At 37.3% G+C, this 57,671-nt stretch carries 59 protein-coding genes (2 of these 59 running past the window's edge); 13 read left to right on the plus strand and 46 right to left on the minus strand.

Features of this window, described 5'->3' with window-relative positions; translation table 11 throughout:
- A protein-coding gene (locus tag ACIP9G_RS06755) for a M20 metallopeptidase family protein (protein ID WP_340824800.1) crosses the window boundary here: on the plus strand, positions 1-43 show its end. It extends 1,139 nt beyond the left edge of the window; only the last 43 of its 1,182 coding nucleotides appear in the window; its start codon lies beyond the left edge, outside the window; the stop codon is at positions 41-43.
- 165 nt (positions 44-208) lie between these two features.
- Here the strand turns inward: ACIP9G_RS06755 and opp4C are convergent, their stop codons facing one another.
- The 14 genes from opp4C to ACIP9G_RS06825 all read right to left on the minus strand — a co-directional run bounded on the left by opp4C (position 209) and on the right by ACIP9G_RS06825 (position 14,673).
- On the minus strand, positions 209-1,132 hold the full coding sequence (opp4C, locus tag ACIP9G_RS06760; protein ID WP_401018452.1) for an oligopeptide ABC transporter permease: 924 nt from the start codon (positions 1,130-1,132) through the stop codon (positions 209-211).
- Positions 1,129-2,103 (minus strand): ABC transporter permease, encoded by a 975-nt coding sequence (locus tag ACIP9G_RS06765; RefSeq protein ID WP_337981527.1) that lies wholly within the window; start codon positions 2,101-2,103, stop codon positions 1,129-1,131. Before ACIP9G_RS06765 ends, opp4C begins: the two co-directional genes overlap by 4 nt.
- Entirely contained in the window at positions 2,097-2,951 is an 855-nt protein-coding gene (locus ACIP9G_RS06770; RefSeq protein ID WP_340824802.1) for an ABC transporter ATP-binding protein, read from the minus strand. Before ACIP9G_RS06770 ends, ACIP9G_RS06765 begins: the two co-directional genes overlap by 7 nt.
- On the minus strand, positions 2,948-3,937 hold the full coding sequence (locus tag ACIP9G_RS06775) for an ABC transporter ATP-binding protein (RefSeq protein ID WP_401018454.1): 990 nt from the start codon (positions 3,935-3,937) through the stop codon (positions 2,948-2,950). The genes ACIP9G_RS06770 and ACIP9G_RS06775 overlap by 4 nt, the downstream gene beginning before the upstream one ends.
- A gap of 23 nt (positions 3,938-3,960) precedes the next feature.
- Positions 3,961-5,571 carry an ABC transporter substrate-binding protein gene (locus tag ACIP9G_RS06780; RefSeq protein ID WP_340824804.1) on the minus strand — a complete coding sequence of 537 codons (1,611 nt, stop codon included), beginning with the start codon at positions 5,569-5,571 and terminating at the stop codon, positions 3,961-3,963.
- A gap of 36 nt (positions 5,572-5,607) precedes the next feature.
- Positions 5,608-6,384: a DUF1684 domain-containing protein gene (locus ACIP9G_RS06785; RefSeq protein WP_401018456.1), complete on the minus strand. Its 777-nt coding sequence runs from the start codon at positions 6,382-6,384 to the stop codon at positions 5,608-5,610.
- Positions 6,385-6,390: 6 nt separating this feature from the next.
- Entirely contained in the window at positions 6,391-7,248 is an 858-nt protein-coding gene (locus ACIP9G_RS06790) for an alpha/beta fold hydrolase (protein ID WP_401018458.1), read from the minus strand.
- A 363-nt stretch (positions 7,249-7,611) separates the two neighbouring features.
- Entirely contained in the window at positions 7,612-8,598 is a 987-nt protein-coding gene (locus ACIP9G_RS06795) for an Rpn family recombination-promoting nuclease/putative transposase (protein WP_401018459.1), read from the minus strand.
- Between the two features lie 519 nt (positions 8,599-9,117).
- Positions 9,118-10,299 carry a thiolase family protein gene (locus tag ACIP9G_RS06800; protein WP_401018461.1) on the minus strand — a complete coding sequence of 394 codons (1,182 nt, stop codon included), beginning with the start codon at positions 10,297-10,299 and terminating at the stop codon, positions 9,118-9,120.
- Positions 10,300-10,316: 17 nt separating this feature from the next.
- A complete protein-coding gene (locus ACIP9G_RS06805; RefSeq protein WP_340824811.1) occupies positions 10,317-11,063 on the minus strand; it encodes a 3-hydroxybutyrate dehydrogenase in 747 nt (248 codons plus the stop codon).
- Entirely contained in the window at positions 11,056-12,012 is a 957-nt protein-coding gene (locus tag ACIP9G_RS06810) for a 3-hydroxyacyl-CoA dehydrogenase family protein (RefSeq protein ID WP_401018462.1), read from the minus strand. Before ACIP9G_RS06810 ends, ACIP9G_RS06805 begins: the two co-directional genes overlap by 8 nt.
- Positions 12,013-12,031: 19 nt before the next feature.
- The gene (locus ACIP9G_RS06815) at positions 12,032-13,342 is read right to left on the minus strand and encodes a GntP family permease (RefSeq protein WP_340824814.1); all 1,311 of its coding nucleotides are present in this window, start codon (positions 13,340-13,342) and stop codon (positions 12,032-12,034) included.
- A gap of 16 nt (positions 13,343-13,358) precedes the next feature.
- Complete coding sequence (locus ACIP9G_RS06820; RefSeq protein WP_401018464.1) at positions 13,359-14,003, minus strand: CoA-transferase; 645 nt, start codon at positions 14,001-14,003, stop codon at positions 13,359-13,361.
- Entirely contained in the window at positions 13,987-14,673 is a 687-nt protein-coding gene (locus tag ACIP9G_RS06825) for a CoA transferase subunit A (RefSeq protein WP_401018466.1), read from the minus strand. Before ACIP9G_RS06825 ends, ACIP9G_RS06820 begins: the two co-directional genes overlap by 17 nt.
- A 105-nt stretch (positions 14,674-14,778) precedes the next feature.
- Between ACIP9G_RS06825 and ACIP9G_RS06830 the strand changes: the two genes are divergently transcribed.
- Positions 14,779-15,378, plus strand: coding sequence for a TetR/AcrR family transcriptional regulator (locus tag ACIP9G_RS06830; protein WP_401018467.1), 600 nt, complete (start codon positions 14,779-14,781; stop codon positions 15,376-15,378).
- Between the two features lie 196 nt (positions 15,379-15,574).
- Here ACIP9G_RS06830 and ACIP9G_RS06835 read toward each other — a convergent pair whose 3' ends face one another.
- From ACIP9G_RS06835 to ACIP9G_RS06870, 8 genes are all read right to left on the minus strand, one after another.
- The gene (locus ACIP9G_RS06835) at positions 15,575-16,273 is read right to left on the minus strand and encodes a YczE/YyaS/YitT family protein (protein ID WP_340824820.1); all 699 of its coding nucleotides are present in this window, start codon (positions 16,271-16,273) and stop codon (positions 15,575-15,577) included.
- A 184-nt stretch (positions 16,274-16,457) separates the two neighbouring features.
- The gene (locus ACIP9G_RS06840) at positions 16,458-18,185 is read right to left on the minus strand and encodes an amidohydrolase family protein (protein WP_401018468.1); all 1,728 of its coding nucleotides are present in this window, start codon (positions 18,183-18,185) and stop codon (positions 16,458-16,460) included.
- Between the two features lie 264 nt (positions 18,186-18,449).
- Complete coding sequence (locus tag ACIP9G_RS06845; RefSeq protein ID WP_401018470.1) at positions 18,450-19,427, minus strand: LacI family DNA-binding transcriptional regulator; 978 nt, start codon at positions 19,425-19,427, stop codon at positions 18,450-18,452.
- A gap of 332 nt (positions 19,428-19,759) precedes the next feature.
- Entirely contained in the window at positions 19,760-20,929 is a 1,170-nt protein-coding gene (locus ACIP9G_RS06850) for a toxic anion resistance protein (protein WP_401018471.1), read from the minus strand.
- Between the two features lie 550 nt (positions 20,930-21,479).
- Complete coding sequence (locus tag ACIP9G_RS06855) at positions 21,480-22,721, minus strand: ABC transporter permease (RefSeq protein ID WP_340824824.1); 1,242 nt, start codon at positions 22,719-22,721, stop codon at positions 21,480-21,482.
- On the minus strand, positions 22,708-23,613 hold the full coding sequence (locus ACIP9G_RS06860; protein ID WP_401018473.1) for an ABC transporter ATP-binding protein: 906 nt from the start codon (positions 23,611-23,613) through the stop codon (positions 22,708-22,710). Before ACIP9G_RS06860 ends, ACIP9G_RS06855 begins: the two co-directional genes overlap by 14 nt.
- Before the next feature lie 11 nt (positions 23,614-23,624).
- Positions 23,625-24,155 carry a DUF2812 domain-containing protein gene (locus tag ACIP9G_RS06865; protein ID WP_401018474.1) on the minus strand — a complete coding sequence of 177 codons (531 nt, stop codon included), beginning with the start codon at positions 24,153-24,155 and terminating at the stop codon, positions 23,625-23,627.
- Positions 24,156-24,182: 27 nt separating this feature from the next.
- Positions 24,183-24,503 carry a PadR family transcriptional regulator gene (locus ACIP9G_RS06870; protein ID WP_340824830.1) on the minus strand — a complete coding sequence of 107 codons (321 nt, stop codon included), beginning with the start codon at positions 24,501-24,503 and terminating at the stop codon, positions 24,183-24,185.
- Between the two features lie 180 nt (positions 24,504-24,683).
- On the opposite strand from ACIP9G_RS06870, the gene ACIP9G_RS06875 reads away from it, so the two are divergent.
- The gene (locus ACIP9G_RS06875) at positions 24,684-25,265 is read left to right on the plus strand and encodes a TetR/AcrR family transcriptional regulator (RefSeq protein WP_340824832.1); all 582 of its coding nucleotides are present in this window, start codon (positions 24,684-24,686) and stop codon (positions 25,263-25,265) included.
- A gap of 52 nt (positions 25,266-25,317) precedes the next feature.
- Positions 25,318-26,517 carry a YhgE/Pip domain-containing protein gene (locus ACIP9G_RS06880; protein ID WP_401018477.1) on the plus strand — a complete coding sequence of 400 codons (1,200 nt, stop codon included), beginning with the start codon at positions 25,318-25,320 and terminating at the stop codon, positions 26,515-26,517.
- A gap of 153 nt (positions 26,518-26,670) precedes the next feature.
- Here ACIP9G_RS06880 and ACIP9G_RS06885 read toward each other — a convergent pair whose 3' ends face one another.
- On the minus strand, positions 26,671-27,249 hold the full coding sequence (locus tag ACIP9G_RS06885) for a TetR/AcrR family transcriptional regulator (protein WP_401018478.1): 579 nt from the start codon (positions 27,247-27,249) through the stop codon (positions 26,671-26,673).
- Positions 27,250-27,478: 229 nt separating this feature from the next.
- On the opposite strand from ACIP9G_RS06885, the gene ACIP9G_RS06890 reads away from it, so the two are divergent.
- Positions 27,479-28,237, plus strand: coding sequence for an SDR family oxidoreductase (locus tag ACIP9G_RS06890; RefSeq protein ID WP_401018479.1), 759 nt, complete (start codon positions 27,479-27,481; stop codon positions 28,235-28,237).
- 53 nt (positions 28,238-28,290) lie between these two features.
- Here ACIP9G_RS06890 and ACIP9G_RS06895 read toward each other — a convergent pair whose 3' ends face one another.
- The 3 genes from ACIP9G_RS06895 to ACIP9G_RS06905 form a co-directional block, all read right to left on the minus strand.
- Complete coding sequence (locus ACIP9G_RS06895; RefSeq protein WP_340824838.1) at positions 28,291-28,923, minus strand: LysE family translocator; 633 nt, start codon at positions 28,921-28,923, stop codon at positions 28,291-28,293.
- 125 nt (positions 28,924-29,048) lie between these two features.
- Positions 29,049-30,398: a branched-chain amino acid transport system II carrier protein gene (brnQ, locus tag ACIP9G_RS06900; protein ID WP_340824839.1), complete on the minus strand. Its 1,350-nt coding sequence runs from the start codon at positions 30,396-30,398 to the stop codon at positions 29,049-29,051.
- 360 nt (positions 30,399-30,758) lie between these two features.
- Positions 30,759-31,511, minus strand: coding sequence for an alpha/beta hydrolase (locus ACIP9G_RS06905; protein ID WP_172771105.1), 753 nt, complete (start codon positions 31,509-31,511; stop codon positions 30,759-30,761).
- 300 nt (positions 31,512-31,811) lie between these two features.
- On the opposite strand from ACIP9G_RS06905, the gene ACIP9G_RS06910 reads away from it, so the two are divergent.
- On the plus strand, positions 31,812-32,714 hold the full coding sequence (locus ACIP9G_RS06910; RefSeq protein ID WP_340824840.1) for a LysR family transcriptional regulator: 903 nt from the start codon (positions 31,812-31,814) through the stop codon (positions 32,712-32,714).
- Positions 32,715-32,785: 71 nt separating this feature from the next.
- Here the strand turns inward: ACIP9G_RS06910 and ACIP9G_RS06915 are convergent, their stop codons facing one another.
- Both ACIP9G_RS06915 and ACIP9G_RS06920 read right to left on the minus strand, forming a co-directional pair.
- On the minus strand, positions 32,786-33,583 hold the full coding sequence (locus ACIP9G_RS06915; RefSeq protein ID WP_401018482.1) for a DUF1835 domain-containing protein: 798 nt from the start codon (positions 33,581-33,583) through the stop codon (positions 32,786-32,788).
- A gap of 14 nt (positions 33,584-33,597) precedes the next feature.
- Complete coding sequence (locus ACIP9G_RS06920) at positions 33,598-34,221, minus strand: LysE family translocator (RefSeq protein WP_401018484.1); 624 nt, start codon at positions 34,219-34,221, stop codon at positions 33,598-33,600.
- A 242-nt stretch (positions 34,222-34,463) separates the two neighbouring features.
- On the opposite strand from ACIP9G_RS06920, the gene ACIP9G_RS06925 reads away from it, so the two are divergent.
- The 5 genes from ACIP9G_RS06925 (at position 34,464) to ACIP9G_RS06945 (ending at position 39,709) form a co-directional block, all read left to right on the plus strand.
- Entirely contained in the window at positions 34,464-34,847 is a 384-nt protein-coding gene (locus tag ACIP9G_RS06925; protein WP_340824845.1) for a sodium:proton antiporter, read from the plus strand.
- Between the two features lie 521 nt (positions 34,848-35,368).
- The gene (proB, locus tag ACIP9G_RS06930) at positions 35,369-36,463 is read left to right on the plus strand and encodes a glutamate 5-kinase (RefSeq protein WP_401018487.1); all 1,095 of its coding nucleotides are present in this window, start codon (positions 35,369-35,371) and stop codon (positions 36,461-36,463) included.
- Between the two features lie 12 nt (positions 36,464-36,475).
- On the plus strand, positions 36,476-37,726 hold the full coding sequence (locus ACIP9G_RS06935) for a glutamate-5-semialdehyde dehydrogenase (protein ID WP_401018488.1): 1,251 nt from the start codon (positions 36,476-36,478) through the stop codon (positions 37,724-37,726).
- Between the two features lie 114 nt (positions 37,727-37,840).
- Positions 37,841-38,719 (plus strand): DMT family transporter, encoded by an 879-nt coding sequence (locus ACIP9G_RS06940; RefSeq protein WP_401018490.1) that lies wholly within the window; start codon positions 37,841-37,843, stop codon positions 38,717-38,719.
- A gap of 27 nt (positions 38,720-38,746) precedes the next feature.
- Complete coding sequence (locus ACIP9G_RS06945; protein WP_401018492.1) at positions 38,747-39,709, plus strand: carbohydrate kinase family protein; 963 nt, start codon at positions 38,747-38,749, stop codon at positions 39,707-39,709.
- A 43-nt stretch (positions 39,710-39,752) separates the two neighbouring features.
- Here ACIP9G_RS06945 and ACIP9G_RS06950 read toward each other — a convergent pair whose 3' ends face one another.
- Positions 39,753-40,064 (minus strand): Dabb family protein, encoded by a 312-nt coding sequence (locus ACIP9G_RS06950; RefSeq protein ID WP_401018494.1) that lies wholly within the window; start codon positions 40,062-40,064, stop codon positions 39,753-39,755.
- Positions 40,065-40,210: 146 nt separating this feature from the next.
- On the opposite strand from ACIP9G_RS06950, the gene ACIP9G_RS06955 reads away from it, so the two are divergent.
- Positions 40,211-40,351: an RNA polymerase sigma factor gene (locus ACIP9G_RS06955; protein ID WP_340824854.1), complete on the plus strand. Its 141-nt coding sequence runs from the start codon at positions 40,211-40,213 to the stop codon at positions 40,349-40,351.
- Positions 40,352-40,644: 293 nt separating this feature from the next.
- On the opposite strand, the gene ACIP9G_RS06960 is transcribed toward ACIP9G_RS06955, so the two are convergent.
- The 14 genes from ACIP9G_RS06960 to ACIP9G_RS07025 form a co-directional block, all read right to left on the minus strand.
- The gene (locus tag ACIP9G_RS06960) at positions 40,645-41,085 is read right to left on the minus strand and encodes a GNAT family N-acetyltransferase (protein WP_340824855.1); all 441 of its coding nucleotides are present in this window, start codon (positions 41,083-41,085) and stop codon (positions 40,645-40,647) included.
- A gap of 79 nt (positions 41,086-41,164) precedes the next feature.
- Entirely contained in the window at positions 41,165-41,992 is an 828-nt protein-coding gene (locus ACIP9G_RS06965) for an ABC transporter permease (protein ID WP_401018495.1), read from the minus strand.
- 12 nt (positions 41,993-42,004) lie between these two features.
- A complete protein-coding gene (locus ACIP9G_RS06970; RefSeq protein ID WP_340824858.1) occupies positions 42,005-42,946 on the minus strand; it encodes an ABC transporter permease in 942 nt (313 codons plus the stop codon).
- Positions 42,947-42,962: 16 nt separating this feature from the next.
- Positions 42,963-44,492 (minus strand): ABC transporter substrate-binding protein, encoded by a 1,530-nt coding sequence (locus ACIP9G_RS06975; protein WP_401019076.1) that lies wholly within the window; start codon positions 44,490-44,492, stop codon positions 42,963-42,965.
- Between the two features lie 16 nt (positions 44,493-44,508).
- Complete coding sequence (locus ACIP9G_RS06980) at positions 44,509-45,513, minus strand: P1 family peptidase (RefSeq protein WP_401018496.1); 1,005 nt, start codon at positions 45,511-45,513, stop codon at positions 44,509-44,511.
- Positions 45,514-45,581: 68 nt separating this feature from the next.
- Positions 45,582-46,556, minus strand: coding sequence for an ABC transporter ATP-binding protein (locus ACIP9G_RS06985; RefSeq protein ID WP_401018497.1), 975 nt, complete (start codon positions 46,554-46,556; stop codon positions 45,582-45,584).
- Positions 46,531-47,559 (minus strand): ABC transporter ATP-binding protein, encoded by a 1,029-nt coding sequence (locus tag ACIP9G_RS06990; RefSeq protein WP_340824861.1) that lies wholly within the window; start codon positions 47,557-47,559, stop codon positions 46,531-46,533. Before ACIP9G_RS06990 ends, ACIP9G_RS06985 begins: the two co-directional genes overlap by 26 nt.
- Before the next feature lie 11 nt (positions 47,560-47,570).
- A complete protein-coding gene (locus ACIP9G_RS06995) occupies positions 47,571-49,031 on the minus strand; it encodes an aldehyde dehydrogenase family protein (protein ID WP_401018498.1) in 1,461 nt (486 codons plus the stop codon).
- Between the two features lie 10 nt (positions 49,032-49,041).
- Complete coding sequence (locus tag ACIP9G_RS07000; protein ID WP_401018499.1) at positions 49,042-49,788, minus strand: SDR family NAD(P)-dependent oxidoreductase; 747 nt, start codon at positions 49,786-49,788, stop codon at positions 49,042-49,044.
- Position 49,789: 1 nt separating this feature from the next.
- A complete protein-coding gene (locus ACIP9G_RS07005; RefSeq protein ID WP_401018500.1) occupies positions 49,790-50,872 on the minus strand; it encodes a tartrate dehydrogenase in 1,083 nt (360 codons plus the stop codon).
- Positions 50,872-52,101, minus strand: coding sequence for a M20 family metallopeptidase (locus ACIP9G_RS07010; protein ID WP_401018501.1), 1,230 nt, complete (start codon positions 52,099-52,101; stop codon positions 50,872-50,874). Before ACIP9G_RS07010 ends, ACIP9G_RS07005 begins: the two co-directional genes overlap by 1 nt.
- Before the next feature lie 264 nt (positions 52,102-52,365).
- Positions 52,366-53,013: a DUF3885 domain-containing protein gene (locus tag ACIP9G_RS07015; RefSeq protein ID WP_401018502.1), complete on the minus strand. Its 648-nt coding sequence runs from the start codon at positions 53,011-53,013 to the stop codon at positions 52,366-52,368.
- 209 nt (positions 53,014-53,222) lie between these two features.
- Positions 53,223-53,990: a DUF7683 domain-containing protein gene (locus tag ACIP9G_RS07020; protein ID WP_340824869.1), complete on the minus strand. Its 768-nt coding sequence runs from the start codon at positions 53,988-53,990 to the stop codon at positions 53,223-53,225.
- Positions 53,991-54,137: 147 nt separating this feature from the next.
- Positions 54,138-54,560, minus strand: a complete 423-nt coding sequence (locus tag ACIP9G_RS07025) for an RrF2 family transcriptional regulator (RefSeq protein ID WP_340824875.1) — start codon at positions 54,558-54,560, stop codon at positions 54,138-54,140.
- Between the two features lie 126 nt (positions 54,561-54,686).
- Here ACIP9G_RS07025 and ACIP9G_RS07030 point away from each other — a divergent pair, with 126 nt between their 5' ends.
- Complete coding sequence (locus ACIP9G_RS07030) at positions 54,687-55,646, plus strand: alpha/beta hydrolase (RefSeq protein ID WP_401018504.1); 960 nt, start codon at positions 54,687-54,689, stop codon at positions 55,644-55,646.
- A 19-nt stretch (positions 55,647-55,665) separates the two neighbouring features.
- On the opposite strand, the gene ACIP9G_RS07035 is transcribed toward ACIP9G_RS07030, so the two are convergent.
- The 3 genes in view from ACIP9G_RS07035 to ACIP9G_RS07045 are tightly spaced (at most 12 nt apart) and all read right to left on the minus strand, a layout consistent with a single transcriptional unit that may run on beyond the window.
- A complete protein-coding gene (locus ACIP9G_RS07035) occupies positions 55,666-55,875 on the minus strand; it encodes a hypothetical protein (RefSeq protein ID WP_401018506.1) in 210 nt (69 codons plus the stop codon).
- Positions 55,876-55,884: 9 nt separating this feature from the next.
- A complete protein-coding gene (locus ACIP9G_RS07040; RefSeq protein ID WP_401018508.1) occupies positions 55,885-57,009 on the minus strand; it encodes a conserved virulence factor C family protein in 1,125 nt (374 codons plus the stop codon).
- A 12-nt stretch (positions 57,010-57,021) separates the two neighbouring features.
- Positions 57,022-57,671 carry the end of an ABC-F family ATP-binding cassette domain-containing protein gene (locus ACIP9G_RS07045; protein WP_401018509.1) on the minus strand. The gene runs 1,237 nt beyond the window's last position, so only the last 650 of its 1,887 coding nucleotides appear in the window; its start codon lies off the right edge, out of view — the gene reads right to left on this strand; the stop codon is at positions 57,022-57,024.

Raw genomic sequence — 57,671 nt, forward strand, 5'->3', positions numbered from 1 at the left:
AATATTCTTAAAAATTATTGATTATTACGGTAAAGTCGAATAAATAAAACGGATTTGGAAAACGTGTAATTTTCCAAATCCGTTTTTTCTTTTCTAGGAAAATGTAAGCTCCAAATTACATTCGTTTAATTTCAATTGCTAGAGTATGATCCAAAATCAAAAAAAGCCAAATCCGAAAAATAATGTTTTTTCGGATTTGCCCCTTTTGCTACTTTGAATTGTGTGGGTCAAGTGCGTCTCGCAATGCATCCCCAATATAGTTAATTGATAAAACTGTACATAATATTAAAATACCTGGTGGAATCCAAAGCCACGGTTGATCCGTTAAAATCGAAATCGATTGGGCATTTGAAAGCATATTCCCCCAACTTGCATCTGGCGGCTGTACGCCTAAGCCTAAAAAGCTTAATGCTGCTTCATCTAATATTGCCCCTGCAACACCAGAAGTAGCGAAAATCAAAATAGGTGCAATGGTATTCGGTAAAATATGCTTAAACAAAATACGTGGCGTCTTATATCCTAGAGCAATACTTGCTTTCACATAGTCCGATTGCTTAATCGCTAAAACATTGCCGCGCACAAGTCGTGCTATACCTGGCCAGCCTAACACCCCTAAAATAAGAATGATATTCGTTAACCCTGGTCCTACAATACTAGCAACAACTAAAATAAACAAAATATATGGAAATGACATAAACATATCTGTAATACGCATAATAATCCCATCTATAATGCCACCAAAATAACCAGAAATTAACCCTAATACAGTACCAATAATCGCCGAAATTGCCACCGCACCAATACCTACAGCTAACGAAACACGTGCCGCATAAATGACGCGACTAAACACGTCTCGTCCTACTTGATCTGTACCTAGTAAGTGCTGCCATGAAGGTGGTGCACTAAATTCGCTTGTAATTTCAGCTGGATCAAACGGTACAATAAACGGTGCAAAAATGGCAGCAATCGTTACAATCGCTAAAAACCATAGTCCAATTACAGCTAATTTATGCTTTTTGAATCTTTTCCAAAATAGGCTCTTCGTATTTGCTACAGCAAATTCTTCATTCCAAGTGACCGTGTGTTCTGTATCATACTGTTTTTTATTAAAATACCGTTTAAATAAACTCATCGTTTGCCACCCCCAACATAGCTTTTGCGAATACGTGGGTCGACAAATGCGTATACAATATCCGTTAAAATATTTGAAGCAATAACAATGAATGCAGCTACTAAGTTTAATCCCATAATGGTAGAGTAATCACGGCTCATAATGGAAGAAAGCGTAAGCTGACCAATACCTGGCCAGGAGAAAATTTGCTCAATTACAACTGCTCCACCAAATAAAATCGAAATCTCTAATCCGATAATTGTTACAATTGGAATTAAAGCATTTCGCATCGCATGTTTATTCACAACGAAAAATTCTTTTACTCCTTTTGCACGAGCTGTACGTAAAAAATCTTGTCCCATAATTTCAAGCATGCCCGAACGCACATAACGGATGTTTCTCCCAGCAACGCTTGCGACAAGCACTGTCACTGGTAAAATCATATGCCATAAAAGTGATCCGAAGCTTCCTTCAGCACCTAATTCTTTCATACCGCCTGAAGGTAACCAATTTAATTGAATTGAGAAAATATATACTAATAATAAAGCCAAGAAGAAGTTTGGAATGGAAACTCCTAAAAATGAACCCGTTACAAATGTATAATCAAGTTTCGAATATTGCTTCGTTGCACTATAAATGCCAATTGGAATCGCAATAATTAACCCTAATATTAACGCTGTTCCCATTAAAATAATTGTCGGACCCATTCGGCTCGCAATTAACTCGGTTACAGGCTCATACGTAATCATTGAATAGCCTAAATCGCCATGCAACACTAAGTTTTTTAACCAATTCCAATATTGAATGTAGGCTGGATCATTTAGTCCTAATTCTATCATTTTAGCCTGTCTTGCGGCCTCTGGTAACTTAGGGCTCACGAGCATATCGACAGGATTTCCTGGTGCCATTCGCATAATAATGAAGTTAATAACCGATACACCAAATAAAACGGGGACGGCGATTAATAATCGTCTTAAAATATATCCTAGCATGCATCTGTCCCCTTTTCACGGCGAATAATACTTCGTTTTGTCGGATCTGGCTTCGGATAAGCATTTAATAATTTTTTTGTATAATCATGTTGAGGGTTTAAGAAAATTTGTTCTGTTTTACCCATCTCCACAATTTTGCCCGCATACATTACTGCAATACGATCACTAATATATTTCATTGCACCTAAACCGTGCGCAATGAATAAGTATGTTAACCCTAATTCATTTTGAAGCTGTTTAAACAAGTTTAAAATTTGCGCTTGAATCGATACATCTAATGCCGATACAGGCTCATCACAAATTAATAATCTTGGTCGTAATGATAACGCACGAGCAATGCCGACACGTTGGCGTTGACCACCCGAAAACTCGTGTGGGTAACGCTCTTTTGCTGTCGTTGGTAGCCCCACTAACGCAAGTAATCGGTCTACTTCCTGCGCTATCTCATTCGTCGGGACTATTTTATGTACGCGTAGCGGTTCTGCAAGTAATGATCCGATTGTTTGTCTTGGATTTAAAGAAGAATATGGATCTTGGAAAACAATTTGGATTTGTTGACTTAAGCTAACGCGGTCTGTTCGATAATCCATTTGTTGACCATTAAATAGAATACGTCCCCCTGTTTTCGGTTCTAGACCGATAATCGTGCGCCCTAACGTTGATTTCCCACATCCAGATTCTCCTACAAGCCCAACTGTTTCCCCTTCGTAAATTTCGAATGAAACGCCATCTACTGCTTTCACATAATCGGTTTTTAAATTCATAAAGCCTGTTTTAAACGGATAGTACGTTTTAACATCTTCTAATACAAGTAACGGAGAGTTGTTTTGCTCTGTTTCCTTTTTCATTTCTGCTCTCCTCCTTGTGCGACCTTTTGCCATTCAAAACATCTCGTTTTATGCCCTTTTTCAACTTCAATTAATGGTGGTTGCTGTTTTTTACAATGCTCTGTTGCAAAAGCGCAACGGTTTGCAAAACGACAGCCAACAATATTTTGATAACGCCCTGGTATCGTACCTGGTATTGCCTTTAATTGTTTTCCGTCAAAATCCATTGATGGAATTGAATCCATTAGGCCCATTGTATATGGATGTAATGGTCGTTCAAACAATGTAAAAACATCTGCTTCTTCGACAACTTGCCCTGCATACATAACGATGACACGATCTGCCATTTCTGCAACGACACCTAAATCATGTGTAATAAGTAAAACAGATGTCTGCAGCTCATAACACAATTCATTCATTAAGCGCATGATTTGTGCTTGTACCGTTACATCAAGCGCCGTTGTCGGTTCGTCCGCAATTAATAGCTTTGGTTTACATACTAAAGCTATTGCAATCATGACACGTTGTCGCATTCCACCTGATAAAGAGAAGGGGAATTGCTTCATCACACGTTTAGCATTAGGTATACCAACTTTATCTAACATATTTTGAGCAATTGCTTTTGCTTCCTTTTTATCGACATCTGTATGGAGTAAAATGGCCTCTATTAGCTGATGGCCAATTGTAAAAACAGGATTTAACGCGGTCATTGGCTCTTGAAAAATCATTGAAATTTCTTTCCCTCGTAACGATTGAAATTCCTTATTAGAAAGAGCTGTTAAGTTTTTATCTTCTAATGTAATCTCACCTTGCTCAATTGAACCGCGTTTCCCTAATAGACGCATAATAGAGAGTGCTGTTACGCTTTTCCCGCTTCCCGACTCACCAACAATCCCCAATGTTTCACCTTTTTTTACATCAAAGCTAACATCGTCGACACTGACTACTTTTCCATATTCAGTTTCGAATGCCGTTTTCAGCTGTTTTACGCTTAGCAAACTCTCCATTAAAACACGTCCTATCTCTCTCTTTATTTAACAGTCCACTCGTGTACGTTAATGAACATACCGAAGTCGCTTGGTGTAGCGCCTTGAACTCGTTTATTAACTGCGCCTAATGCTGTTGTAGCATAAATTGATGGCATTGGTACTTCTTGTTGTGTTATTTCTTGTAATTCACCGTATAACGCTTTAATTTTCACTTCATCTACTTCAGTCGCTAATGCAGCTAAAATTTCATTGACACGTGCATTGTTATAAGCGTTTGGATTACCTTCTCCTAAGAAGTAAGCAATATCCGGAAGTGGGTTAATTGGTGTAATGGATACTGTTAAAATCGCTAAATCATACTTCTGACTTACGATTTCATCGATAATTGTACCGAAATCCATCATTTGGATTTCAGCTGTAATACCTGCCTCTCGTAGGTTTTCTACGATGATGTTTGCAGCTTGCTCTAACGTTGCATCACCTGATAATACAGCTAATTTCAACTTTTTGCTTGAATCCCATCTAGACTCAGCTAATAATTGTTTTGCTTTTTCTAGGTCATACTTAACTGGTTTCATACCTTCATTTAAGTACGGGCTATTGCTTGGGAAGAAGCCATCCGTTACTTCACCAGCACCTTTTAATAAATTATCAATAATTAACTGACGGTTCATAGCATATGAAATCGCTTGACGTTGCTTCACATCTGGCACAACGTTTTCATTAATATACATATATTGTGTAGCTAATGGCTCACCATAAGCCGTGTTTAATGTATCTAAACCTTGCACATTTGCATAATCTGAAACGGGAATAACACCTGCTGAAGGGATATTCATATCAATTTCACCGCTCTTTAATTGAGCAGCAATTTGATTCCCTTGTAATACTTTAAAGTTTAATTGATCTAATGTAGAAGCACCTTTGAAGTAATCTTTATTTGGTACCATTTCTACAAAATGTGCACGATCCATTTTTGAAATGATAAATGGACCAGAAGTTACTGTTGGGTTTTGCATGAAATCACTTGCATTTAGCTCTTCAACTGCAAGTGTTTCAAGTTGTGCCTTCGGTAATGTTAGTAAATAACGACCTACTGTATCTTGGAAGATGGATAATGTCGTTGGTTTTTTAGTTTTAATTTGAATTGTATCTTCGTCTACTTTTGTAACGCCTGAAATAGAAGTGGAACCTTGTGGTAAGTAACCACTATCATCTAAGCCTTCAACAATTGCAAACATATAAGCATAGTTTGACGCCACAACAGGGTTTGCCATTAATTCCAATGTAAAGATTACGTCATCGGTTGTAATATCTGTGCCATCTGTCCATTTAGCTTCTTTGTTTAAATTAATTGTAAATGTTTGATTATTTTCTGTTGTAATAGAATCAGCTAGCATTGGCTGATAGTTTAATTTTGAATCTAAATCAACTAATGGTAAAAATAATAAATTTGAAACATAAGTAGAAACTAATCCACTAGGTTGTAATGGATTAATGTTGCTAGCTGGATACGTAACACCGATATTAATAACATTTTTATCGCTGCTCTTCCCTTCAGAAGAAGATTTATCGTTACCACAAGCTGCTAAAACAACTAGTACTACCATTGTTAATAACGCTAACATAACCTTTTTTGAGTTTTTGAACATTGCTATTTCTCCTATTTCTCTAATTTAGATGCTTTATTATGAATCCAATGAAATGATTTGCTTTTCGCCTGCCTTCACTTTACTTTGAATGCGATTGCTCATAGGTGGCATCGGACAGTTAAAGTAAGGTGAAAATGCGCATGGCGGTAAAAAGGCTTTATTAAAATCAAGAAGCACTGTATCATCGTCTAATAGTTCGATGATTAACATACGACCCATACCGTATGTTTCGTTACCACTTGTTGCATCTTGGAAAATAATAATTGAGTGTAGTCCAGATTGAAAAGGTCGTAATCTATATAGCGCTCCGCCAATTTCCACTTCAATAACACCTATTGATTCATGAATACGCGCTGCACGATTGTCATCTCCCGTGTGAGAAAACTCAATTATCGCATCATCTTTGATAAGCTTTCCATTATAAATTGCTTGTTCGTTCAATTCGTACGAATCAATATGACTAAACGTTTGAAGTGCAGAGCTGTTTTCATCCCAAATGGCTAGTAAATGCATAGAGCCTGGCTGACTTGTAGCCATTGCAGAAATGCCGTTAGTAGTTTGAACGATAGTTTCATCCGCAATAATATTCACCATACCTTCCACTAGCACACCGTTTATAAATAATTGGTCTTCAGCTAATGCCGTTAAGGTAAGACCTGGTACAGATGGGTTTGTCGGCTTCCAGCTTCCAGCAATTTGTTTAACTGTTGTTTCACTCGTTAACTCATGCATTGCGATTAAACTTAAATCGCCTTGTGCTCCCGTTACTTCTAAATGACGTTGTTTATGCCAGGCTTGTAATGTGGTATGCATCTTGAATCAGTCCTTTAATAAAAATTCTCGTACTACGATTAAGAAGTCTCCATGCTCTTCGATGAATGGCATATGCCCACTCTCTTCAAATACAGTTAATTGCGAATTTTTAATTAATGAATGCATTACTTCTGACTGTGTTAACGGTGTAATCCAATCGTGACGGCCCGCTACAATTAATGTAGGCACTTCAAGGTTGGCAATTTGTGAGCGTACATCGTATTGTGGCATTAAATGTTTGAACGTATAGTTTGTAATTTCTAAGGAACCGATTGGACGACTTCCTGTATCGCCACCTAGTTCTTCCTGATAGTTGTACCAGTATAAATCCCAGCAAATATCCCACCATTGAATTAAATGATCGTCGTCACGGATGTTACCTTCAAATAACTCTGGAATAGTTTGAATTTGTTTTTCCGTTCCAATTCGTTGTGCAAACTCTTTAGCTTCCTTATAGAATTCATAGCTTGGTGCAGTATTAATTAATAAGAGCTTACTCACTGATTGCGGGTAGCGCGTAGCAAATACTTGGGCAATCATCCCACCGAAAGAATGGCCTAGCACAGCAACTTTTTCTAAGCCTAAATAATTGCGTAACGCTTCGATATCATCTGCTAACTGATCAAATGTTGCTGTCGTTACATCTACACGCTCTGATTGACCATTGCATCTTTGATCTAAATAAACAATCTGATAGAATTCTGATAGTGGCGTTAACCATGGCTTGAAATCAGAGTGATCACTACCTGGTCCACCATGTACGGCAATAAGTACTGGTTTTTTCACCATTTTTGGTCCTACCGGAATATACCCTGAACCTTCTACGTCAAAATAAATTTTCGTTCCATTTATCGCAGCAAACATTATTTTCCCCACTTTATCAAATAAATTTTATTTATATAATTATTAAAACTACTTTGTTATTATCTTAATTCCTATTTGTTTAGTCAAGTTTTTTGTTAAGAGAAATACTATTACAAATAATAGAGTAAAAGTGAATAAAATTATAGTTATTTTTTCATAAATTACTACTGATTATGCTTAAATAACATGTTTTCACTTAGGTGGAATTAGTTTTACACTCGTTGGTAACAATTCGAAGGGTAAAACATGAGATTAAAAGATATTATCTAAAGATAAAATAATTTAACTGCAAAATATGAAGATTTTCAAAAAAATATAAAAAAGCTCAAATAACTAGTAAGTTATTTGAGCTTAATTTATCTATCATTCTACATCCTGTCTTAACACTTGAATTTCTTCAAACGTTAAACTTGTTAACTCCATAATCTCTTCATTGCTATTTCCTTTTACTATCATCTTTCTTGCAATGGCTTTTATACCTTCTTGAATGCCTTTTTGCATTCCTTCTTGAATGCCTTCTTGCATTCCCTTTTCAATCCCTGCTTGTTCTGCATGGTATTTTGCATCTTCTAATGTTGCCACTTCGTCAATCATAAATTTGACTCGTGATTCGTACGCTATAATGGATTCTGGATCTTGACTTAGTTCTTCCCACGCTTCAAACGCTTCACGTAAGTTTCTGTCTTTCATCGCTAATTCCTCCAATACTTTATAAATATCTTCATATACTTTCTGCTTGCGACCATCTACCATAACAAGCAATAGCAACCATTTTACGATTATATCTTCAATAGGATTTAGTTCTTCCATTAGCCAAGCCTTTAAAAATTTATTCATTTCTATAAAATGAATTTCTAAAACATCATCTGATTTTTGTACACGCTGTAAAGTCTTATCTTCATATAAATGATACGTACTATGATAATGAGCAATATCTTTGAACAATGTAAAATCACAAATATTTATAGTAATGGTTGGATTCAGTGTATAATAACCTTTTCCTTTTTGTAACTGCAAATTATACAGCCTTGACCAATAAAATAAAGTTCGTTTGAACATGTCATTTTTATTCGCTAATTGTATTTCTATATTAATTATATCTTCTTTTTCTGTTTTTACGACAATATCTAAGCGGGATTGTTTATCCTCTTTATACTCCCCACCTACTTCATGGTTGATAAACGTTATTTCTTTTATTTTGTTGCTACCTGTCCAGTTTAATATAGCATTCAGAAAAACAATTGTTAGTTGTTTATTTCGTTCACTACCAAAAAGATGCTTAAAAGCAAAATCAATCTTTAAATCCATTAGGTTTTTTAGTGGTATTCGACTAAGAACTTGATACTTCATTACTCATCAACTCCTGTCTTAAATATTATATCCTGCTTCTAATACTATTTTTATTAGTCTATTTAGTTTTGTTTAACTGTGACATTCGTCAATTTTTTTATTGTTCATCGTTCTTCTCATTCACAAACGAGTAAAAAATTGCTCACATCACTGATTGCTTTGTTTAAAATCATCACCTTGTTATGTGATAATCATTCTCATTTATTATATCGTAATGAGAAAATCCATTCTTGTCAAAATAAAAAACACCCTGTTTATTTGCAAGGAGCACTAGCTTAAATACACCACTAAATTTCAATAGTAAATAGCAGCATAGACTATATTGGAAATATACTGTTATCGCGATTCTATTATCAAAAATATCTACAAAAAAATCATCATATCTCTTAGAATGCTAAGAGATATGATGATTTTTAAACAAACTTTCCTGTAAAATAAAATCTTTTTACTTCTATTAATACGCACTATAAGTTTTTAGATGTTAGAAACCCCCAAGCAGTGTGAATTCATATTGCACTACTACACTGTTGGATTTTCTAGTAAAATAGCAATGCCTTGTCCGCCGCCAATGCATAAGCTTGCTACGCCGTATCTAACGCCTCGTTTTTGCATTTCTAATGCAAGCGAGTAAGTAATACGTGCACCACTTGCACCGACTGGATGCCCAAGTGCTACTGCTCCGCCATTGACATTCACTTTTTCTTGATCAATACCTAACTCCTTTAAAACTGCTAATGACTGTGCAGCGAATGCTTCATTTAGTTCAAACAATCCGATATCTTCTAATGTTAAATTTACTTTTTTCAATAATTTACGAATCGCTGGAGCTGGGCCAATTCCCATAATTGTTGGATCAACACCTGCCGTTGCGGAAGTGACGATTTTTGCTAATGGCTTTAACTGATGCTCCTGTAAGTAAGCTTCCGATACAAGAACGATTGCTGCGGCACCGTCATTAATACCACTTGCGTTCCCTGCTGATACTGAGCCGTCTTTTTTAAATGCCGGTTTTAGTTTTGCTAGGGCTTCCATCGAAATCTCCTCGCGTATATGTTCATCCTCAGTTATCTCAATCATACCTTTACGTGTCTTTACTAATACTGGTGCAATTTCCTCTGCAAAACGACCTGAACGACGAGCTTCCGCTGCACGTTTATGTGAGTTGTAGGAGAACTCATCTTGTTCTTCACGTGATATTTCATATTTCTCCGCTAAGTTTTCAGCCGTCATCCCCATACCACATCCTGCGACCTCATCATATAAAGTCGCCCACAACATATCTTCTACGATTGGTGCTTTATTAGGCGATCCAAAGCGTGTACCTCGTAATACTTGAGGTGCTTGGCTCATATTTTCTGTACCTCCAGCAATTGCCGCTTGAATATTTCCAAGTTCAATTTCTTGTGCTGCTGAAACAATTGCTTGTAAGCCCGACCCACATAAACGATTAACTGTAAGTGCAGTACTATCCTCCGATAAACCACTTTTTAATCCGATGTGTCGCGCTAAATATGCCGAAGAACTTGTTGTTTGAATGATATTACCAAACACAATTTCTTCAATCTGATTTGCCATAAGTCCTGAACGTTTTAATGCTTCTTTTACAACGACAACACCGAGATCGATATCAGTTGTATTAGCAAAGGCACCTCCAAAAGAACCAAATGCTGTTCTACTACCATTTACAATATATGCTGACATGGTTAATCCCCCTTTTTTTACATCCCACCCGAAACATTAAGTGCTTCGCCAGTTATAGCCGTTGCATGTTTTGAAGAAATGAAGTATACACTATCTGCAATTTCTTCAGCTGTAATAAAACGTTGCATTGCTTGCTTCGGATATACAATTTCAGTTAATGCCTCTGCTTCAGTCATACCTCTACTTTCTTCAAGATCTTTTAATTGTTTCACAAGTAAAGGTGTTTTCACTGGTCCAGGTAGAATAGCATTTACCGTAATCCCATGCGCGGCACCTTCAAGTGATGCTACACGTGTTAAACCAATTACACCGTGCTTTGCTGCAACATATGCCACTTTTTCGGGTGTTGCTAGTTCACCATGAACCGAAGAAATATTAACTATCCGACCATGTTTTTGCTTTTTCATATACGGGAATACATATTTCGTCATTAAGAACGGTCCTTTTAGCATGACACTTTGAAGTAAATCCCACTGATCTTCTGGAAAATCTTCAATTCTAGCACGGTATTGTAAGCCCGCATTATTCACTAGCACATGGAGTTCGTGATTTTCACAAATACGATTTATTACTTGCTGAACTGAATTTGTATTTGAAACATCTAACTCAACTGCTTCAACCTTCCCTGGATATAAGTCAGCTACTGCCTGTGCAGCTTCTAACTTTACATCGGCAGCGAATACGTAATCTCCTTCAGTGACAAACTTCTCCACCATTGCTGATCCTAGACCTCCACCTGCACCAGTCACTAAAATATTACGCATGTTCAATCCCCCTTTGAATAGTAGTAAATGTTTTTAGTTGTTGAATTAATGACCGATCACGCTCGATTACGTATTCATCTAAACCTTTTCCAGGATATTCAAAGAAACCTTTAGAAGCTTTGACACCTAGGTAGCCTTGTTCAGTTTTATCCTTAATCACACTATACGAGCGAACCTTAGATTCAATTGCTGGCTGTAATTGATCCAATACTATGCCCCAAACATCCAATCCACCAAAATCGATAATTTTCAATAAACCACTTGAGGCAAATCGGAAACCTGGACCTGCGAATATTGCCTTTTCTAAATCCTGTTCTGACACAACACCGTCTTCTAACAATGCTAATGCTTCACGTGCTAACGCTACTTGAATACGATTTGCTACTAAGCCTGGTACTTCAACACGAACTTTAATTGTCACTTTGCCCACTTTTTTCATTAATGCGTCAACTTCATCGTATGTCTCTTGCTTAGTATCAGGACCTTTAAGCAGCTCCACAAGCGGTACAATATGCGCAGGGTTAAAAAAATGTGTTAACATCACTTTATCTTTTCGCTTCTCTACATAACGAACGATTTCTGAAAGTTTTAAGCTTGAAGTATTTGATGTTAAAATTGTATGATCAGCACAAACCTCATCAAGCTGCTTAAAAATTTTCTGCTTAAGCTCAAGATTTTCCGTGGCAGATTCTATGACTAAATCACAATCAGCAAGCTCTTCTATTTTTGTAGTAAATGTTAAACGATCAACAATCGTTTTATCCGAATCTTCGAACACTGTCCCCTCTTCCCTGAAAATTGTCAGATACGTATTCAGTTTTTCACTAGCTAATCGTAGAGATTCTTCGTTAATATCTTGTAAAACAACAGGTATTCCATTCGTGATAAATTGAAAAGCAATACCAAATCCCATTGTTCCAGATCCTATAACCCCAATTTTTTGAATCATCTTCCTTCCCCCTTAAGTATTAATATAATAAAATTGCTGCTATTAGCATTGGAATACTTGCAATTAATGGTGCAATAACCGAAACGACAAAGATATGTTTATAGGCATCCTTATGGGTTAACTTTGAAGCTACTAAAATTGTAATAACAGCCCCATTATGTGGTAGCGAGTCTAGACCGCCCGAAGCAATTGCGGCTACTCTATGCATTGCATCAGGATTTAACCCCATTTTCAAGTAAGTCGATGATAGCGCTTCCATTGCAATTCCTAGCCCACCACTTGAAGATCCAGTAATTCCAGCAAGTGCTGTAGTTGCTAGGAAAAGTGAAATAAGCGGACTACCTGGAATTTGCGCCATTGCTTCATTAAAAATACTGAAACCAGTAGTAATCGCTATTACCGAACCATATCCAACATCCGCACTCGTATTAATAATTGGCAGTACCGCTGATACAGCGCCTTCGTTAAGTGTATTTTTCTTGACTTCAATGTATTTCCAGAACAATACCGTTGTTAATAATACAACGCCCATTAGCGTGTAAATGATTTCAACCTTGAAGATATTCAGAGCGATTAACAAGGCAATTGGCGGAATTAAACTCAAAAATGCATTTGGTAATGAACGGCCCTCGTAAATATCTTTAATACCATCTTTGCCATTATTATCTGGGTTTGTCATACCTGCATAAGTTTCCTTGCGTTGTTCTGAACGTTTTAACGCAAATTTCATATACCATAGGTTTATCGCAATAACAAAAACGGCTGCGATAATCCCTAATAATGGAGCTGCTGTAACCGTTGTACCAAGGTAGTTTGTTGGGATAATGTTCTGTACAGAAGGGGTTCCTGGTAACATCGTCATTGTAAAGGTCCCAATCCCTGTAAAAAACGCTGCCATAAATAGATGCCACGGAATATCTAACTCTTTGAATAATGGCTTTGCTATTGGTAATACTGCGAAAATAACTACGAATAAACTTATACCTCCATACGTTAAGAACGCACAGATAACCATAATTGCTACTAACACTTTATATTTACTATCTTTTCCGATAATTCGAAGTAAAAGATTGGCGATTTGACGAGCCGCTCCACTATCATCCATTAGCTTACCGAACATTGCTGCAAATAAAAAAATTAGAAAATAATTTCGAACGTAATTGATAAAACCAGTCATGTACGTTTCTTGGAACGTTTCTAAAATTGGAAACCCATTCGTCACCATAACGAATAAACTTACAACTGGAGCAATAATGATAATACTAAATCCTCTTAGTGCTAATACGATTAATAATATTAATGAAATTGTAATCGTAATTAAACTCCACATAGGCTTCCTCCTTCAATTAGATACTAATTTTTCGTTTTAATGGTAATCCAATGCGTGATTCTAATTCTTCAAATGTTAAATCCCCATAAATATCCTTAATGAAAATCTCACCATTTTGGAATAAAAAGTTCGCATACTCCGTAACAAGTTGATTAACACGACGCTCACCGCTAGAATCCAACGTTAAAGTTTCTACAAGTTTAGAAGAACCATTTTTGGTGAAAAGGGTACTTGCTACAATTACCTTCTTCGCACCAGCGACTAAATCCATTGCGCCACCGACACCTAAAATGGGTTGATTCGGTACAGACCAGTTCGCAATTTCGCCATAACGATCAATCTCCAATGCGCCTAGAACAGCTACATCCACATGTTTCCCTCGTATCATCGCAAATGAGAAAGCGCTATCAAAAAAAGCTGCTTCTGGCGTAATTGTGACAGGAGCTTTCCCGGCATCTATTAAATCTATATCTTGCTCATTTTCATGAGGCGGTGGCCCCATGCCAATTAAGCCATTTTCAGTTTGGAAATATATCTTTTTATCATCAATATATTTTGAGACTAGCGTTGGAATTCCCACGCCTAGGTTGACTACATCGCCATCTTTTAGCTCACTTGCAATATGCATTGCAATTATTTCACGACTACTTAGCTTCAACATAGGCCCCCCCTTGTTTGATGTACTTACTTTCAATAACGTAATCTACAAAAATATGGGGTGTTATAATTTCCTCAGGATTTAGCTCCCCTATTTCAACGATTTCATCGACTTCCACAATGACTGTTTCTGCAGCCGTTGCCATTATCGGATTAAAGTTTCTTGCAGTTGTGTGATAAACCAAATTGCCCGCTTTATCGGCTTTCGCGGCTTTAATGAGGGCAATATCCCCTTTGATTGCCTTCTCAAATAAATAACGAACACCATCAATCTCTCGAACTTCCTTTCCTTCTGCTAGTCTTGTTCCAACACCTGTTGGCGTATAAAAACCACCGATGCCAGCACCCCCACTACGAATTGCCTCTGCTAAAGTACCTTGGGGCATTAAATCAATTTTTAAATTTCCCATTGACCAAGCCATTATAGCTTCTTTGTTAATCGTGAAAAATGAACCAATTGCTTTATCGATTTTTCCTGCCTCGAACACTTTATAAAGACCTTTCCCTTCATCCCCAAGATTATTGCTGACAACTTCATAATTTCCTGCCTCAAACTTCGCAACAGCATCTAATAATGTTAACGGTGTACCAGAAATGCCAAACCCTCCTACTAATAGACGCATAGAATCCTTAAACAAAAATTCTAGCTCTTCAGCTTTTCTCAGCTTTTCCATTTTTATTATCACTCCTTATTAGACTAGACTATAGTCTGATGATATAATGAGAATAAATAATAGTCAAACATTTTAGAAAATTCTTTCTTTAAGGAGCGAAACATAATGGATTTAGAGAATAAAACAACAAAAGGCATTCAAACACAACTTCATATCATGACTGTAGCACTTGAATTATTTAAAACGCTTGGCTACGATAATGTTTCTGTGGATCGAATTGTCAAGGAAAGTAAAACATCAAAGGGGTCCTTTTATCAACATTTCCCATCTAAATCAAGCATTTTTATGATGCGTTTTATGGAAATGGACAAAAGCTATGTACATATCTATGAGGAATTGAAGCAACAATATACTTTAGCAATAGAACGACTGGAAGCCTTCTGTCTAGCTGTATTCCGTTGTATTGAGGAAGAGATGGGAAAGGATTTAATGCGGGTTATATACTCCGCAGCCATCATAAGTAATGAGCATACTTTTTTCACAAATGAAAATCGTAAACTGTATGTCATTCTTCACCAAATAATTGAAGAAGGAAAAGAAGATCATTCAATTCGACACTTTGATTCTACGGAAAAATTTTTTCAGATGATTGTACAAAGTTTGATGGGAGCCATTTATTATTGGGGTTTGCAGTTAGATAATGCAAAATTAGAGGATTTAGGAAAACCCTTAATAAAACAACTCATAACAAGTCTTCGAAACTAGCTAAAAAATTAAAAAAACAGAGCCTATGAAGAAAAATAAATCTTATATTAGAAATCCATTAGCTTTTAAATAGTTATGCCGATATTGACATGCATTTGCTAATATTTTCAGTAAAGCCGTTGGATCATAATAAAAAACTCCTCAAAATTAAGCTGCTTTGGGGAGTTAGTTTATGTTTATTATTTTTGCAATTGAATTATTTTGCTATCGGTTGAGTAATTTCAAATCCTTTTTTTTCCTTATTTCTTTTGTACATGTAAGTAAATAGTTTAATATATTGTCCAACAAGTATAGCGTTTAAAACTGTGCCTTCTCGAATAAACATAATTTTACCTGCTAAAATAAGACCGAAGATTAGTGCTAAAGCAAGTAAAGTCAAATCAAAGCACGTTTTAACATTCCCCCATTTAAATCCAGTCCTTAGTTGAACAGCATTAACGAAATTATCAATAGGCATTAGAACAACTTTAGATTGAAGCATAAGGAATACACCAAAAGCTAAAAATGCATCTCCAATAACAAGTGTTAAAAATTTCGTCCAATACTCAGGAAGATTGAGGTAAGTAAATGTAAGAGATAGATTGAAATCTAAAAAAACTGCAAATATCGCCGAAGCAACAAGCCCCATAATATGGTATAACTTAAAACCCTTTCTGTAGACTAAAAATGCCAACACTAACATGATACACTCTAAAATGAAATTTGCCTTTCCCTGTGTTAACCAATCAAAATGCACAACAAAAACTCTTTGAAAGGCACTTTGAGGTGAAATGCCAATCCCCGCTGTTATTGCTAAACTAACACCAATTGACAATATATATATTCCAATGATATATACAATCCATCTTTTTATTAAACTGTTTTTATCGGATTTTAAAACGCTTTCATTTTGCATAAAAATCCTCCCTTTACCCCTTGTGAAATTTTATAGTATTGCCAATCATGTAAATCTTGAGTGGAACATTTAGCACTAGTGCCTCTTGGTAGAAAATAATTTTCTCACCGCACATGTATCATTAAAATGTTTCTCTAAACAGCCTAAATAAGGTGTAAGTAATATGCACAGGATTTATTGAGTCTTATTTCATGATGCGGAAACGATGCAGAGAAATAAACAAACTTAAAAGTTTATTCACTACCGGCTCCCCTTCGTTGCGGTTACCCATTTCTTCCAAAGCTGCATCAATGGCGTCAGCACTATTGGTTAATTCATCCACATTCATATTAGCCATGGCGCCATAAATTTCAAGAGGCATCACACTTTTAATCGCTTTATCGTCTGATACAATACATGCTCCAGAATATTTATCAACTTCTTTTGCACAGAAGCACATCTCTTCACTTTCCTGTCCAACTACAACGAAATATGGTGATGGCGCTGACCAGAAAGTTGCTACTGCACCATGTTCGATATAAACACCTTTAAATAATCCATTTACAACATGGCGTTTTCCATCTGCATATCGTTGGATAACAGACAGGCGGCTTAATTTCTCACCTTGATATTCCGGAATAATCTTGCCATTTACTATTGGCACCCAAATTTCTTGGTAAAACTTTTCATGACCTCGCCCATATACATCAAATAAATAGACTTTTGCTTTTGTCCCATCTTCGGAAACTTCAAAAGGTACAATGTCTAACTCAGCCGGTGTTAAGTCCTCTAACCCCTGTACACCCTCCGTACACATGGAAGAGTAGTCTATCTCGATTTTCTTTAATAATTTTTTGTCTTGTGCAATCAATTCACCATCTTTAAATACATAAAGTGGATTTATTTTCGATAAGCTGTCTGTCAATACAATGTCTGCAAAACGCCCAGGTGTTAAAGATCCAATTTTATCTTCCATGTGGTAGGATTTGGCTGTATTTAATGTTGCCATTTTAATAGCTTTTATCGGGCTGATCCCCATCTCCGTACAGAGTGAGATAATCCAATCCATATGCCCCATCTTAAGTAACCTTTCAATTGAGATATTATCCGTACATAACATAAAATTATCGGTTGGAAATTTACGGTCTACAATGGAACGAAGCAATGTTTTTATTACTTCACTGCTCCCTACACCAAACTTAATTTGGGTTGGAAAACCGTAACGAATACTTTTCTCAATATCGTCCCCATTCCAAACATCATGATTATTGGATGTACCAATGGCAGGTAAATAATTTAAGATCATATCTGGAAGAGCAGTCAAGCCCCAATGCCCGTTCATAAATCCCCCTTTTTCTCTTACCCAGGAAGCCTTCAGGAAGTCATCCTCATCCCCCTTACTATAAGTAAAATGTTCAAATTCGCCTAGCCCGATTACTGGCTCCATATTTAAGACTTCCTCCGTTACCGATGCTGCTACTTTCTTTCCAGGGGCAAATGCATATAATCTGTAGGGCAATTTTTCATAATCACGGAATAGACCTTGAGCCGCTCTTACCCCATCCTCACCAGCTGCACTTAGAAGATCTAAGGTTTCAGCAAATATTGTCGTTGTTCCATTAGGGACCATTGCTTCGCCCAAGGCTACTGGATGAGCCAGCTGAGATTCAAAATGCAAATGTGCATCTATTAATCCTGGAATAGCGTATAGCCCTTGTCCATCAAATACTTCTTTTACTTTAGCGATTGATTCATCTGGATTTAGAGCTACAATACGCTTATCATAGATTAGTAAAGACCCTTGATAGACCGTTTCCCCATGCACATCCAAAATATTTACATTTTGTATAAGCAGATCTGCTTCCATTCTACCGTTTAAAATCTCGTAAATATCCCGGACTTTCTCAAGATGATTCGTCTCTTTTTGTTTCATAGTTCGTACTCCCTTTCGTTATATATTGATGTTTTATAAGAAGAGCAGTGCTCTTAACCTATCGAAAATAACTTATTAGTTAAACGATTAACTAAATAGATGTATTTCTTTTGTTAATCGTTTAACCACGTTGGTACATTAACTTTAAGATAAATTGGTTAAACGTTTAACTAATTTAGAAAATCTTTTTAATAAATGAAAATAGTTAAACGTTTAACCAATAGTTCCTTATATTTGCTTCTATTTAAATTTATCTTACAAAAATCATGAAGATTTCCGTTCAACAATAAACGGTTCTAATATAGTTACTGGTTCAAACTTTTCTTTTTGAATTTCGCTCAGAATAATCTCAGCACTTCTTATGCCTAATTCCTGGTTCTGCAAATCTACACAAGTTAGCTCAGGTGTAGAAATTTGTGACAATAGAGAATTCCCCAAACTCAAAACAGCAAGATCCTCACATATCCGAACATTATGATGTACTAATGCCTTAGTTAAATAAACTGCACTCAATTCATTAAGTACAAATGCACCATCAATATTGTTTTCAAGAAGAATTGGCACACAATCTTTTGATAAATTCATATGATCGTCGATTTCTATAATTAAAGGCTTTTGCTCATACTTGCTTGCTTGACTAATTCCTTCCAAGAATAATTCAAGTACATCGTTAGGCAACTTTTTATGAACTAAAGCTAATTTATTTTTACCTTTTGAAAATAGATATTCTGCCCCTATCCTACCTGCTTTGGTTAAATCCGGATACACTAATGGAAAACCGGAGTACGGAATACATCTATTTGTAAAGACAACAGGAATACCACATTCTAAAAAACTAGGAATATTATCTTTAAATGATAGGTCAGAAAATAACCCAATAATGATAATTCCAGCTACCATATTTTCACGCATAAGTTGTAGTATTTCATTTTCACTTAAATTTAAATTGTCTACTTCATAAATAAATAAATTATAATGATGTTTTCCTAAAGTTTGACTAATTCCAGAAGTGATCTCAGAATAATAAAGACTATTAATCTTTGGTAAGATTACCGCAACATTCGTAGTTTCCTTACGCTTTAATGCTTTTGCAACTACATTTGGTACATATCCCAGTTCTTTAATGGCGAGTTGGATTCTTTCCTCTGTTTCTTTTTTCACAACAATATTTTGGTTTAAATATCTAGAAACGGTACAAGCGCTTACATTAGCGTGTTCTGCAATATCTTTCAGAGTTGTCATATCAAATCTCCTTGCCTTTAGTTAAACGTTTTAGTAAATCGTTTAACCTTCTATAAAAACAAAATATCATGTTAATAACTTAATTGCAAGAAAATTCTGTGCATTATTCCAAAATAGTTGTAACTTTGAATGCATTTTTTGCACTTAAAGTTACTCGTCAGACTCACTATATGAAAATATAATGTTGTACTTATTAAGTAGTAGTATTCCCCAAAATATAGCAAGATTTTTTAAGTGCAATGGAATCATCTCAAGTTCAATAAATATTTAATAAAAAAAGACTATCAACAAACTCCATATGTTTTCGAGTTTGATGACAGTCTATGCAATCATTACATTTTTTTTAATTTTTCATATTCAAGCTGTAATTTTTCGATACGTTTGCGGCCTTCCTCGCGGTTTCTCGCAGTTTCTGCTTGAATTTGCTTTGTTTCTTGAATACCTGCCATAATTGTTTGCCATGTTGTTTCAATAGTTTCGATTTTAATGCTTGGGCTACCAGCAGCACGTGCAATATTGACACTGTTTTTGCTAATGTTTTCTGCATTGCGCACAAGCATTTCATTTGTGCGGCGATCCAGTTCACTCATTGAATCTGAGATAAGCTTTTGGCGCTTTAATGTTACTGCGTGGATTAAACCTTGTTTAAAAATTGGAATAGTCGTTACAAATGCAGAGTTTATTTTACCGATTAGATGATTATTACCTTGCTGCATTAAGCGAATTTGTGGTGCAGATTGGAACGATACTTGCTGTGCCATTTCTAAATCATAACGTCGTTGCTCAAGTAATTCTACAGCACGTTGCATCGTTTCAAATTCCATTGCAGCTAGTTGGTCACCTGTTTGCGCTTTTTGCTCTAACATTGGTAATGCAGCACGAACTTCATCTGCCTTTACTTCAATCGCCGCAACAAATTTACTTAATGTTTGGAAATAATCTAAGTTTTGGTCGTATAAGTTTTCCAAATCGATAGTATTACGTTTCATTTCAACTTCATACTTTTGAATTTCACGATAAATTACATCAACTTCTTTATTCATGCTGTCATATTTAGATAAAAATCTTTCTAATTGTTCTTTTCCTTTGCTAAACAGCTTTGTAAGAAAGCCCGCTTTTTTCTGTTCTGCAAAATCTTGCGGATCGAATTTATCCATCACTTTATTTAAATTATTTAACAATACACTGGATTCTTCCAGCTTACTAGCTCTCATTGTTGCCAGCATTTTATCTGAAAATGTAGAAATGCCATTCGCCGTTTCTTTTCCTAGCTCTAACATAGCGATTTGGTCTTTTACATCAATTTTTTGAGCAAGTGCATGAACCTCTGGATCCTTCTTTAAAGCAAGCTGATTTTGAGCAATTTGTGATAGTTCTTGCTCAGAAATCAATGTCGGTGTTTGCAATGGTTCAGCTTGCATTAATGGGTTAGGTTGTAGTAGTGGTTTTTCAGTTGCGAATGGATCTTTTGATTTAAATAGGTCATTGTTCATTTCAGACATAAGTAATACCCCCTGCGATTAATCTCTTCTATTACATACGATTAGTAGATGAAAAAGTTTCATCTGTTTTAGCAATACACGTTCGATTTAGTTAAAGTTTCGGTCTAATGGGCAGTTTAAATGCGTAGAATTTAGCTCTTTCACAGAGCAGTCCATCATTCCTTCTCCTCAAATTATAGCCTGTTTGAACTAAAAATTCGACTGAATCTTCAATTCGCCTTACATCTTTTCTAAAAATTAGTATATTGATGTCGAAAACAGCCATATCCCAATAGCTGTCAGACTGTAAGCAATAGCTTAGAGCACTCATCTACTTTAACCATGTTGCATTTATAAAAGTTACTCCGTTTCCTTTGAGTGCAGGTTAGTAGTACCAATTATTTCAGTTAATTATACACGTTGATTAGCGTGGCAAGCGTGACACTTCAGCAGGAACAGACAAGCTTAAAATTAGTTGCAGCCATGTCTGCGCTAAGGGAGTGATTAGAACGGGAATTACCGTTTTCTTTATTTAAAAAAGCAGCTACTTTTAAATAGCTGCTTTCCATCATTATGTTGTTACTTTTAATACCGTTTTGAACTTTTGAATCACGCCGCCTGTACTATATGTTAAGACGCTACGTTTGTAGAATGATAAGCTAAATAAATATGCAACAATAATTGTCACTACTAAAATGCCAAGTGATAGTAAAGGCTCAATCATACCTATATCTGTCGCTCCAATACGCATTGGCATCACCATACCCGATGTGAAAGGAATATAAGAGAAAACTTTAATAATAATTGTATCGGGATTACCAATTCCCGAAAGCATTACATAAAAGCCAATTAAGGTAATCATCATTGCAGGCATTAGCACTTGACCTGCTTCCTCTACTTTAGACACCAATGAGCCGAATAATGCGCCAACAATCAAGTATAAAACAATTGTTAACAGTAAAAACAGGATTGCATAAAGCACATATCCAAGCGATAATTCCTTAACAATACTTGCTGCCATTTCCCAAATAACGCCGTCTTTCGCGAACTTTGCATAGAAAAGGAAGACAACTGCAATAATCGCCATTTGTGTCATTGCAAGTAGCAGGACACCTGCAATTTTTGCTTTAAAATGCGTGGCAGGTTTCACACTTACTAATAGCATTTCCATAGCGCGTGAGCCTTTTTCAGAAGCAATTTCAGTTGTAATCATCGATAAGAATGTGGAAATAAAGAAGTAAATTAAAATGCCGACAGCATAGGATACCCATAGCCCTGATTGTTTCTCTTCCTCACTTTTTCCACCAGTAGTTTCTTCATTTAAATTTTTATTTGAAATAATCGTTTTGGCAGCCATTATTTGAGCTGCCTGCTCTGACGATAGGGATAGTTTTTGTACAGCGTAATGCTGTCCAGCATATTGCAATAAAGAAGATATCGTCGATTGATCATTTAATTTCAAAGGTTTAAACGTTGAAATTTCTGCATGCAACTGACCGTTCTGATCACTCACTTCAACAATAGCAGCAAGTTCCCCATCTTTTACTTTTTGCTCTAACTTCTCTAGATTTGTCTCATCTTGAATAAACGCCATATCACTATTAGACACAAAGATTCCACTTAAATCTGCTGTCGTATCATTAACAATAGCGATTTGCTGTGCTTCATCGTTCCCTGTGAAGAGCTCTTTAATATCTGACCAAAAAATAGCAACAGACATTGCAAGCACGTATAGAAGCGTCATTAAAATAAATGATTTTGATTTCAATTTTGATCTATATAATTGCTTCATTAACAAACTAAACTTCGACAACGCTGCCACCTACCTTATCTTTAAAAATTTCATCCAGTGTTAAATAGTCTAAGCTAAATTTTTCGATGTACTTACCAGCAGATAAACGTTGGAAAATACTTTCTGCATAATGCTCATCCTCAAGCATTAACACTGTTTGCTCTTTTTCCACACGTATGTCTTTAACACCTTCGAGCTGAAGTAACTCCGTAGTAGAATAATCAGTTCGTACAGACAGCTTCGTTTTGCCATACTGTTTCTTTAAATCTAATAAACTGCCGGAAAAAAGTGATACTCCCCGCTTCAGAAGACATAAGTGATCACAAAGTTCTTCGACATTATCCATTTGGTGACTCGAAAATAAAATTGTTGTTCCTTGTTCTTTTAGCAGTAAAATGGCATCTTTCAGTAAATCTTTATTCACTGGGTCAAGACCACTAAATGGCTCATCTAAAATTAAAAATTGTGGTTTATGAATAAAGCTTGCAATTAACTGTACCTTTTGTTGATTTCCTTTAGACAACGTCTCCGCTTTATCTTTGCGTTTTTCTTCTAAATCAAAACGGCTAATCCAGAAATCAATATCCCTCTTAAGCTCTGCTTTTTTCATGCCTCGTAGCTCTCCGAAAAAGTAGAGCTGCTCCTCAACCTTCATTGTTGGGAAAATTCCACGTTCCTCTGGTAAATAACCAAGGACGTCACGGTTTATTGAATTCACAGGCTTTCCATTCCATGATATCGTGCCTGCTGTAGTTTCCTGCAAGTCTAAAATCATACGGAATGTCGTTGTCTTTCCTGCACCATTTTGACCAATTAATCCAAAAATTTCCCCTTTTTCAATCGTGAAATTTAAATTATCAACCGCTGTGAAATCTTTGTATTTTTTTGTGACCTGCTGTAATTGTAATGTCATATTTATCCTCCTTACCCCTCAAATATATGTAAATCATGTTCTAGATGCTTTTTGCGTCTTTGAATTTTTCTAATTGGTACATACATTAAAATCCCTAAAAATACATTTAAAAAACCAAGATTAATAGATATAAACGTTGTTGGAGATGCTGTAAGCCCCGTGAATATATTGAAAAATCCTATTAAAACACTTAGAATGGCAATTGGAATAAACAGCCTACTAATTGATTTTAAATATTTTATTTTAGAAGGTGCATCTGAGTATAATTCAAATGCTCCATCAGCTGCTTCTTTACGATAATATGCCCAAACACCGAATTTAGAAACACATTCAATATTTAACGACTCTAAAAATTCGCAATAATCTTTCTTTTCACCTACTACCAATTCATTACGATAAATATATTTTCCAGGCTCGCCTTGTTCAAATACAAAGAAGCTGATTATATTTCTTCGTAAATGCCATCCTTGTTCGGCCATTTTATTGACCCATTTCTCTTCTTTTTCATAGTCCAGAAAAAAGCGAAATTTAATTTTTTTCATATCAACACCTCTTATAAAAAATGCGTTTTAGGCTTTCCCATTTGTTATACGGATACCATTGTCAAAAAGTTCCCTTAATCGTAAAATTTCATATTCTATTACATTTTTCCCACTTTCCGTAATTATATATTCCTTCTTACGACCATCACCATCTAATGCTTCTATCCATTGTCGTTCCAACAATGTTTTAATAGCGCCATATATCGTACCTGCGCCAAGACGAACACGACCTTTACTCATTTCCTCGACTAATTGCATAATGCCATAGCCATGACGAGCTTCGAATAATGCTAATAAAATATAATAAACACCTTCTGTTAAAGGCGGATATTCCTGTGTTTGTGTCATAAAAAATACCTCCCTCTATATCGCCAAACAATATATCGACTGACGATATAAGTAAAATATATCAGCGCCCGATATAGTTGTCAATGCCAAAACTGGCGAATGATTCTTTTTGAGCTATTGCTAATACAAATCACTCATGTTAATATGTAAGTAATCACTTGCATTGGAGGTTGTATTTTATTGACAACGAAAGAAACAGCAGAACGAATTATTGAAGCAGCCATACAGCTAATAAGTGAAAAGGGCTACACCGCAGCGACAACGAAGGCAATTGCCGACTTAGCACAGGTCAATGAAGTAACGATTTTTCGCCACTTTGGCAATAAACAAGGGATTTTGAAGACCATTGTGGACAGATTTTCTTACAACCCTATTTTGCAAAAAATGATGCATGAAGAGGTTACATGGGATTTAGAAACAGATTTAAACCATTTTTCAATGAAATATTTTGAATATATGATGTCTATAAAGGACCTTGTGATGATTGGCTTTAAGGAATCTATGCAATTTCCAGAAATCAGTAATGAAATAGCTAATGTTCCCCTCATCTTCAAAAATGAGTTAATTCAATATTTTGAGGAGATGCACCATAAAGGGAAAATCCGTGAGGTCAACTATGAAGCCGCTGCACTTTCTCTTATTGCCCTTAATTTCGGTCACTTTATTTCACGCGCTCGATTAGGTACGACCGTTTCTACCCTTCCAACTGAAGAACTGATTAACACAAGTGTTGCAATTTTTTCTAGGGGATTAATTTCCTAGAAAAAATTTTTCTCAGAGGTGCAAGTAAGTACTTACTTATAGGAGGTTTATAATGAAAGGATTACAAGCTTTATTTAAAATTCGCGAAACTTATATTGGTATTGCCGCTACGATTGCATTTCAATTAATATTTTTTTCTATCTGGATGACCGCATACGACGGCATAAGTGATAGAGCAAATAACTTAACGATTGGCTTGATTAGTGAAGATTCAGCTGTTGGTCAAGAAGTCATTAGCGGATTGAAAGAATCATTGCCTTTTGCTACGAAAGAGTTCACCTCGATTAAAAAGGCAGAAAAAGATTTGGATCAGCGACATATAAATATGATTATTCACATACCTGCTGATTTTTCTGCCCAGTTACAGGCTGGAGAAGAAGCTAAAATTATTTATTCCATAAATCAAGCGAACGCAAGCCTTGCCAAAACAATGATGGAGAGCGTAGCAAAGCAAGCTACAGAAGAAGTCAATCATAGCCTGTACCCAGTGCAGCAAGGAGAGATGATAAAGGCATTTTCACAACAGTTTGCACAGCTTCCTTTAGAACAAAATACAGCACTTCAAGTTCAAGATACTGTTGCTTCAACCATTATGGGTGTAAAAGACCGAACAGTTGAATCTACTATTATTAAAACGAATGACGTCAAAGGCTTTGCGGCAAATTTCGTACCGTTAATGGTTATTATTTCATCATTTGTCGGTGCAATGGTGATGATTATGCAACATCAGCAGGCAGCTGAAATCGTACAGCATACTGTTTCGAAATGGTCTTTATTTATTGCTAGACAGCTTGTAAATATTGCCGTTGCTTTTATTCTTCCATTACTAACAATAGGATTGATGCATTTATTTACAATTTCAAGTAACGAAAGCTTTTTCACTATATATCTATTCCAAGCTTTCATGTTTTGGGCTTTTCTATGTTTAGCACAGGTCTTTGTCATTGTATTTGGTAATCTCGGCATGGTCTTTAATATTTGCGCACTTTCCTTACAGCTTGTCACTTCTGGCGTACTCGTTCCGAATGCAATGCTTTCAGACTTTTATCATCGCGTCGCTTCCCTTTTGCCAGCAACTTACGGGGCTGATGGCTATTATACAATAATATTTGGAGGTAGCTCTGAAAGTCTAATTCATAATAGTAGTTCGTTAGCTATTATCATTGCTGTCACACTCGTTGTTGCTACTGTTGCGGTTGCCCTAAAAAGACCTAAAATGGAACAAAAATTAAGCGCAACTACACCGCAATAAAAAAAGGCTAAGCTATAAGAAAAAAAGAGTTAGATTGACTGCTATCAATCTAACTCTTTTTACTATGTTTTACCGGCGATTGGCATGAGTTTATCGGCGATTTCTCCGTGATTACCGGCGATTCCCCTGGATTTACCGGCGTTTTACCGTGGATTACCGGCGATTGTCGTAACTTTCTTCAAAACGTAAAATTGCCGCAAACTGCTGATTTAGTTCACTAGCACTTTCGGCAAAATCATGCCGATACCACTCAATAATCATGCCGATAATTGCATTTGCTTGATAGGCACTATAAAAGTCAGTTGTTATTTTGCCTATTTTATTTTGTGCTAAGTCTCTTTTTAAAAGTGATTGAATTTCATTAAATAACATATAATAATAGGTTAGCGGTACATTTTTTGAAAAGACGATTCGATAAAATCGTTTAAACCGTTCTATATGATGAAAAATTCGAATTGTATTTGGATCCAGCTCATTTTTAATAATGGTCGATGCAGCACGGTATGGTTCCTCATAGGAATTATATAAATCCTCCACAATTTCTTGAAAGTATTCCTCAAACAGCTTCTCTTTTTGTTCATAATGTAAATAAAATGTGCCCCTATTCACTTTTGCTACACGGCATATTTCCGCAATCGAGATATTTTCTAACGGTTTGTCGCTTAACAAAGTAAGCAATGCATTATGTAACGCTTGCTTTGTTTTTACTACCCGCAAATCGTTAACGGTCAAAATTTTCACCCCCATATTAAACAAATAATTTAAATGTGTTGATTACTGAACAGTTCTACGAATTCTGCATATTGAAATCGCTTACATGAGTATTATAATATTTTAATGAACACATGTTCAATACATAATCAGAAGTAGTAGATGCGAGTGTCTATTTATTTCTGGTTAAGCTTTAGGACAAAGTAACTTTGTCCTAAGGAAAATTCGATCTAATAGGAGGTCTTTTGACATGAGATTAGAAGGTAAAGTAGCAATCGTTACAGGTGCAGCTTCAGGTATGGGAAAAGCAATTGCAGAAGGTTATGCAAAAGAAGGTGCTCAAGTTGTTGTATCAGATTTAAATTTAGACGGTGCACAGACTGTTGCTGATGGTATTCAAGCAAATGGCGGCACAGCTATTGCTATACAAACAAATGTTGCTTCGACTGAGGACATGCAACGCTTATTCGATGAAACAAAAAATGCATATGGTAAATTAGATATTTTAGTTAACAATGCGGGCATTATGGATGGAATGGAGCCTGTCGGTGAGATTTCTGACGAGCGTTGGGATAAAGTATTTGCCGTAAACACAACTGCTGTTATGCGTTCAATGCGCATGGCAACAAAGATTTTCCTTGAGCAAGGACATGGTGTTTTCGTTAATAATATTTCTGCTGGCGGATTATACGGTGCTCGTGCTGGTGCTGCCTATACTGCATCCAAACATGCCGTAGTTGGTTTAACAAAAAATACAGCATTTATGTATGCAAACCAAAACATTCGTTGTAATGGTATTGCACCAGGTGCTGTTATGACAAATATCGCTGCATCAATGACTAATATGAGCGAAGTTGGTGCGGCTCGTCAGTCACTAGGATTAGCAATCAATCCACGTGCTGGACAACCCGAAGAAATTGCACAACTTGCTATTTTCTTAGGCTCAGATGAAGCAAGCTTTGTGAATGGACAAATCATTGCCGTTGATGGTGGATGGACTGCTTACTAAGCCTATTTAAAATGCACGCAAAGGAATATACCTTTGCGTGCATTTTTCTCGCTCTATACTTTTTCAGTTGCAATACGTATGCCTATTCCTACTAACATAACACCCGTAATTTTATTAAATATTGCCTGCACCGTCTGTTTCATAAACCATTTTCGAATGACATTCATAACGAGTATCACAATGCCCAACCAAACAATTGATAACGCGATTAAAATGCCTGCTAACACGATTAATTGAGAGTTTATATTAAAATTTGGCTGAATAAATTGAGGCATTAACGTTACATATAATAGCAATGTTTTTGGGTTTAATAGATCAGTCGTAATGCCTTGGGTCATACAGCTAAGCGATACATTTTTTTCTGGATCTTCCTGTAAAGGTCGCTCTTCTTGTAATATCATATTTTGTGCCCTTGCACGCCAAGATTGAATGCCTAAATATATTAAATACGCGGCACCTGCATATTTTATCGCTAAAAATACGACCATTGATTTTGAGATAATCGTAGCTAGGCCAAGTACAGCAAGGGTTGTCCAAACTACAAGAGCAAGAATAATCCCCAACATTGTAAAAAAACCTGCTTTCTTTCCATGGATGATTGTATTTTTTAACACTAGAAGCGAATCCACTCCTGGCACCATCACAATCATCAATGCCACTGCTGTAAACATCCAAATCTCATGCATATGCTCACTCCTTATAACAATACTAAGTATCATTATAAATTAAATTGAATAAATTTTCTGCATATAATATTTTTACAAATAAAAGCACACATCCATCATTTATTATGTGTGTGCTTTCTCATATGTTAGTTAATTGTTGATACTTTTCTTGATGGCATTGCTAATCCAATAATGACACCAATTACAGCCGGTAAAATCCAGCCTAAACCGATATTATACAAAGGTAAAACATTTGAATACAACTCAGCTACTGAATCCAACAGGCTTAATTTTGCACCTGGAATACTATTAACGAGTGCATTGTAGCCATCGATTAGGCTAACGAAAAATGTTAAGAACATTGCAGATGCATAAACTGTTTGCTTATTGTTAAATAGCGAAGAGCTTAAAGCAAGTAAAATAAGGACAATCGCAAGTGGATATAAGAACATCAACACTGGAATCGCAAATTGAATAATATTATTTAAACCAAAGTTGGCAATTGAAAATGACACAACACACAAAATGAAAACAAACCATTTATAGCTTATTTTTGGAAAAACTTCATGGAAAAATTCACTACAAGAAGTAATTAAGCCAATACTTGTTTTTAAACAAGCTAGCACAATAATTACAGCCAATAAAATCGCACCAAATGAGCCAAAATAATGGTCAGCTACTGCTGCGAAAATCAATCCACCATTTTCAAATGTTCCGACAGCCTCTATACTCGATGCGCCCATATACGTAATGAGCCCGTAAATTAGTGTCATCAATGCCATCGCAAAGATACCTGATGTCCATGTTGCTTTGGCAATTTCTTTTCTATCTGTAATACCTGCACTTTTAATAGCATTGATAACGACGATACCAAATGCTAGTGACGCTAGTGCATCCATCGTATTGTAGCCTTCTTTAAAGCCTGTCATAAAGGATGACTGGATATAATCACCGATTGGCTGTTGGAAATGACCCATTGGCTTCACAATACTAATAATAATTAAAATAAATAATACAACTAAAAAAGCTGGTGTTAACACCTTACCTATATAGTCCATAATCTTCGCCGGATTTAACGAGAAATAATAAACTATTGCAAAAAATATAAAGCTAAACAGAGCTAGTAAAATTGTTGTATATTCCGCATTGATATACGGTTCAAAACCAACGACAAATGGTACTGTAGCAGTTCGAGGAATTGCAAAAAAGGGACCGATTGTTAAGTATAGCGCTAGTGAAAAAATAACGCCAAATAAAGGATGAATACGGCTCGCTAAATCACGCAGACCATTACTGCCCGATAAACCAATCGCTAAAATGCCCAAAAATGGTAAACCGATCGCGGTAACTAAAAAACCGATCAGTGCAAACCAAAAGTTTGTTCCTGCAAGTTGTCCAAGTTGAATTGGAAAAATAAGATTCCCCGCTCCAAAATACAGTCCAAATAACATTGTTCCTATGACTGCATAAGTAGAAAAAGGTATTTTCTTTTGCATAATTGATGTACTCCTTAGATGTGTTTAACTATAGCAAATTACCTTGACGTAGTTACGTCCAGATTTTTTCGAGCTTGCTCGAAAAGCACTTGTAAAAATCTGTGATAGCCGCCGGGGCTTTAACCTGATTCAGACAAGTTTAAGCTTACACTTAATTCAGTGGCTATTTGGTTCGTCCCACTTATAGAAGTAGAGGGGTTGCTAAAACAAGTTAAATCGAATGAATTTTCACTACAATTTCACTATGGTAACAGGCATTTATTATAAAAACAATAGTTTTTGCGTAGTTGATTGCTAATTGTACAGTTACTAGCTAATAAGGAAAAGTAAAAAATGAAAAGAGCTGTCAGAAGACAGCTCTTAGTTTGCCACAGACCATTCAATATGGTTTAAAAAATTGTACACGTCTTCATAAACTTTCTCACGTTCTTTATCTAATGTGATAATATGACCTGAATTTTCATACCAAATAATTTCTTTATCATCTGTTTTAACTGTATCTAAAATAAACGGAGCGCTTTGTTGATATAGCTCATCGTCTAATAATCCTTGCAGTACTAAAGTTGGCGCTTTAATAGCTGGTAAATCTTCACGCGTTTCTTCAGTTAAGCGTGTAACGCCATCTAAAGAATCTTTTGGTGTAATTCGCAATTCATGTAATTCAGAGATAATTTGGTCTTTTGATTTGTTTTCAAAGTGTTTATATAGTCTTGCGTAGTTATATAAACGCGTAAATAATCCTTTTGAGCTATCGCGTGTTATCGGCGCACACATGGCAACAACTCCTTTAACAGGAAATTGCTCTGCTACTTTTAACGAAAAGACACCGCCAAGTGAAATTCCTACTACTGCGATTTCTTCATGGCCTTTATTTTTTAGGAAGTTGTAGCCTTCTACTACATCATTCCACCAGTCTTCAGGCTTTGTTTCAAGTAGGGCTTCTGGTTCTACCCCATGACCACTATAGATAGGTGCATGAACAGTATAACCACGTGTTGATAAAAATTCCCCTAGCTTTTTCACATCTTTTGTGCTACCTGTAAATCCATGCAGTAATAGTACGGCTTTTTTGCCTCCCTCAATTGTTAGAGGTTGCGGCTTTGATAACTTCATTTTATAATATCCCCTTCACGGAAATTTGTATTTGTGTATTTTATGTGTCTATCTTAACACCCTTTATTCATAATGTACAATTTATAGTTTTTATCGTTTCGATACCTTTCATGCATGAATGATGTAAGGTCGAAGCCTTGTATAATCACCATTTAGGGATGGTTAAAAATAATAAAAATTACTTTATTAAAATTCCATTGTTATACTATATAAAATTTTTCCACGTTGCCTATACTTCCTATACTTTTACCGTTATAATGCAGGTAACTAATAGTAATACTATTATTGGAGGTGAAAAAAATGGAATGGCAACAATTGGAGTATTTTGCAACAGTAGCAAAGCTTGAACATATGACACGTGCTGCGGATGTATTAGCGATTTCACAGCCTGCACTTAGTCGCTCAATCTCTAAGCTTGAGGAGGAATTAGGTGTTCCTTTATTTGACCGCCAAGGACGTTCCATCATGCTAAATCGTTATGGAGAACAGTTTTTATATCGAGTGCAGCGTATGCGCAAAGAATATGAAAAGGCAGTTTTAGAATTACAAGAGCTTAATAATCCTGAGCTTGGAGATGTGTCACTGGGCTTTTTACATACACTTGGAACAAGTATTGTACCTGATTTGATCCGCGCCTTTCGTCAGCAACACCCGCAAATCCGCTTTCATTTCACACAAAACTATTCACACTCACAATTAAAGCAATTACTTGCAGGTGAGCTTGATCTTTGCCTACTTGCAGCTATTAACACAGAACCACCTGTATGCTGGAAGGAACTGTGGCGAGATGAGCTTTACATTATGGTGCCAATTGATCACCACCTTGCCAATCGTAAAAGCATTACAATGAAGGAACTGGAGCATGAAAACTTTGTGCTTATGAAAAAAGGCTATGCATTGCGCCGTACTGCAGATCGATTATTAAACGCAGCGGGCATTAAACCTAAAATTACCTATGAGGGAGATGAGGTCTCGACCGTTGCGGGATTTGTAGGCGCCGGCCTTGGCGTATCACTACTACCTGATGATGAAGATCTTAATCCAAAAAAAGTCGTAAAAATTCATGTTGAAGATATGGTCTGTGAACGTATTATCGGAATGGCTTGGATTGAAAATCGTTACCTTTCCCCTTCCGCACGACAATTTCAGAAATTTGTCTTTGATTATTATGAGAAAATGGGACCTTCAAGGAACAACGACTAAAAGCGGAAGGATGCTTTATAGCATTCTTCCGCTTTTAATTTTATGATTTAAAAGTTATTGTAGGAAACTAATTATTTCCCTAAATATTTTATTTGATAAGAAAACATATCCGTCGTGTCACCGCTAATTTCAAATAGCCCTTGCCTAGCCATGGTGAAAATTCGATATTCTAAAAAGGCTTCGCTCATGTAGTCCTCGATTTTATTGAAAGTTTGCCCAATGACACTCACTGGTGAAAGCCATAGCTCCTCATTGTTAGCTTGTAAATCTTTTGCACATTCAATAATAGTTGCATCGTAACTGTCCTCCTCTGCATGAACAATACCATTTTGCCAAACTCGCAATGTACTTGGATTTTGCTTTAGCTCTTCCCATTCTTTAGCAAGTCGCCGACACTCCTCGAGTGTAAACCGTTTAGCATCCGATCGAAGTTTCATAAGCAAGTCCGATGATAGTTCTCCAGTATGGCGAATAGACATATCTGGATGGATTCGGTTTAAAGCTGCGGTTGTATCTATTCCAAATACCATGCTGCATTTAGTTACAAACTCGCTCATTACATAACGCAAACCAATTTCTTCATGTGAATTTTGGCTATACCAAATCCAAACATCCAAATCACAAGGGATGCTGGCAATTGATTTCGTCCACTTCTTATGGATGTCCTCGTATAATTCTTTTTCTTCTATATCCTTAAAAACATTAGATTCTAACCAATTTTTTCGATCTTCCAAGCTTGCAAGTGGTCCGATTGAGAAAACATCATTGACACAAATCACCGACTCTTCTCGCTGTAAATGGTGTTGTCGTATCGCGTGTTTAATAGAACCGTGTGTAGACAAGCTAAAGGTAATATGTAAAATTGCCATATAGCCTCCTCCTTTTATTGTTTACTTAGTGCGATTTGTATACCGATAAAGGTAAATAGAATGCCTTGTACCATATTCGAGCGTTTAGCAATTGCTGGCTTCCCTATAATGACTTTTTTATCTTTCCCTGCAAAAATACTAAATAACGAGAATAAAATCAGTGCCTGCACTAAAAATACCATACCCAAAATAAGCATTTGTAACGCCACATAGCCGTGTATTGGATTTACAAACTGTGGCAATAGTGCTAAGAAAAATAAAGAAACCTTTGGATTTATCACATTCATCAAGATTCCTTTGCGATACAGCAAACCAAAAGCTTGAATATTTTGTTGCTTCAATGTAAATGGATCATCTTTTGCTCGCAATGATTGCCATGCTAAATATAATAAATAGGCGGCACCTGCAAATTTGACAATGGAAAAGATAACCGTTGATTGATAAATAATAGCTGAAATTCCTAAAACTGCAGCTCCGATATGAACAAGCAAACCTGTACATAGACCTAATGAAGTCGCAATGCCTGCCTTTTTATCTTGTGTAATGCTTTGCGCAAGGACAAATAAATTGTCCGGCCCTGGCATTACTGTTAATATGATTGCTGCACCTAAAAACGTTAGTAACGTTGAAAATTCCAATTATTCTCCTTCTTTCCACTAACTTTAGAAAAAACCATAATTAGAATGGTTGTATTTTCATTATACTACACGACACTCGCTACTTTAGTTGTGAGTTTATGACTATATATAGAATTTTTACAAAAAATTTATTGTTTCAATTAATGCTCGTTCACATAACATTTTTCCTCGCCCATACATTATAATGAAAATTAATACTATATTTTTGGTCCATATTGTATGAAGAAAGAGGTGATTCGTCGATGGCAGTAAGCGATATTGTTCAAGAATTGGAGGACGAGCAAGGGAATGTATTTTATAAAATGAAAACTCATGATATCGACGTTCAAGCAACGCAATCCTCTGGCTTGGCACCAGTTATTACTTATCGGATTGGCGAGAAAGATATAACGGACGATATCCGAAATTTACGTTTCAGCCCCAGAACCCCGTCAAGTTATATACAAGATTATGATGAATTTCAATCAATGCTCTACGCAAAAGAGCAACGCGCCATCAACCAACTCTATGAAAAAATGAGCATTAAGCCAAAAAATATGACAACAGGAAAACAAATATTGTGGAGTTTTTTTGTGATGATTTTGGCGATGTTACCTTTATTTGTCGCCATTTGGTGGTTTAAATAATTTGTTTATCTATTTGTCACTTTAAGTATGTTTTAGGACATCCCCTTTTTAGTAGAATGTTCGCAAATTCAGCATTTTGTCCTCATTTTCACAGAATTTTTCTATTCAGCTTGACAGACACACAGAAGTAGTGCATTCTTTATTCAATTACTAGTACGAACGAGAGCCTGTGGTCATAATATATGGTACGGACCTCTCTACAATAATCAATACCAACAAAGCGAACGAAGACTAGTACGTAGAAACTAATTGCTTAGAGAGCGATGCCCACCGGCTGCAAGGCATTGTACAAAAAAGACTACTGAACCTACTTCGTGAAACGTCCTAGCCAAACTAGGCGCAGTCTCAAGCGTTATGAGGAAAGTGGAATATCTCAAGATATTCAATGTAGGTGGTACCACGGAAAGCAAACCTTTTCGTCCTAATTTTTAGGATGAAAAGGTTTTTTTATTGTTATTTAACAAACATTTTCATGTAGTAAGACAAGTGGCGACCATGATTGATGAACTGGAGGAAATGTGATGGAAAGAAAAAGAATCGTTGTAAAAATTGGCAGTAGCTCCTTAACGAATGCAAAAGGTGAAATTGACAAAGTACGCTTAATGGATCATGTGCAAGCTATTGCAGAATTAAAAAAATGTGGCCATGAAGTTTTACTTGTATCTTCAGGTGCTGTAGCAGCAGGCTTTAAACAATTAGGCTACCCTTCTCGTCCAGTGACAGTTAAAGGAAAACAAGCGGCTGCTGCAGTCGGCCAAAGTTTGCTTATCCAAACATATCATGCCCTTTTTAGTATTTATGATATTATGCCTGCTCAGATCTTACTTACACGTACTGATTTTTCGAAAAAAGAACGCTATAAAAATGCCTATGCAACATTTGAGGAATTGTTAGAGCGGGCTATGCTCCCAATTATTAATGAAAACGATACTGTATCTGTCAGTGAGTTAACTTTTGGCGATAATGATATGCTATCCGCACTTGTAAGTGGACTTGTTCATGCAGACCAGCTCATTATCCTTACAGACATCAACGGCTTATACGATGCAAATCCTAATAAAAATCCCCAAGCGAAGCGCATTGATCGGTTAACAGAAGTAACAGATGAAATGCTTGGCTTCGCTGATGGTGCAGGCTCAAAAGTCGGAACAGGTGGTATGGAGTCTAAACTATTGGCAGCGCGGGCAGCTTTAAATGCTGGTGTTAAAGTGTTTATCGGCACGGGCTACGGTGCGCATAAGCTCGTCGATATTATGGATGGACATGGAGATGGGACATATGTAGAGCATGAAGCGCTCGCTATATTAACAAATAATAAACAGTGGATTGCACTTACGGAAATTTCTGGTAAAATCTTTGTAGATAACGGTGCGGAAATTGCCTTATTAGAAAATGGTAAAAGCTTACTACCAGCTGGTGTCTACCGTGTTGAAGGAGACTTTGAACAAGGTGACGTTGTAGAGGTTTATAGTGAAAATAGGCTTATTGGACGTGGCGAAGTTTTATACTCATCACTTGAGCTAGCACATGCGATGGGAAAACGGACCGATGAATTAACAAACTATCCAATAGAAGTCATTCATCGAGACAAATGGTTAAAAATACAAACGAATTAGGGAGGCATAAAGATGACGAGTGAAGTATATCAAAAAGGACAACGCGCAAAGGCAGCAAGCTATGTATTAAATATTAAAACAACTTGCGAGAAAAATGATGCGTTAACTAAAATTGCTGAGCAATTAATCATCGATCAAGATTTGCTAATTGCAGAAAACTTAAAGGACTTAGCAAGTGGCAAAGAAAAAGGTATGCCCGCTTCAACACTTGATCGCATTATGTTAAACAAGGACCGAATTACAGCAATGGCAGATGCCATTCATTTACTTGTAACGTTAAACGACCCTGTTGGCACAATACTTGAGCACATTGACAAAGAAAACGGCTTGCATATTGAAAAGCGTATGGTACCGATCGGTGTGATTGGCATGATTTATGAAGCACGACCAAATGTGACCGTTGATGCTGCAACATTATCGTTGAAAACAGGCAATGCCGTTATTTTACGAGGAAGCTCTTCAGCTAAATTTTCAAATATAGCGCTTGTTGCGAGTATTCACCGAGCACTTGAAAAAACGGCTATCCCTGTTGATGCAGTTCAACTAATCGAAGATACAAGTCGTGAAACAGCAAAGGAATTATTCCATTTAAAAGAATACCTGGATGTATTAATTCCTCGTGGTGGTAAGGCACTTATCGATTTAGTTGTTCGTGAAGCTTCAGTGCCAGTGCTTGAAACTGGAGCAGGCAATTGTCATATTTATGTTGACCAAACTGCTGATTACATAAAAGCAGAAAGAATTTGTCGAAATGCTAAAACACAACGTCCTTCTGTTTGTAACGCTGCTGAAAGCTTACTTATTCATCCGGATTGGTTTAATGAATACGGAACAAAGCTGCTAAACGCTTTGCACGAAGCAGACGTAACAATTATCGGTGATGCAACAGTTTGCCAAGCGGTAGATTTCGCACAGCTCGCTACAGAGGAAGATTTTGCTACGGAATATTTAGATTTAAAAATAAGCGTCAAAGTTGTCGAAAACGTATTTGAGGCCATCGAGCACATTAATCAATACGGTACAAACCACTCAGAAGCCATTATTACGGAAGATCCACTTGTAGCAGATACATTTTTAAATAATGTAGATGCGGCAGCCGTTTACCATAATGCCTCTACTCGCTTTACAGATGGCTTTGAATTCGGCTATGGCGCCGAAATTGGTATTAGTACACAAAAATTACACGCACGTGGACCAATGGGCTTACCTGCATTAACATCAACAAAGTATTTTATCCATGGGAATGGGCAAATCCGCGAGTAACGATTATTTCCAATATAAAGAGCCGACAGTAAACTACACTGTCGGTTTCTTTACTAACATAATAACACTAAAAAAACAGTAGCTATTGTATATCTACTAGAAAGAAGGTTTGAAATGAATATTTCTGCAGTAATAAAACTTACTGTATCGATGGCCATTTTCGGCTCCATCGGCTTTTTCACCATCCATACTGGCGTACCAGCTATTGAGCTAGTCTTTATCCGTTGTATTTGTGCTACCCTCTTTCTTTGTTTCTTATGGCTAATGACAGGTGGCCATAAAACCGAAGTATGGGACAAAAAAGAAATAGCGCGTACACTTCTATGCGGTGTCTTTATCGTCTTAAACTGGGTATTTTTATTTAAAGCATTTGAAGAGATGTCAATCTCGATTGCCATTTCAATTTATAATTTGGCACCTATATTTGTGCTTATTTTAGGGGCCTTGTTGTTAAAGGAAAAAATGACTGTACAAGCGCTTGTCGCAACATTGACTTGTTTTATCGGTAGTATATTTATTATCGGTTTACATAATTTTATTTCGTTGTCTGAATTTATGCAGTCAGGCTTCGTTTGGGCACTACTCTCTGCTTTGTTTTATGCATTTACAATGTTAACGAGTAGAACGATTAAAAATTTAAGCTCCTATGCATTAACATTTTTACAAACGACTGTTGGTATCGTCATACTATTACCTTTTGTGGACTTTTCACTATTTGAAGGATTAACTACAACGAATTGGCTTTATATTTTAGGTACAGGCTTTATTCATACTGGATTCGTTTATTATTTATTTTTCGATAGTATTCGCAATCTATCTACTATACTAGTTTCTGTTTTAGTATTCGTAGATCCAGTCGTTGCTATTTTATTAGATATGCTATTGCTCGATTTCATGCCTAGCATTATGCAAACTGTTGGCATTGTTTTAATTTTCGGAGGGATTTTTTATACAATTTACATCCCTAATCAAAAAGCTAAGTTAAAGGAATGAACTTTCTATCGTAAGAGGAGGAATTGTATGCGTAAACTATATGCAATCGGTGAGCTGTTAATTGACTTTACCCCTACTGAACAAAGTGACTCGCTTTGTTCAGTAGCACAATTCACAAAAAATGCTGGAGGTGCTCCTGCCAATGTGGCCGCTGTCTGTGCAAAATTAGGACAGCATGCTGCTTTACTTTCACAGGTAGGGCAAGATGCATTTGGTGACTTTTTAATTAATACAGTAAAACAAGCTGGCGTGGACACCCAATATATTGCGCAAACAACTGAAGGTGAAACAAGCCTCGCCTTTGTTTCTTTGTCAGCCAATGGAGACCGTGACTTTTTATTTTACCGTAGAAATGCCGCTGATTTACTATATCGACCAGAACAATTACCAGCTAATTTACTTACAGCGAAAGACATTCTCCACTTTTGCTCGGTGAACTTAGTAGACAGTTCAATGAAGCAAACACATGAGGCTATCATTGGGCAAGCACATCATAAAGGCAGTCTCGTATCCTTTGATCCAAACGTGCGACTTCCTCTTTGGCATGACGCTGAACTATGTCGACAAACGATTTTAAATTTTATTCCGCACGCGCATATCGTGAAGCTTTCTGACGAGGAACTATCGTTTTTAACGCATCTAGACGATGAACAACATGCCGTTCAATCATTATTCCAAGGGAATGTCCAAGTTATTTTTGTGACCCATGGTGCACAAGGCGCTACTCTTTATACGAGGCAACAACATGTGAAAGCTGCTGCTGAAGTTGTGCAAGCAATTGATACAACAGGTGCAGGTGATGCCTTTATCGGAGCCATCTTAAGTGTTTTATTGCAGAAAAACATTACAGCAGAGACTGTAGAAGCATTTTGCGAAACGTTTGCTACGCCCCTCCTTACCTATGCTAATCATTATGCCGGTGCATCCACAACAAAACATGGTGCTATCACATCTTATTCAACACTTCAGGAAATGCCATTATCGTTTTAAAACAACAAACTCCATTTTGAAAAAATTCAAAATGGAGTTTGTTTTATAGATTTTCTTCAAAATCAATACATATTCTATCTTTCATTAATGAGCCTACTAACTGGCTAACACGAACATGGTCAGGATGAATTTGATATTGTTGCAGATGTTCATCGCTTTCAAATAGGCTATTCAATACTATTTGTCGATTACTAGATGCTAATGGATTTGTGATAACATGTAATGAGATAATCCCGTTAATTTTATCTGTCAGGCTTTCTAACTCTGTTTTGACGATTTGTGCATTCTGTGTTTGTTGTTCTTCGTTAAACTCATCTTTATGATTCCACATCACAATATGTCTAATCATGTACATATCCCCTCCTACACATCTTTTTTAATAATCATATAGAGCCGTCTATTAAATTTCAATACTAGTAATTTTGACAATTTTTATTTTTTTGAACAATCTCGTTAAATTTTTTCGTCTAATCATTAAAAGACAAGTAAGGTGGTAGTTTTATGGAGCAGCTAGTGGACGAATACGGTGAATACCTATTCCATCTAAGCTATTTATATGTGAAAGACAGGCAACTCGCTGAGGAAATTACGCAGGATGTATTTTTTACATTTGCCACAAAGGGTGACGCTTTTCGCATTTAAATAATCAAAAAATAAAGGAACAGTATTATACAAAGGAAATTCAGATGCTTTTAAGTGCTTATAATTTTAATGGTATTGAGGAAGCAGAATTTGAACAACTAGATGCAATGAAAGGAACTATACTTATACAATCTAAGGATTTTACATTCAAAATTAATTTTGTTAAAAACGAACAAGGTGTATGGCATCCTACAACTAAGTAATTTTTAATAACTAGTAAGGTCTTCTCAAAAATCATTTGAGAAGACCTCTTTTTTGTAGCAGTAATACGCGGTATTAATTGACTTTTAAAATTAAGCTTTAATAAATTGCTTTTTCATTAAAATATGTGGGATTCCTGCATCCATATATTCTTCACCTGTACGTGTATAACCGAGCTTCTCATAAAAGCCTTCTGCATATACTTGCGCACTTAATTTTGATTTCGTTAAGCCCTTTTCTTGTGTTAATGCCTCTAGCGTTTGAATAATTACTTTTCCTAGCCCATATTTACGAAATTCCTCTAAAATACAAATTCGCTCAAGCTTCCCATAGCCATCTACAACGCGTAAACGACCTGTACCAACAGGCTGCGCATTGTAATATACAAGAATGTGATCACATGCTGCATCGAGCGCATCAAATTCATCGTATTCTTCTGATGCTGGAATTTGTTGTTCTTCTATAAAGACAGCTTTCCGAATAGCAAAAGCTGTTTGTAAGTCATTTTCTGTTGTAATAATTGTAGTGTTCATATAGAGTGCCTCCTCGTATTTAGCATGCGTAATCTATATAGTATAGAATGTTTTTTATCGTCATGACAATAGCCTTTTTTTATGATTTTGAACGAGGATCCAGATAATCACGTAAGGCATTGCTCAGCATATACAATCCTAGTACTAACATCGTAATGGCTCCTCCTGGTGCAAATGTATACCAAGATGCTTTCACTAAATAAGCCTGAGAATCTTTTAACATACGTCCCCAGCTAGGATTTGGTGGCTGTACGCCAAGCCCTAAATAACTAAGTGCTGCTTCAGCGAGCATTGCTGTAGCAAAGGTAACCGTTGCTGCCACAATAATTTGTGATGATATATTAGGCAAAATGTGGCGGAACATAATTTTATAAGGCTTTACACCAATTAATTTAGCAGCCAATACGTATTCGGCATCACGATGTTGGACAAAACCACTGCGTGCGATTCTAGCGATGGCTGGTATTGCGATAACCCCAAGTGCTATCGCCGTATTGACTACACCAGGTCCGAAAACAGCTACTAGCATTAAAGCTAAAATAATCCCTGGAAATGCCATTAAAGCATCCATCAAACGCATAAAAATTTCATCTACCCAGCCACCGATGTACCCGGCTATTCCACCAATTAAAATACCAAATGTTGAGCCAATAAATACCGTTAATAAGCCGACCGCAAATGCTGTTTGTGTGCCTTTCATCATACGACTAAAAATATCACGCCCGAATTCGTCTGTCCCAAAAAGATACTTACTACTCGGACTGTGCAATTTTTCTGGTATATTCATCGTATTGACATCATGCGGTGTATAAAAGAAGCTAATGACCATTACAAGTAAAAATCCGACTATGACGAGTAGACCAATGATTAAATTTATATTTTTCATGTAGCGCTGTACAGTTTTCATTGCATCCACCTCTCATCGTAATCGGATTCTTGGATCTAAAACGGAATATAAAATATCGACGATAAAATTAATTACAACTACTGCAACAGTAATATACATAACGATTCCTTGAACTAAAGGGAAATCGCGATTACTTATCGCAGTAATGAGTAACTGACCAACACCTGGCAATGAAAATACTTGCTCGACGATAATTGTCCCTGCCACCACTTCTGCCATAATTAATCCAAAGACCGTTAATATCGGTATCATCGCATTTTTTAAAACATGCTTATACATGACATTTTGCTCCGACATTCCTTTACTGCGTATTGTTCGAACATAATCCAGCTGCATTTGTTCTAAAATTGCAGTTCGCACGTAACGGAAGTTGACAGCAATTTGGGGTATAGCAATTGTTAACGCTGGGAGTACAAGCGTACTTAACGCACCAGATACACTTTGTGTCCACGGGATATAGCCGCTAATTTTAAAGAAGCTAAATTTCATTCCGACATATAAAATAAGCATCATACCAAGCCAAAATGAAGGTACAGCCATTCCGATTTGTGTCAATGTCGATAATGACACATCACTCAGCTTATTTTGTCTTCTCGCTGCAAACATGCCAAGCGGCAAGGAAACGAGTAATACAATGGTTAGTGTGAGCAATGCTAATGACATCGTTACAGGAAGTCTATCAAACAATAAATCTTTTACAGGCATTGAGAAACGAATTGAATTGCCTAATTCCCCTGTCAATAACCCCTTCATCCAATCAGCGTATTGTTCATAAAGGGGGCGGTCCAAACCAAGCTCAGACCGCAAATTTTCTATTTGTGTAGGATCCGCTTCCGTTCCTAACATTGTTCGAACAGGATCCCCAGGTAAAATTTGAAAAACACCAAATGTAATGATCGACACTAGAAGAATCGTTGTTATTAACAGGATGAATCGACGTATGATATACATCATTTGCAATCATCTCTTTCTAGTTTGAGAATTTTACCTCCGACATATCGTGGAACCAGAATGGATAGCTCTTCAGACCTGTCACTTGTTTATCAGATCCCCACACGATTTGGTAATCCGCCACATAAACGGACACTGCCTGCTCTGCTAAAATTTCTTGTGCACGCTGGTAGTAGTCGATTTGCTTTGCAGTATCTGTTTCTTTTAACACGTCTGCCATGATTTTGTCGTACTCATCATTCTTAAATAAGAAGAAGTTTTCACTATCATTTGTAGAGATATAGTCATTTAGTATTTCATAGGCAGATGCTCGGCCTGTTAAATCAATCGTTGTCATATTATAGTCGCGGCCGAAGTACACACGATCAAGCCAAATACCCCATTCCACTACTTCAATTTCTACATCCACACCAATTTCCTTTAAGTTAGCCGCAACAATTTGCGCTATATTCGAATAAATATCGTTATGTGAGGACACTGTAATTTTTGTTTTAAAGCCGTCTGGGTAACCCGCTTCTGCTAATAATGCTTTCGCCTTGTCCACATCAAGCTTATACATGTTCTCTAAACCTTTCTTTTGATAGTCCCCCATTGCCGGACTCATGTTCGAGCCAAGTGGTACAGCATAGCCTGCAAAAACCGAGTCGATAATATCCGATTTACTAATCGCATAGTTCATCGCCTGACGCACTTTCACATTATCAAATGGCGCTTTCGTTTCATTAAACGTCACGATTAAGGAAGAGTTATTGTTTTGATGCGATAAATGATGACTACTCTCGACTTCATTGACACGTTGCCAAGGAACACTAGTTAAGTCAACCTCATTTGCCATTAAGCTCATAATGGCTGCTTGATCATCTGATTGGAAAGTGAAGGTTACTTTATCTAAGTAAGGCAAGCCTTCCTTCCAATAGCTATCATTCTTTTTCAGTACTAAATTTGAACCAGGAGCATATTTTACATAGGCGAACGGACCAGTCCCAATTGGATTTTCATTGTGTTTGCCATCATTATTTTTCGGTATAATGGCTGATTGGCGAGCAGTAAGTGAATATAAGAAATTAGAATTTGGTTCTTTTAACTTAATAACAAAGGTCGTAGCATCTGGTGCTTCGGTAGACGCCACATTATCAAAGTTATTCGACATTTTTTCTCCACCATTTTTGCCCATTAAGCGATCAAAAGAATATTGAATATCTTCTATTGTTAAATCCTCACCGTTATGAAATTTCACGCCTGAACGGATTTTAAATGTATAAGTTAAACCATCCTCCGAAATATCATAGCTTTCCGCCAGCCCTTGTTTTAATGACCCATCTGTTTCAGGAGCCATTAGCCCTTCAAAAATATTGAGAATCATTTGATAGGAAATGGACGCTGTCGCTTTATGAGGATCTAAAAAATCCGGGTCATCATTAATACGGACAACAATTTCTTGTGGTGTTTCCGTTGTTACTGGCGCATTTGTACTGACTTGATTTGTATTTTTCTTATCCTCATCATTTGAACATGCACTAATAATCAACCCTACTAGCAATAACAGCATTAGTAAAAACCAATTTCTAATCTGCTTCAAATCGTTTCTCCCCCTTTGCCCTTTGACCGTGTTTTGAAATACTAGTATAGCTTTCAACATCCTCTAATTTAGCAGCACATTTAACCCCAGCAATAATTGCTTCCTCTACGACCTTAGTTGCTAAGTGTCCAAGATAGTCTACTGGATACGTTTGATGTCCAGTGCCCAAAACAAAAATCGTATCGCCATCTAGCATTGTATGGACAGGATAAATCGTGCGTGCTAACGCATTTTGTGCAAGCTGTGCAATTTTTTTCGCCTCTGACTTTGTAAACATAGCATTCATAGCAACAACGCCAATTGTCGTATTTGTGCCAGATAGTGCCTGTGATTGTCCATGCTCTTCTAAATACGTACAGCTATCCATCCATTGACCCGTTTCTCGGTTACGTGCTCCCGCAATGGTTGCTCTTGTATTGGGATCCTTTATATCACCTACTGCATTTACCGCTACAAGTGCTCCTACTACAAGCCCCTCTTTGCCTTCCAGCGAGCTGCTGCCCAATCCTCCTTTCATACAATATTGCGGACCTGCTAGCTTACCTACTGTAGCGCCATATCCAGCACCTATATTGCCGTTTGCAAAAGGTCCAATTGTCGCATTTTCCGCTGCCTCATAGCCCATCTGAGCTGTCGGTCTTGTATGTGCATCACCGATAAATAAGTCAAACAATACAGCACTAGGTACAATTGGTATTTTTGCAATACCAGCATCTACTCCAACATCTTGCTCTTCTAAGTAATGCATGACACCTGTTGCGGCATCTAAGCCAAATGCACTCCCACCAGCTAAGCAAATGCCATGTACTTGCTGAATTTCATTGATTGGATCAAGAGCATCCGTTTCACGAGTACCTGGTGCAGAGCCTCGTACATCGACGCCACAAACTGCTCCATTTTCTACTAGAATGACAGTGCATCCCGTTATCCCCTCTTTATTTTCTACATGACCAACTTTCACGCCAGGTACGTCGGTAATATTGCCGAACATCTATCCACCCCCTTTAGAAATGGTTATATAATGACTTTCTTAGTAAAATAAATTTAATATTCAGATTTTTATTCATGTAAAAAACATGCTACTTGCTGCTGTGCATCTATTTGTTGCAGTATAGGTCGCTCCAGACGACACTTCTCCATAGCAAATGGACAGCGCGTATGGAATACACAGCCAATCGGTGGATTCATAGGGCTTGGTAGCTCCCCTTGTAATGGCACTAATTGCTTTGGTTCATCAAAATTGACAGTAGGTATCGCAGATAGTAATGCCTGTGTATATGGATGGAGGGGATTTGCATACAACTCTTTTTTCGCGCCTAGCTCTACTACTCTCCCTAAATACAGCACCGCAACACGATCACTTATATGTTTTACAACACTTAAATCATGTGAAATAAATAAATACGTTAAATGAAATTCATCCTGTAAATCCATCATTAAATTTAATACTTGTGATTGTATCGAAACATCTAATGCAGAAACAGGCTCATCTGCAATAATAAACTCTGGATTGATGGCAAGTGCACGAGCAATACCGATTCGTTGTCGTTGCCCACCCGAGAATTCATGGGGAAACTTATGCATAGCATCATCAGGTAAACCAACCTTTTGTAAAAGCTCGCTAACTCTTTTTTTACGTTGTTCTTTTGACAACGTTAATTGTAATGCCATCGGTTCCTCAATAATGGAGCCAATACGCATCCTTGGATTTAACGATGCGAACGGATCTTGAAATATCATTTGCATTTGGTTGCGATATTTTTGTAAATGGCGTCCCTTCAACTGTTGAATAGGTTGGCCTTTATATAAAATTTCCCCATCTGTCGGTTCAACGAGCTTTAAAATTGTACGGCCAAACGTGGACTTACCTGAACCTGACTCTCCTACAATCCCAAGTGTCTCACCTCGGAAGATTTCAATTGAAATATCATCAACAGCCTTGACGACTTTTTTCTCTTCCTTCATAGACTTGCGTTTCACAGGAAAGTAGGCTTTTAAATGATGAATTTCAAGTAAAACTTCTCTCTCCGTCATGTGTAAGTGCTCCTTCCTCCGTGAATAAATGACACCGTACGCTATGGTCAGGCTGGATAAGCCTAGTCTGTGGCGTTATTTGACGACAATGCTCCATAACAAATGGACAACGCGGTGCGAAACGACAGCCATCCGGCAGTGCATAGGCTGGTGGCACAGTGCCAGGGATAGAAGGTAATCTAGTCATGTCTGTTTCAAGACTAGGCATCGTTTTTAATAAAGCAACTGTGTAAGGATGTTTGGGCTGGAGAAAGAGCTCTCGGACAGGCGCCTCTTCCACAATTTGTCCAGCATACATGACCATCACACGGTCTGCCGTTTCAGCAACAACACTCATATCGTGTGTAATAAACAAAATGGCTGAGTGCTGTTCTTTTTTCATTTTCATCATTAGCTTTAAGATTTGCGCTTGCACGGTTACATCTAAAGCTGTTGTAGGCTCATCTGCGATTAATAGCTGTGGATTATTGGACATGGCAATTGCAATCATTACACGCTGACGCATCCCACCTGATAACTGATGTGGATATTCTGTTATAATTTTTTCCGTATTTGCAATGCCCACTTCTTTTAATAGGTGTAGTGACATTTCTTTTGCTTGTTTTTTGGAGACTTTTTGATGCCTTCGAATCGCTTCCATCATTTGATTGCCGATTGTAAAAACAGGATCAAGTGACGTCATCGGCTCTTGAAAAATCATACTCACTTCATTGCCACGTATCATACTCATCTCTTTATTTTTATAATGTAATAGATTTTTTCCATTTAAAATGATATCCCCTTTAGTAATTTCTCCAGGTGGCATCGGAAGCAAACGCATAATTGACAGCGATGTTATACTCTTGCCACTGCCCGATTCTCCAACAAGTGCAACGGTTTCACCTTTATGAATAACAAAGCTTACATCATCAACTACTTTTGCCTTTTTACCATTTTTCAAATGAAATTGTACATTTAAGTGATTAACCTCCAACAATACTTGCTTGTCTTTTGCTTGTTCCACATCCTACCCTCCTACTCACGGTCGAGATTGGGTGTCGTATAGCGTATTGCAATATTTTTCATTTGCGTATAATTTCTTAATGCAACAAAGCCCTTTTCACGACCTATACCGCTCTTTTTATAACCTCCAAACGGCATTTGAATTCCACCCGCTGCGCCATAATTATTGACGAACACTTGTCCAGCCTTCACCCGACTTGCCACATAATGTGCTGTGTCTAAATCTTTTGACCAAACACCTGCTACTAATCCATAATCGGTTCCGTTCGCTAATGCAATTGCTTCATCTATTGTTGTAAACGTCAATATAGTTAACACTGGTCCGAAAATCTCCTCCTGCGCGAGTGCAGCATTGGCATCTACGCCATCGAGAATTGTCGGTTGAATATAATAGCCTTTTTCATAGCCTTTAATCGTAATTGTTTCGCCACCAGAGATGACATAGCCATTTTCTTTCGCCTGCTGCAGAAGTGTGGAAATCTTCAAGTATTGCCGTTTGTTTAAAAGTGGCCCCATATCAACATCCGCTTCTCCTGGGCCGACCTTCAATGCTTGAAATTTCGTAACTAGCTGTGCGACGAACGCCTCTTTCACATCTTTTTCAATAAGTAACCGCGCACCCGCTGAACATGTTTGCCCAGCATTTTGGATAATAGCACGGACTACCCCTTCTAATGCCTGTTCCATCGGCGCATCTGCAAAGACTATATTCGGCGATTTGCCACCAAGTTCTAAAGTGACAGGAACAATATTTTGAGCTGCTGCCTTCATCACTTCAATACCCGTAGGGACAGAGCCTGTAAAAGTTATATGGTCAATATCAGAATGTGTTGTTAAAAATGGTCCTACATCTCGACCTAAGCCTGTTATATGCTGAAAAATTCCTTTCGGCAATTTTCCAGCAAACCATTTCGTCAAAGCATGCGTCGTCAAAGGAGTATCCTCAGCACTTTTAACAATTACTGCGTTCCCTGTTGCAATAGCTGCGGCAACGCTTCTTGCTGTAATTTGTAAAGGATAGTTCCAAGGCACAATATGGACAGTAACCCCAACTGGTTCTAAAACTACCGCATTTAAAATACCGTCTTCGATAGGAATTGTGTCTCCCATAATTTTGTCTGCCGCTCCGCCGTAAAATTCAAAGTAGCGAGCAGCCGCTTCAACATCTGCCCTTGCCTGTGTCAAAGGCTTACCAACATCACGACACTCTAGCAAACTCCATTCTTCAGCATGCATACGTATATATTGGGCTAATTGGATAAGTAGCTGACCTCGCTCAAAAGCTTTCACTTGGCGCCACTCTTCACTTTCATATGCATGACGAGCCGCACGTACTGCATTGTCTACTTGTTCCTTACTAGCATTCTTTAGTTGCGCGAGTACTTCACCAGTAGATGGATTTACGACATCTATTAACCCCTTACCATCCCCTTGTACCCACTTACCATTTATTAGCATCGGAATAACTTGCATCGTACCCCTCCTATAAGCCACGGCCACCGTCAACATGTAACGTTGTGCCTGTCACCATTGTTGCTGCGTCTGATAGTAAATAATTTACTGCACCTGCTATATCAGTTGGATCGACTAAACGACCAAGTGGCACTGATTGTATAAAGACATTGTGCTTTGTTTGCTCTGTATCAGCACCATCTGCTGTAAACTGTGCTAGCATCTGCGTATTTGCTGGTCCTGGATGAATAGTATTAACACGAATTTGATGAGATGCAAGCTCAATGGCCAACCCGCGTGTAAAGCTTTCTGCTGCTCCTTTTGAAGCAATATAAGCCTGCAAGCCAGGACGGGGACGCACTGCGGAAATAGACGCAATCGTCACAATCGAACCTTTTTTTCGCTCCTTCATATAAGGAACAACAGCCTTTGTCGTAATAAATAAACTTTTCACATTTACGTCCATAAGTCGATTCCAGTCATCCATCGTTACTTGCTCAATTGGTGTTGCAGCTTGTGCAATTCCTAGTGCATTGACGAGTCCATCAATTTGTCCATATTTCGCGAAAACTTCTTTCGTAATCGCCTGAATACTTTCTTCTTGTAGAACATTTATCTCGTACGTTTGTAAAGATTCATGCGCTAGGTTAGTCAGTGAAGCAACTGATAAATCAATACCGATTACAATATTCCCTTGTTCAAGCAACCCTTGAATAATTGCTTTCCCCATGCCTCCACCAGCACCTGTCACAATAATAACTTGCTGTGCCACCGCCATGTTACACACCCCCTGCTGTTTGTCTTATGTTTACAAGCGCCTGACAAATGGCATCGCCCATTTGTGAGGTTGTCGCTTGTCCTCCAATATCCGCTGTTTTTACGGCACCCTCTTTAAGTACAGCTTCAATCGCTGAAACAACTCGGTTTTCTGCGTCTGCTCTACCAACATGCCCAAGCAATAATCCAAGAGACCAAATTTGTGCAATCGGATTGGCAATCCCTTTCCCTGCAATATTGGGTGCAGAACCATGCACTGGCTCGAACATCGATGGAAACTCCTTTTCAGGATTTAAATTTGCCGAAGGAGACAATCCAAGACCTCCGACAATTGCTGACCCTAAATCCGATAAAATATCACCAAATAAATTGGATGCCACAACAACTTCAAAATCTTGAGGACGCTCTACAAAATAAGCGACTAATGCATCAATATAAATAGATTCTAGCGTTAATGTTGGCGAGGCTTTTTCCACAATATGTTTCGTATGCTCATCCCAAAATTTCATGGAATGAATAATGGCATTTGATTTTGTAGCACTTGTAATTTTCGACTTACCATATTTACATGCATAGTCACAGGCTGCTTGTACGATTTTTTCAACGCCGAGCCGTGTCATAATCGTATTTTGAATGGCCATTTCCTGTGGTTGATTATGATAAATATGGCCACCGCTATTGGAATATTCACCTTCTGTATTTTCACGAAAAATAACCATATCTATATCCCTGCCATTTACGAGTGGTGACGCAATACCTTGTAGCGTTTTGACCGGCCTGAAATTTACATATTGCTGGAATTGTTTGCGAATGGGCATAATGAATTCCCATACTGTAACATCATCTGGTACACGAGCATCACCGATTGCACCGAATAAAATTGCATCATAGTTCCTTAATATTGTAAGTGCATCTTTTGGCATCATAGTGCCATGTTGCATGTAGTAATCCGAGCTCCATGGAAAAATGGTCGTTTCAATTTGTAGAGTTGGATCATCTTGCTTTAGTTGTTCGAGCACTTTTAACGCTTCCACCATTACTTCCTTGCCTATACCATCTCCAGGAATAACAGCAATTTTGACCATTACGCATCACCTGCTAAAAACTTTAATGCCGCTAAACGGTAAATGGCCGTCGTTTCTGCCAGTTCTTCAATATCGACATATTCATTAATTTGATGCGGAATTTCACGATCACCCGCCCCAACCGTGACGATGGGTACACCATGTACATGAAGGAAAGTACCATCCGTTGCACCTGGCACACCGTTATAAATCGGCTCTTTTTGCGTCACTTCTGCCACTGCTTCATAAATAGCCTGTACAACTGGCTGTTCTTTCGCAGTAGCGGTAGCAGGGCGATTATCAAGCACCGTAAGCGCCACTTTAAAGTCTGGATCATCTGCTTGTAGTCGTTGAATAATCGCATCAATTTTCCCTAGTAATTCATCATGATCTTGCGCTGGTACAGTGCGAATATCTAGCGTCGTCATACAATGATCAGGAATAACATTAATTTGCGCATCCCCTTTTACAGGAGCCCGTAAAATCGTAGGTGTAATCGATGGCCAGTTGAGCATTGGGTCACGTCCTAAACGTGCCTGTTCTTCTTTTTCTAATTTTTCAAGCTCAACGATCAAACGTGCCATACGCCAATTCGGATTAATGCCACTCCAAGAAATCGCGCCATGTGCCATTTTGCCGAAAATATCGACCTGTAATCGAATGGCCCCACGTTGTGCAATACATACATTGTTTTCTTGCGGCTCACAAATAATGGCCCCATCTACGCCATCCGCCCAGCCATTGCGAATAAAATGCTTAATGCCAAGCATAAGACCCTCTTCATCACATGGAATGCATAAAATAATCTTGCCCGTAAATTCCTCGCCATCTAGTAGCAATGATTGACAAGCGGTAATCATACACGCGAGATTTCCTTTTGTATCGTTTGTTCCACGACCATACATACGCCCATCAATAATTTCCGCACCGAACGGATCATATGTCCATGCCTCACGATTGCCTTCGGTTACGACATCTGTATGCCCTTCAAATAGTAGGGTTTTCCCTGGCTTTCCCGAATCAATAATACCAATGACATTCGGTCTTCCAGGTACAACCTCCTCAACAAACGTTTCAATACTGATATCTCGTAAATATTGTGCGACGTAATTGGCTACTTCCTCTTCATTACCATGAGGATCATTTTCGCGATAGACACTTTCGATACGAACGAGCTTTTGTGTTAGCGCAATGACCGTTTCACGATCTCGTTTATACGTTTCCGTTCTCTTTATAGTTAGTTCTTGCATTCAGTAGGCCCCCTTTATATTAGAAAATATTTACAAATCATATTTTCATATTGTATATTTACTAATATATTTGCCAAAATGATAATCATTCATAGAATCGCAGGAACTTTTTTTGCTAATATTTTCGATATAAAATATATGTATATTAGTGGAAAGTAAAATAAATAGAAAACACTCGCCAAAAACGCTGTTACGGCAACGTTTCTGGTGAGTGTTTTATTTGTCTATTATTCGTGGATTATTATAAAAATAGGAGACACTAATTTATGGAGTTCTCTTAAATACCTTATCAATTTCCGCTCTGTCATAGTCTAAAATCCAGTCATTATGCCTCTCGTAAATATCTTTTATTCCAGCGGGAGAAGTTGCCAACAAATCACAACCTCTGTCATCATAGACGTGAAAAATGGTTTTTCTATTACTATTAATAAAGTAAACACTATGGGCAAGATACGGTTTCAATTCCAAGTCTTGATTGCAAATGGCTTTTAACAATAGTTTATAGTTAAAATCGGATGTTTTGCATTGTAAAGTAAATCTATTTGTTAAAAATATCCCTTCTTCATCATCTTCAGGGAATATATATGGTAACGCCTCATGGCTTAATTTCAACATTAAAGACTTGTTCACATAGCGCGGAAAATTTTTAAATTTACGTTTTAAGTTTCTATTATTTTTAAAATCATGGATATCCATCACGACAAAAATATTTTCTGTTGGCGCATGCAGGGCTTCAAATAACGTAATGGCTCTTTTGTAACACCCCAATACATATGGGTTATCTGGATAGTCAAATTCCCATTTCCAATTAACACCTAGTTCAAAGCGAATCCCTATATCCCAGCTATAAAATAAAGGTGGTCTAAGTTGTAAATTAGGGTAATTTTCGTGCATAAAGTCATTTAATTGCATTTCAATTATTATCTCTTTAATATTTTGAATTTCGGGGAAACACAAACTACTATGTTTCAATAACTATAAATGTTAGTATATTAGCTCCTTACCAAATAAACAGTGGTTTCTAATAACATACACTCGCCCAAAACGCTTTAAATGTAACATTTTAGGCGAGTGATTGTGTTCATATATTATATTAAACGGCTTCGAACACCTCTATTTACTTAACTCCCAGCTAATAAATAGTATTCATACTTATTAAAGTCCATTTTATGCTTGATTTTCTTTTGGAAAAACTTCGCATTATCCTCTGTAATTTTGTAAGAGCCTGTGACTGGATGAATAGAAGAGAGTTGAAAAATAGTTTGTAACTCCTCTAAAGACATATCTTTCAATATTTCACTATCTTCTATTATTGTTTCTCCAGGAAAGCTCCATGCCACTTCTCGAATAACATTTTTTTCAGAAAGATAATACGGCGATATCATTTGTTCTACAAAAAGTCTCTGCTCGCTCGCAAATTGTATCGCTTCCTGTTGTATGCTATTAGCACCAATAAATAGATAATAGTCATCACCGAACTGGACAAAGAAATCCTCGGTAATCAGTTGACAATAAATATAATCTCTCAGCGCCATTTTACAGACAATAGGAATTTCATCAATCGTTACTAGCATATCTTCTGCCAATGGAAATGTATCAAACGATGGGTCATATAAAGGCGAAGTTTTATCAACGTTACTCAAACCATACGTCTCAAGATGAATCAGTCGTACGTTCTCAATTTGATAAACCTCAAGAAATTTCATCACCGTATCGACATATGCTTTCTCGACCTGTAAATAGTCGTCTAACGTTAATATTTCTCCAAGAAAAGATTTTCCAATTTCTGAAGCACTTGTCCACTCATCCCTCAAATAATGTCCTTCTGCATTTCGATAAGCAGGATTGTATTTTGTAATCCGCCATTGATAGTCGATATCTCTATGCACAGATAGATGCACCTCCATTTTTAAATTTTTAATTAGATATTATCAAAATCTAATCTCCAATTCTTTTAAAAACAGCATCAAAAGTAGCTAATTTAATAGTGTTATTTTTTAAATGTTCTACCTTGTCGGTGACTGCTCGCCTACACCCTATTTACTTCTATTATCCAAAATATCTTGAATCGTATAATCTGCCAGTACGGATTGAAACGTTTTTTCCGCTTTCGCAATAATCATCGAGATAAAACGTTCTGAACCAGTAGATGGCACTGACCAATAGGGTATTTCATTGTCATTTCCTAGCACACTATATATATCTTGCATTGTAATTTGCGCTGGTGTTTTATTTAGACAATAGCCACCGTAGCGACCACTATGTGCCTGTACATAGTCCCGTTCTGCAAGCTTCGCAAGAATTTTCCTGACGAAGGTAGCATCCTCCCCTAGCGTCTCCGCAATATAATTACTTTTTAGTAGTTCATTCGATTCCGCCATTAGGACGATTGCTCGCAATGCTACATGAAACCATTTCGGGCCAAGATCACCCGATTGGATAAGGAGCTGCATTGTCATTCCCCCAATTTTCAAAATACTCTATCTTTTTGTTTGACTTCTCTTAATCATTGTACTATATTTTAATTGTGATATTTTATTCACAATTAAAATGATAGCGTTTTCAAAAATAAGGAGGGCATGCAATTGGAAAATCGAGTACATCCTGAGTTAACAACGTTCTTATCAGCTATGCAGGAACTAAATTTAACAAGAGAGAATATTGCTGAATCACGAAGTGTCATGAATGAAGCGCTTGGCAGCGAAGAAGTAAAAATGGAAAACGTTACAACGACAGAACGCTTTATTACTAGTCCTAACGGGGCACCAGATGTACGTATTCGAATTTACGAACCAACTGAAAAATACGGAACTTTGCCTGCTATTTTGTATATCCATGGTGGCGGTTTTATCATTGGGTCTATTGAAATGTTTGATGCAAGTTGTCAGATGCTTGTTTCACAATTAGATTGTGTGGTCGTTTCCGTTGGCTATCGCTTAGCGCCAGAGCACCCTTACCCTGCTGGTGTAGAAGATTGCTATACAGCACTCGAATGGGTAGCAGCAAATGCAAGTGAATTAGGCATTGATGTAACACGTCTTGCTGTCCATGGTGCAAGCGCGGGAGGCGGATTAACTGCTGCTGTTTCACTCTTGGCTCGGGATCGAAAAGGACCTAAAATTGCTTTCCAAATGCCACTATATCCAATGATTGATAATCGTTGTATTTTACCTTCAAATGACGAAATTACAGATGCTCGAGTATGGAACGGTCCACAAAATCACCTTGCATGGGAAATGTATTTAGGCCCAAATTATGCTGTGGATGCGCCTATTTATGCGGCTCCTCTCCATGCAGAGGATTATAGCAATCTTCCTCCTACGTATACATTTATAGGAGATTTAGATCCATTCCGAGATGAAACAATCGAATATATTGCGAGACTGACAAAGGCGGGTGTACCGACAGAATTCCATCTATATCCAGGTTGCTTCCATGGCTTTGAACACATGGTCCCTCAAGCAAAAATCAGTCAACGTGCAATTGAAAATTATATGCATGCCTTTAAAAAAGCTTTTGAAAAAGCGGCTTCACCTACTACTTAACTAATATTGCTCATCATATTTACCATACCCTATAAGTAATTCTGAAGAATTTACCGGCGATTTCTGATGTTCTATTGGCGATTTCAATAGTTTTACCGGCGATTTCCAAGGTTCTATTGGCGATTCCAGCTGTTTTATCGGCGATTCCCAAGGTTTTATCGGCGATTTCGAAAATCAACTTCTCTTTACAAAGCACAACAAGAGCATCTACGTTTAGATGCTCTTGCATTTTTTGCTTCTATTGCTGACGTGATTCTGTCATTTGCTTCCATACAGAGCCTTTTGCTTCTTCACCTTGTTCAATACGAGCGATGGCCATTTTTACTTGAAGCTTCACTTCAAACTCTTTATCTTCTTCAACTGCCTTTAACGCTTGTAATGATTGCTCTGTCCCTACTTCATACAAATACATCGCTGCGCGCCAACGAACAAGCTTATTTTTATCTTGCAATGCTTGTTGCATCGCCTCTTCAAATTCCACCAAGCCAAGGTCACTCATACAGTCTCCCGCAGTACGGCGCACGGCTGCACTTTTATCGTGTAATGCTTTTTCCAAATACGGTACAACTGCAACATCTTCTATCATGCCTAAGTAAACTGTTGCCAAGCGACGAATAGACATTTGGTCATCTTGCAGCGCTAAATCTAAAAGTGGCAGGTCATCTAGCTCTGGATCCGCCATTTGGTCAAGTAATTGGAACCGTTTTTCCCATTCTGGCTGTTGGAACTGCTCCACCGTTATTTTTAGTTTAGCAGGCTTTTGGTAAACCTTTTCTGTATCATTAATCGTTGCCACAATGTCAGCTAAACGTTGTGCAGAATAAGTTACATCAATTTCCTGTTTGACCGCTTCAGCAATTTCCTCAAGCTCGCCATAACGAACACCGTAATCAATCCATTTACGTTGGAAGATATAGTTTTCATCAACATCTGTTTCAATAATTTTATTGAAGGCATCGACAAAGCGTTCACCACAGCTTACACGGTATTCGCGTTGATTATCGAATACCTTTACTTGCAATGGCACCTGTTTGTAAAACTGTACATGGACATAAACTTCACCGTAAAATTCATTAGCAATTTGTATATCACTAGCTTCCGTTACATCCTCACCTAAAACTTGTCGAATGCTCGATAAAATACTTTCCCATGCGTATTTTGCATTACGCTCAACTGCAAAGAAATCTGCTACATGATAAACACCTTTAACCCCCTCAATGGCTAAAATAGCTGCCGCTTCACCAGTAGCTTCGTCTTTATTGTCCTTAGTAAAGTTAAAGCTTTTGCCAAACGGTAACTCCGTATCGACGATAATCTTCATAGAATTGGGACTTGGTGTCGGCTCAATTGTAATAATTTTCATGTTATACGCTCCTTATCCGTTTACGATTTCATCTAAGTATGACCATCTTTCAATCAGATGCTCATAATGGGCATTCAACTCATCTAATTTAGCTGTTAACTCTTGTAGTTTAGTAAAATCAGCGCCAGCGTTTGCAATACCTTCTTCAGTTTCCATAATTGAAGTCTCTGTTTTTTCTATATCATCTGCAATGGTTTCCCATTCTTTTTGTTCTTTAAATGATAGTTTTTTCTTATCTGATTTCGGCTTCTCGACCTTCTGCTTGTCAGCTTTCGGTGCTTCCACCTTCACAGACGTTTCCTGCTCCCGCTTCTGTAAATAATCACTATAAATATCAAGTGACTCATCTACATGGCCTTGTCCGTCTAAAACCCATAGTTTTTTGGCAATACGATCAAGGAAGAAGCGATCGTGAGAAATAGTAATAACGACACCTGGGAAATGTTCGATAAAGTCCTCTAATACCCCAAGTGTTTCAATATCTAAGTCATTGGTTGGCTCATCCAGCAATAGCACATTCGGTTGCTCCATTAATAGTCTTAATAAGTGCAGACGCTTGCGTTCCCCACCTGATAACTTACCAATCGGCGTACCGTGTGCATGTAGCGGAAATAAAAAACGCTCCAACATTTGCGCAGCAGAATAGCGTACACCTTCTGCAT

The organism is Lysinibacillus sp. NPDC093197, from assembly GCF_044754025.1.
Classification (GTDB): domain Bacteria; phylum Bacillota; class Bacilli; order Bacillales_A; family Planococcaceae; genus Lysinibacillus.

Excerpts from the sequence above, each read along its gene's own strand:
- ACIP9G_RS07035 (WP_401018506.1), bottom strand. The coding sequence starts at position 55,875 with ATGCAAGAGCATCTAAACGTAGATGCTCTTGTTGTGCTTTGTAAAGAG.
- ACIP9G_RS06850 (WP_401018471.1), bottom strand. The coding sequence starts at position 20,929 with ATGTCTGAAATGAACAATGACCTATTTAAATCAAAAGATCCATTCGCA.
- ACIP9G_RS06790 (WP_401018458.1), bottom strand. The coding sequence starts at position 7,248 with ATGTTTGCTGCGATAAATGGAACGAAAATTTATTTTGACGTAGAAGGT.
- ACIP9G_RS06815 (WP_340824814.1), bottom strand. The coding sequence starts at position 13,342 with ATGTGGAGTTTAATTACGATTACAATTTCATTAATATTATTAATCGTA.
- ACIP9G_RS06785 (WP_401018456.1), bottom strand. The coding sequence starts at position 6,384 with ATGCATACCACATTACAAGCCTGGCATAAACAACGTCATTTAGAAGTA.
- ACIP9G_RS06945 (WP_401018492.1), top strand. The coding sequence starts at position 38,747 with ATGCGTAAACTATATGCAATCGGTGAGCTGTTAATTGACTTTACCCCT.
- ACIP9G_RS06845 (WP_401018470.1), bottom strand. The coding sequence starts at position 19,427 with ATGACAACTCTGAAAGATATTGCAGAACACGCTAATGTAAGCGCTTGT.
- ACIP9G_RS06860 (WP_401018473.1), bottom strand. The coding sequence starts at position 23,613 with ATGACATTACAATTACAGCAGGTCACAAAAAAATACAAAGATTTCACA.
- brnQ (WP_340824839.1), bottom strand. The coding sequence starts at position 30,398 with ATGCAAAAGAAAATACCTTTTTCTACTTATGCAGTCATAGGAACAATG.
- ACIP9G_RS06825 (WP_401018466.1), bottom strand. The coding sequence starts at position 14,673 with ATGGAAAAGCTGAGAAAAGCTGAAGAGCTAGAATTTTTGTTTAAGGAT.
- ACIP9G_RS07010 (WP_401018501.1), bottom strand. The coding sequence starts at position 52,101 with ATGCAAGAACTAACTATAAAGAGAACGGAAACGTATAAACGAGATCGT.
- ACIP9G_RS06865 (WP_401018474.1), bottom strand. The coding sequence starts at position 24,155 with ATGAAAAAAATTAAATTTCGCTTTTTTCTGGACTATGAAAAAGAAGAG.
- ACIP9G_RS06775 (WP_401018454.1), bottom strand. The coding sequence starts at position 3,937 with ATGGAGAGTTTGCTAAGCGTAAAACAGCTGAAAACGGCATTCGAAACT.
- ACIP9G_RS06965 (WP_401018495.1), bottom strand. The coding sequence starts at position 41,992 with ATGAAAACTGTACAGCGCTACATGAAAAATATAAATTTAATCATTGGT.
- ACIP9G_RS06835 (WP_340824820.1), bottom strand. The coding sequence starts at position 16,273 with ATGCAAAATGAAAGCGTTTTAAAATCCGATAAAAACAGTTTAATAAAA.
- ACIP9G_RS06820 (WP_401018464.1), bottom strand. The coding sequence starts at position 14,003 with ATGTTGAAGCTAAGTAGTCGTGAAATAATTGCAATGCATATTGCAAGT.
- ACIP9G_RS07040 (WP_401018508.1), bottom strand. The coding sequence starts at position 57,009 with ATGAAAATTATTACAATTGAGCCGACACCAAGTCCCAATTCTATGAAG.
- ACIP9G_RS06960 (WP_340824855.1), bottom strand. The coding sequence starts at position 41,085 with ATGAACACTACAATTATTACAACAGAAAATGACTTACAAACAGCTTTT.
- opp4C (WP_401018452.1), bottom strand. The coding sequence starts at position 1,132 with ATGAGTTTATTTAAACGGTATTTTAATAAAAAACAGTATGATACAGAA.
- ACIP9G_RS06780 (WP_340824804.1), bottom strand. The coding sequence starts at position 5,571 with ATGTTCAAAAACTCAAAAAAGGTTATGTTAGCGTTATTAACAATGGTA.
- ACIP9G_RS06950 (WP_401018494.1), bottom strand. The coding sequence starts at position 40,064 with ATGTACATGATTAGACATATTGTGATGTGGAATCATAAAGATGAGTTT.
- ACIP9G_RS06970 (WP_340824858.1), bottom strand. The coding sequence starts at position 42,946 with ATGATGTATATCATACGTCGATTCATCCTGTTAATAACAACGATTCTT.
- proB (WP_401018487.1), top strand. The coding sequence starts at position 35,369 with ATGGAAAGAAAAAGAATCGTTGTAAAAATTGGCAGTAGCTCCTTAACG.
- ACIP9G_RS06940 (WP_401018490.1), top strand. The coding sequence starts at position 37,841 with ATGAATATTTCTGCAGTAATAAAACTTACTGTATCGATGGCCATTTTC.
- ACIP9G_RS06830 (WP_401018467.1), top strand. The coding sequence starts at position 14,779 with ATGGATTTAGAGAATAAAACAACAAAAGGCATTCAAACACAACTTCAT.
- ACIP9G_RS06910 (WP_340824840.1), top strand. The coding sequence starts at position 31,812 with ATGGAATGGCAACAATTGGAGTATTTTGCAACAGTAGCAAAGCTTGAA.
- ACIP9G_RS06935 (WP_401018488.1), top strand. The coding sequence starts at position 36,476 with ATGACGAGTGAAGTATATCAAAAAGGACAACGCGCAAAGGCAGCAAGC.
- ACIP9G_RS06805 (WP_340824811.1), bottom strand. The coding sequence starts at position 11,063 with ATGCGTAATATTTTAGTGACTGGTGCAGGTGGAGGTCTAGGATCAGCA.
- ACIP9G_RS06980 (WP_401018496.1), bottom strand. The coding sequence starts at position 45,513 with ATGTTCGGCAATATTACCGACGTACCTGGCGTGAAAGTTGGTCATGTA.
- ACIP9G_RS07005 (WP_401018500.1), bottom strand. The coding sequence starts at position 50,872 with ATGGTCAAAATTGCTGTTATTCCTGGAGATGGTATAGGCAAGGAAGTA.
- ACIP9G_RS06995 (WP_401018498.1), bottom strand. The coding sequence starts at position 49,031 with ATGCAAGTTATTCCGATGCTAATAAATGGTAAGTGGGTACAAGGGGAT.
- ACIP9G_RS06985 (WP_401018497.1), bottom strand. The coding sequence starts at position 46,556 with ATGACGGAGAGAGAAGTTTTACTTGAAATTCATCATTTAAAAGCCTAC.
- ACIP9G_RS06840 (WP_401018468.1), bottom strand. The coding sequence starts at position 18,185 with ATGAAACAAAAAGAGACGAATCATCTTGAGAAAGTCCGGGATATTTAC.
- ACIP9G_RS07000 (WP_401018499.1), bottom strand. The coding sequence starts at position 49,788 with ATGGCGGTGGCACAGCAAGTTATTATTGTGACAGGTGCTGGTGGAGGC.
- ACIP9G_RS06800 (WP_401018461.1), bottom strand. The coding sequence starts at position 10,299 with ATGTCAGCATATATTGTAAATGGTAGTAGAACAGCATTTGGTTCTTTT.
- ACIP9G_RS06905 (WP_172771105.1), bottom strand. The coding sequence starts at position 31,511 with ATGAAGTTATCAAAGCCGCAACCTCTAACAATTGAGGGAGGCAAAAAA.
- ACIP9G_RS06895 (WP_340824838.1), bottom strand. The coding sequence starts at position 28,923 with ATGCATGAGATTTGGATGTTTACAGCAGTGGCATTGATGATTGTGATG.
- ACIP9G_RS06880 (WP_401018477.1), top strand. The coding sequence starts at position 25,318 with ATGAAAGGATTACAAGCTTTATTTAAAATTCGCGAAACTTATATTGGT.
- ACIP9G_RS07015 (WP_401018502.1), bottom strand. The coding sequence starts at position 53,013 with ATGCAATTAAATGACTTTATGCACGAAAATTACCCTAATTTACAACTT.
- ACIP9G_RS06795 (WP_401018459.1), bottom strand. The coding sequence starts at position 8,598 with ATGAAGTATCAAGTTCTTAGTCGAATACCACTAAAAAACCTAATGGAT.
- ACIP9G_RS06870 (WP_340824830.1), bottom strand. The coding sequence starts at position 24,503 with ATGACACAAACACAGGAATATCCGCCTTTAACAGAAGGTGTTTATTAT.
- ACIP9G_RS06915 (WP_401018482.1), bottom strand. The coding sequence starts at position 33,583 with ATGGCAATTTTACATATTACCTTTAGCTTGTCTACACACGGTTCTATT.
- ACIP9G_RS06765 (WP_337981527.1), bottom strand. The coding sequence starts at position 2,103 with ATGCTAGGATATATTTTAAGACGATTATTAATCGCCGTCCCCGTTTTA.
- ACIP9G_RS06925 (WP_340824845.1), top strand. The coding sequence starts at position 34,464 with ATGGCAGTAAGCGATATTGTTCAAGAATTGGAGGACGAGCAAGGGAAT.
- ACIP9G_RS06955 (WP_340824854.1), top strand. The coding sequence starts at position 40,211 with ATGGAGCAGCTAGTGGACGAATACGGTGAATACCTATTCCATCTAAGC.
- ACIP9G_RS06770 (WP_340824802.1), bottom strand. The coding sequence starts at position 2,951 with ATGAAAAAGGAAACAGAGCAAAACAACTCTCCGTTACTTGTATTAGAA.
- ACIP9G_RS06890 (WP_401018479.1), top strand. The coding sequence starts at position 27,479 with ATGAGATTAGAAGGTAAAGTAGCAATCGTTACAGGTGCAGCTTCAGGT.
- ACIP9G_RS06975 (WP_401019076.1), bottom strand. The coding sequence starts at position 44,492 with ATGCTGTTATTGCTAGTAGGGTTGATTATTAGTGCATGTTCAAATGAT.
- ACIP9G_RS07025 (WP_340824875.1), bottom strand. The coding sequence starts at position 54,560 with ATGACAATGCAGCTCCTTATCCAATCGGGTGATCTTGGCCCGAAATGG.
- ACIP9G_RS06810 (WP_401018462.1), bottom strand. The coding sequence starts at position 12,012 with ATGATTCAAAAAATTGGGGTTATAGGATCTGGAACAATGGGATTTGGT.